The following is a 56,829-nucleotide window of genomic DNA, read 5'->3' as shown; positions in this document are numbered from 1 at the left end:
TATCGAGCGGGCGATGGCGAGGCCGAGCCCCGCCCCGCCGCCGTGGTTCGTCCGGTCTCGGGCCAGCCGCCGGAACGGCTCGAAGAGGCCGGCGACCGCCTCGGCCGGCACCACCTGGCCGGTGTTGACCACGGTCAACGCCGGTGTCGCGCCCACCGCGACGGTGAGCGTGCCGCCGTGTCGGTTGTACTTGATCGCGTTCTCCACCAGGTTGGTCACCAGGCGGTCCAGCAGCACCCGTTCGCCCAGCACCACCCGCGGGGCCAGGTGGGTCTCCACCGTCAAGCCGGCCGCCGTCACCCGGTCCTGGTGCGCGGCGAGCACGGTGGTGACGATCTCGTCGAGGCGCTGGGGCGTGCGGGAGTGCAGCCCCTGGTCGCTCTCGCTGAGCGTGAGCAGCCCCTCGATGAGCCGCTCGTTGCGCTCGTTGGTCGCCAGCAGCTGGGCGGTCAGCAGCTGGAGCTGCTCGCCGGTGAGCGCCTGGGCCATGCTGACCTCGATCAGCGTCCGCTGCACCGCGAGCGGCGTCCGCAGCTCGTGCGAGGCGTTCGCGGCGAACCGCCGCTGCCCCTCGTACCCGGCCGAGATGCGCTCCATCATCTCGTCGATGGCCCGGGAGAGCCGGGCCAGCTCGTCGCGGCCCTGCGGGCGGAGCCGGTGACCGAGGTTCTGCGGGCCCACCTGCCCGACCGGGCCGGCGAGATCCCGCACCGGGCGCAGGCACCACACCGCGGCGCCCCAGATGGCGGCCACCGCGCCCAGAAGCAGCACGAGCGCCGCCAGCGGAACCAGCAGGGCGTCGAGTTGGCGCGCCGGCTGGCACACCACCCCCGACCCGGGCAGCGACAGGTCGCAGAACTGCACGCCGCGGTACCAGATCAGGCCCAGCACCACCTTCGTCAGGCCGGTCAGGGCGAACCCGACGAGCAGGGCCAGCACACCGACCAGCACGACGCGACGCCGCGGGTTCACTCCGGCCCGCCGAGCCGGTAGCCGGCCTTCGGCACGGTGTGGATCACGGCCGGCTGGCCGAGCTTCTTGCGCAGGGTCATCACGGTGACCCGCACCGCGTTGGTGAACGGGTCGGCGAACTCGTCCCACGCCTGCTCCAGCAGGTCCTCCGCGCTGACCACCTGGCCGCCCGCGCGCATCAGCACGTGCAGCACGGCGAACTCCTTCGGGCTCAGGTTGATCGGTTGACCGCCCCGGGTGACCGCGTGCCGGGCCACGTCCAGCACCACGCCGTGCTGGTCGAGCACCGGCGGCACCGCCGGGGCGGAGCGCCGGCCGAGCGCCTGCACCCGGGCGACCAGTTCGGCGAAGGCGAAGGGCTTGGTCAGGTAGTCGTCGGCGCCCAGCCCGAGGCCCTCCACCCGGTCCCGGATGCCGGCCGCCGCGGTGAGCAGGAGCACCCGGGTGCCGGCGTCCGAGCCGGCGAGGCTGCGGCACACCTCGTCACCGGTGTGACCGGGCATGTCGCGGTCCAGCACGGCCACGTCGTACCGGTTGACCCCGATCCGCTCCAGCGCGCCGTCGCCGTCGTAGCAGACGTCGACCGCCATCGAGAGGCGACGCAGCCCCTCGGCGACGGTGTCCGCCAACAACCGCTCGTCGTCCGCCACCAGCACCCGCACGCTTCCGCTCCCGTGGTTCCCTCGTCGTCCGGCACACCGTCTCAGGCAGGAGTTAAGGGTTCTGTAAGCACCTGCCGCAGCCATCCTCCACGCCGCCGCCACGGGGACAAATGCCCGCAAGCCGCTCCGGGGCGGCGACGGCCCTGCCGCGTCGTCTGACCGCCTGCGTCCCCGCGACCACGGGCGTTTGGCGTTCGGGGGTGAGCTGCGTCACGATGGGCCGGAGGAGGTCGCCCATGGCCGACCCGTGGCTCGCCCTGGAATTCGGCGTCGATCCGGTGGAGCGGATCGCGCAGGTCGGCGCCGCGCACGAGGCCTTCCTCGCCGGCGGCCCGGACGCGGCCCGACGCACCGACCGGCGGCTGCGCGACGTGGTCGCCAACTCGTGGCGCCGCTCGGCGGGGGCCCTGCTCGACCCGGAGACCACCCCGCCGGTCGACCTGACCGACGACGTGCTGGAGAGCTACCGGTCCGCCCACCCACTGGCCCGGGTGCTGCCGCTCTTCCGCGACCTGCTCGGCGGCATCGCGCAGGACGGCGCCCACCTGATGGCGGTCTGCGACGCGTACGGGCGGCTGCTCTGGGTGGAGGGGCACCCCGGGGTGCTCCGGCACGCCGAGCGGATGAACTTCGTGCCCGGCGCCCGGTGGGACGAGGCGCACGCCGGCACCAACGCCCCCGGCACCGCCCTGGCGGTCGACCACAGCGTGCAGATCTTCGCCACCGAACACTTCAGCCGGCCGGTGCAGCGGTGGACCTGCGCCGCCGCGCCGATCCACGACCCGGGCACCGGCCGGCTGCTCGGCGCGGTCGACATCACCGGCGGCGATCACCTGGCCAACCCGCAGAGCCTGGCGCTGGTGCGGGCCACCGCCCGGGCCGCCGAGGCGCAGCTCGTGGCCGACGGTCCGGTCGAGCCGGGCGTGCTCACCGTCGCCGCGCTCGGCCGGGACGAGGCGGAGCTGCGCGTCGACGGGCGGCGGCTCCGGCTCGGCCGCCGGCACAGCGAGCTGCTGGCGCTGCTGATCGAGCACCCCGAAGGGCGTACCGGCGAACAGCTCGGCCTCGACCTGTACGGCGACGACCGGCTGCACCCGGTGACCCTGCGCGCCGAGCTGTCCCGGCTGCGCCGGGTGCTCGGCCCGGAGCTGCTCGACTCCCGCCCGTACCGGCTGCGGGCAAGGGTGCGCGCCGACTTCCGTACCGTCGTCGAACTGCTCGACCGTGGCGACCCAGCGGGCGCGCTCGAGGCGTACCCCGGCGCTCTGCTGCCCGGGTCGGATGCACCGGGCGTTACGTGCCTGCGCCGGTTGATCGACGGCCAGCTCCGCGCGGCCGTGCTGGCCGCCGCGGACCCGGCGCTGCTCGCGGCCTGGACCGCGACGCCCGCCGGCGCCGACGACCTGGCCGCCTGGCAGGCGTTGGTCCGGGCGCTGCCGCCGGGCGCGCCGCGCCGGCCCCTGGCGGTGGCCCGCATCCAACAGCTCGCCGGGGAGTACGACCTGTCGCGCGCAACGTTGCTGCAACGTCGGCGAAACTAGCGTCGCCGCCGTCACCGCACCTTGACGGCGGAGGTAACCATGACGCGCTATGACGCGCCCACCCACTGGCAGTCCCGCTACGACCACTTCATCGGCGGCGAGTACGTCAAGCCGCACGGCGGACGGTACTTCGAGAACCCCACCCCGGTCACCGGGCAGACCTTCTGCGAGGTGGCCCGGGGCACCGCCGACGACGTCGAGAAGGCGCTCGACGCCGCGCACGGCGCCGCCGACGCGTGGGGCCGCACCTCGGTCGCCGAACGGTCGCTGATCCTCAACCGGATCGCCGACCGGATGCAGGAGAACCTGGAGTCCCTGGCAATCGCCGAGACCTGGGAGAACGGCAAGCCGGTACGCGAGACGCTGGCCGCCGACATCCCGCTCGCCATCGACCACTTCCGCTACTTTGCCGGGGCGATCCGGGCCCAGGAGGGCTCCCTCGGCGAGTTGGACGACGACACCGTCGCCTACCATTTCCACGAGCCGCTCGGCGTGGTCGGGCAGATCATCCCGTGGAACTTCCCGCTGCTCATGGCGACCTGGAAGCTGGCCCCGGCCCTCGCCGCCGGCAACGCCGTGGTGCTCAAGCCGGCCGAGCAGACCCCCGCGTCCATCCACTACTGGCTGTCGCTCGTGGCCGACCTGCTGCCGCCCGGCGTGGTCAACGTGGTCAACGGCTTCGGCGTCGAGGCGGGCAAGCCGCTGGCCTCCTCGCCGCGGGTGGCCAAGGTGGCGTTCACCGGCGAGACCACCACCGGGCGGCTGATCATGCAGTACGCCAGCGAGAACATCAAGCCGGTCACCCTGGAGCTGGGCGGCAAGAGCCCCAACCTCTTCTTCGACGACGTCAGCGCCGCTTCCGACGACTTCCTGGACAAGGCGCTCGAAGGATTCACGATGTTCGCGCTCAACCAGGGTGAGGTGTGCACCTGCCCGTCCCGGGCGTTGATCCAGCAGGGCCACTACTCGGACTTCCTGGCCGCGGCCGTCGCCCGCACTGGGGCGATCAAGCAGGGGCACCCGCTGGACACCGACACGATGATCGGCGCGCAGGCGTCGAACGACCAGTTGGAGAAGATCCTGTCCTACCTGGACATCGGCCGACAGGAGGGCGCGAAGATACTGACCGGCGGATCACGTGCGGACCTGGGTGGCGACTTGTCGGGCGGCTACTACGTCGAACCAACCATCTTCGAGGGCGACAACTCGATGCGGGTCTTCCAGGAGGAGATCTTCGGTCCGGTGGTCTCGGTGACCTCCTTCGCCGACCTCGACGACGCCGTGAAGATCGCCAACGACACGCTCTACGGGCTCGGCGCGGGTGTCTGGACCCGGGACATGAACACGGCCTACCGCGCGGGTCGGGCGATCCAGGCCGGCCGGGTCTGGACGAACTGCTACCACGCCTACCCGGCGCACGCCGCGTTCGGTGGGTACAAGCAGTCCGGCATCGGCCGGGAGAACCACAAGATGATGCTGGAGCACTACCAGCAGACGAAGAACCTGCTGGTCAGCTACTCCCCCAAGAAGCTCGGCTTCTTCTGATGGCTGACCCGGTGGGCGTGACGCCGGCCGCGGCCGTGCTGCTCCGGTCACTGCGGGAGCAGCACGGACCGCTGATGTTCCACCAGTCCGGCGGCTGCTGCGACGGCAGCGCCCCCATGTGCTACCCGGCCGGCGAGTTCCGCACCGGCGGTTCCGACGTACTGCTGGCGTCGCTGCAGATCGACGGCGTGCCGGAGCCGGTGGAGTTCTGGATGTCGACGAGCCAGTGGGAGCTGTGGAAACACACCTGCCTCACCGTCGACGTCGTACCCGGCCGAGGCAGCGGCTTCTCCCTCGAAGCCCCCGAAGGCGTGCGATTCCTGATCCGCTCCCACCTGGCCACCTAGCCGCCCGCCCCACCTACCCCGCCCCCGCCCCCGCCCCCGGCGATCTTGCAGTTGTGGTGCCTGTTTGCTAGCGGTTCGCTCTTTTTGTGAGGCACCACAACTGCAAGATCGACCGGGCAGGGGCGGGGTCAGGGGTGGAGGAGCGGGGTGATGGTGGCGAGGATCTGTTGCGGTTGTTGGTAGAGGTCCACGTCGGTGAAGTAGCGCAACCGCCATCCGTTGGCCGCGAGCCAGTTCATGCGTGATCGGTCACGCCGGAGGCGGTCGCGATCGAGGTGGGTCCGGCCGTCGTACTCGACGCCGACGCGGCGCGTCCGGTAGCCGAGATCAAGCCGGTAGAGCGGGATGCCGTTCCTGTCCCGTACCCACAACTGGGGCTCGGGTGCGGGCAGGCCGCCATCGATCAGCAGAAGCCGCAACTGGCTCTCCTGCCGACACTCCGAACGCGGGTCGGCGAGCCGGACCAGTTGCCTTGCCTGGCATACGCCGCGCAGCCGGGCATGCCGCATGACCTCGGTCAGAAGCTCCTCCGGCCGGCACGCGCCCACCCGCAGACACAGGTCCAGCAACGGCATCGCATCCATCCGGCGCACCGTCCGGGCAAGGTCGACGGCACATCGAGCAGCCGGTGCGCAGTGCACTCCGGCCAGCCGTACCGCGCCCCGAACCGGCAGCACGGCCTCGTGGACGACGATGCCTCTGATCCTCGGTACGACCACACCGGCGGGCACGATCACGTGGACGTCTCCGCGGACCTCCCCGAAGCCGTGCAGTTGAGCGCCGGTGGAGAACCCGACGACAGCTCCTTCGGGGAGCCGCCGGAAGAGCGCCGGCAGGCGGCGGATGGGATCGTCAGCCGGCCCGTAGACCCCTCTCGACAGCCGACCCAGCTGCCCAGCCTCGAGACGTTGTCGCACCTGCTCCCGGGTGACGCCCGATCTCAACAGGTCCGAGTAGCGGTACAGCTCTGACATACCCCGGCACGCTGCCGCACCCCAGCACTCCACTCGACCCCGAGCAGGCGCCCCTGTGGACAACCCACCCTCCTGTGGAAACCCCCCCGCCCCGACCCCCGCTGTGCTACTCCCACACCCACCCCTGCCTCGATCATGCAGTTGTGGTGCCTCGCAAAGCCCCGGATCACCAACAAACTGGCACCACAACTGCATGATCGACGGCGCGAGGGGCGGGGCAGGGCGGGGGGTTAGTCGCAGCCGTAGCCGTCGTTGTCTCGGTCCAGGTCGTAGATGTCGTTGCCGATGACCTTGACGGGGCCGGTCACGTATTTGGGGCCGTTGCCACCGCCCCCGACACAGTCGACGTCGCTGGCGATCGGGACGCAGCCGCTGTAGTTGGGGTCGCAGTTCGACGCGGGCTTGGTGCCGACCGCGACGACCTGGGTGACCGGCTTCCTGGTGACCACGGACTTGACCAGCTTCTTGGCGGTCTGCACGCCGTCGGTCAGGGTCACCTGGTAGGTCAGCGTGCGCACCCCGTTCACACCGTCGGTCCGGGTGACCCGCCTGCCCTCGGCCAGATTGGGGTCCTTCACCGTGCGCTGGCCGTACCTGATGGTCGCCGTCTCGGTGACGGTGCGCGTCTCCACCTTCGGGCTGGGCTGGGCGGCGGGCGGCGGCGTGGAGGACGTCGCGGACGGCGACGGGCTGGCGGTCTCGGTTGGCAGCGCCGGGGCCTCGCTCGTCGGCTCGCCGTTCGGCGCGGCGACGATCGGCTCTCCCTGCTGAGCTGCGGCGTTACTCGACGGGCTCGGTTTCGGATCCCCGAACACGGCGGCGATGACGGTCGTCCCGCCGCAGCAGAGCAACACGAGCGACAGCGCTGCGGCGCCGACGATCGTCAGGGCCCGCTGCGCGGGACTCAGCCGGCGGAACCAGTTCGGGCGGGGCGGTACGACGAACCCGCCCGGCGTCGGGGGAAATGGTGGCGGTTGATGTGTCACGCCGCGAGTCTCGTCGTCACAGGCGCTGCGGAGGTCCCCCTACCTGCCGCTTCACCTGCAACGACCGTCGAAGATGGAGGAAGCGCGGGTAGCGGTCGCCACCGAAAGTGGTTGCTGGCTCAGCAACTCGCCCTCGGTCACGATCCGATTGGCCACCGGAGACCGAGCCGATCGCGGCGGAGTCGGGACTACCGCAGGATGAGGGCGGCCAGGCCGCCGGCGAGCAGCAGCACGGGTACGGCGGAGAGCGTGCCGGCCGCGAGGGCGGAGCGCAGACGGGTGGCCGTCAGCCGGAGCAGGACGAGGCTGACCAGCATCGCCACGAACAGCGCCGGCGTCACGGTGTAGAGGCCGAAGAGCAGCCAGCCGTCCCGCTCCGAGGTGCACTCCTCGCCGCAGCCGGCCGGTACGGCCCCGGAGAGCAGGGCGGCCCCGCCGAAGCCGGCCGCGATGACCACGGCGTACCAGCCGAGCGTGACCAGGATGGCAGCGCGCGCATCAGGGCGGCGGGTTGGTGACGACTGCCCGGCGGTGGTCTGGCCCATCGACCGATTATCGCCTCGCCGCCCGCCGCCCCGCCGCCCCGCCGCCCGCCGCCCGCCACCCCGCCGCCCGCCCGCGTGGTCAGCGGCCGTCGAGCAGGGGCTGGCGGGGATCCCAGGGTGGGCCGCCGGCGGCGTCGCGGCGGCGGCGGGCGATCGCCGACAGCGCCTCCAGCACCACCCGGTTGCCCAGGTACGCGGTGATGTCGGCGTGGTCGTACGGCGGGGCGACCTCGACCACGTCCACTCCGACCACGGGCAGTTCGTAGCAGCAGCGGCGGACCGCGTCGAGCAGTTGGCGGGAGGTGAGCCCGCCCGGCTCGGGCGTGCCAGTGCCCGGCGCCATGCCCGGGTCGACCACGTCCACGTCGACGGATAGGAACACCCCCTCGCACTCGTCCGTGGCGATCGCGAAGGCCTCCGACAGGCAGTCGTCGAGCCCCCGGGCCACCAGTTCGGTCATCTCGTACGAGCGCATCCGCTGCTCCGCCATCCAGGACAGCGTCTCGGGGCCGGGCCAATAGCCGCGCAGTCCGATCTGGAGGAACCGGTCGCCACGCACCGCCCCGGACTCGATGAGCCGGCGCATCGGCTGGCCGTGCCCGTGCAGGCTGCCGAACTCGATGTCGCCGGTGTCGGCGTGCGCGTCGAAGTGCACCAGCGACACCCGGCCCAGCCCGTGCTTCCGGGCCACCCCCGTGGCGTCGGGCAGGGCGATGGAGTGGTCGCCGCCGAGCACGATCGGGATCGCGCCCGACGAGGCGACCGCGTACACCGCGGCTTCGAGGGCGCCCAGCGACCGCTCGATGTCGCCGGCGAACATCTCCACGTCGCCGGCGTCATACACCCGAAGGTCCTGCAGGCCGTCGACGCGCAGCGCCAGCGAGGGGCGGGAGCCGTCGTGCGGCAGGTAGCAGGCCTGCCGGATGGCCGACGGCCCGAACCGGGTGCCCGGCCGGTGCGAGGTGCCGCCGTCGAACGGCGCCCCGACGATCACCACGTCCGCGTCGGCGAACGACGCCGGCTCGGACAGGTCACACCCGGACACCCCGAGGAAGGTCAGGTCGGGCCCGTACATGGCTCCGTAGCGACTCATCGCTCCTGCATCCCCCAGGGTGAGCCGTATCCGGTCAGGAGATCCAGGAAGGGTCTCGGCGGCAGCGCCTCCGGGCCGAGCACGCCGGTCCCGGCCCAGTCCCCGTTGGCGAGCAGCTCCAGCGCCACCACCGGGTTGACCGCGGTCTGCCAGACCACCGCCTGGTGGCCGTACTCCTTCATCGACCACTCGTTGTCGACCACGTGGTAGAGGTAGACCCGCCGGGGGCGGCCGTCGACGCCGGTGCCGGTGACGTAGGTGCCGGCGCAGGTCTTGCCACGCATCCGATCGCCCAGGGTGGCCGGGTCGGGCAGGCAGGCGGCCACCACGTCCCGGGGCGACACCGCGGCGCCGCCGACCCGGACCGGCGCGGTCGAGTCCAGTCCCAGCTTGTGCAGCGTCTTGAGCACCTCGATGAACTCGTCGCCGAGGCCGTACTTGAAGGTGACCCGCTTCGCGTCGACCCAGCGCGGAATGAGCAGCACCTCCTCGTGCTCCACGTTGACGCACTCGACCGGGCCGATCCCCTCGGGAAACTCGAAGACCTCCGGCTCGGAGAAGGGCGCTGTGGTGTACCAGCCGCGGTCGGCCTCCCAGACCACCGGCGGGTTAAGGCACTCCTCGATGGTCGTCCAGATGGAGAAGGACGGGGCGAAGTCGTAGCCGTCGACGGTGAGGTTCGCGCCGTCGCGTACCCCGATCTCGTCGATCTCGGCGAAGAGCGCCTCGGCGGCGTAGCGGGCGAAGACGTCGGAGAGCCCGGGCTCGACGCCGATGCCGCAGACGGCCAGCCGGCCGGCGGTGGCCCACTCATCGGCGTGCGCGAACTGCTCGTCGCCGAGCTTCACCCCGGTCTCCGCGTGCGGGTGCGTGGGGTGCGGGCGGGACAGCGACATCGCCATGTCCAGGTAGTCGGCCCCGGCCGCGAAGGCGCCCTCGAAGATAGGCAGGACGAAGCGCGGATCGACGGCGTTGAGCACATGGGTGATCCGGTGCTCCCGGCAGAGCGCGGCGACGGCCTCCGCCGACGAGGCGTCCACCGGCGCGGCGACGAACCGACCGTCGTGTTCGGCGATGGCCCGGCTCGCCCGGCCCAGGTCGTAGTCGGCGACCACCATCGTTTCGAAGAAGGAGCGGCGGGCGGCGATGGATACGGCGGCGGAGCCGACGCCACCGGCGCCGACGAGCAGGATGCGCATCAGGAATCGAACCCCAAACCAAGACGATCGAGCGTACGGAGCCAAAGGTTGCGCCGCCCCTCGCGCGCGTCGGCGCGGGCGAGCGACCAGCGGGTGAGGTTGATGCCGGCCGCGCGGAACGGCTCCGGCGGGAACGGCAGTGGCGCGCTGCGCACCAGGTCGAGCCGGGTCAGCGGGGTGTCCCCGCCGGCGAGCAGGTCGAGCATCACCCGGGCGCCGAACCGGGTGGCCCCGACGCCGAGGCCGGTGTAGCCGGCCGCGTACGCCAGCCGCCCGTCGTAGGCGGTGCCGAAGAACGGGCAGAACCGGGTGCAGGTGTCGATCACCCCGCCCCACCGGTGGCTGAACTGCAGACCGTCCAGCTGCGGGAACGTGGTGAAGAAGTGGTCGGCGAGGGCGTTGAAGGTGTCCCAGCGCTGCTCCAGGGCCGGGGTGGTCCGGTTGCCGTAGTGGTAGACGGCGTCGTACCCGCCGAAGAGGATCCGTCCGTCGGTGGTGATGCGGTAGTAGTGGAACTGGTTGCCGGTGTCCGCGAGACCCTGACGGTTCGCCCAGCCGATCGACTTCCGCTCGTCCTCGCCGAGCGGCTCGGTCATCAGCGCGTAGTCGTAGACCGGCACCAGCCAGGAGCGCAGCCGGCGCAGCAGCGGCGGGAACGCGTTCGTGGCGAGCACGACCTGCCGGGCGCGGACGTGCCCGGGTGCGGCGTCCCGGCCACCGGCGGTGCTGGCCCGTAGCGCGGCCCCGTCGCGGCGCAGCCCGGTCACCCGGGTGTGCTCGGCGATCCGCACCCCGAGGCTGAGGCAGGCCCGGCGCAGCCCCCAGGCGAGCTTCGCCGGGTCGAGCATGGCCACCCGGTCGCGGTCCCACATTCCGCCGAGGTACGTCGGCGAGTCGACCTCGGCGCGTACCTCGTCGGCGTCGAGCAGCCGCACTTCGTGGCCGTAGCGGCGGGCCAGCTCAGCCTCCTCGGCGAGCCCGTCGAGCTGGTACGGCTCGACGGCGACCGCGAGTTCGCCGGTGCGCTCGAAGTCGCAGTCGATGCCGAACTCGGCGACGGTCGCGGCGATGGCGTCGAGGTTCTCCCGGCCGAGCCGTTCCAACTCGTCGATCTCGCCGGGGAACCGCTCGACCCCGTTGGCCAGACCGTGGGTGAGCGAGGCGGCGCAGAACCCGCCGTTGCGTCCGGACGCCGCCCAGCCGCAGGTGCCCGCGTCGACCAGGAGCACGTCCCGGCCCGGGTCGTCCCGCTTGGCCAGCAGCGCGGTCCAGAGCCCGCTGTAACCGCCGCCGACGACGAGCAGGTCGGCGGTGTGCGTGCCGTGCAGCGGCGGGAGCGGGTCGGGCCGTTCCGGGCGGTCCAGCCAGTACGGCACGGGCGCCGCGTCGGCCAGGGCCCGGCCGATGCCGGGGCGGGTCATGACGGGCGCCGGCCGGTTCCGCCGCCCACCGGGCTGACCGGCAGGGCGGCCCGGCGGGTCCGCCGGCCGCGCAGCGTGCTGGCCAGCACCAGCAGCAGCGCGATCACGAACATCGCCGTGCCGATGACGTTGACCTGCGGCGGGATGCCCCGCTGGGCGGCGCCCCAGACGTACATCGGGAAGGTGACGGTGGTGCCGGCGTTGAAGTTCGTGATGATGAAGTCGTCGAAGCTCAACGAGAAGGCGAGCAGCGCGGCGGCCACGATGCCGGGCAGCACCAGCGGCAGGGTGATCCGCCGGAAGGTCTGCCACTCGTTGGCGTAGAGGTCCATCGCGGCCTCCTCCAGCCGGGAGTCCATCCCGGCCAGCCGCGCCTTGACGGTGACCACCACGAACGAGACGCAGAACATCACGTGCGCGATGACGATGGTCCAGAAGCCCTGCGGCACCCCGGCGGAGACGAAGAGGGCGAGCAGCGAGGTGCCCATCACCAGCTCCGGGGTGGCCATCGGCAGGAAGATCAGCACGTTGATCCCGGCCCGGCCACGGAAGCGGTGCCGGACCAGCGCGAACGCCATCAGCGTGCCGAGCAGCGTGGCGACCACGGTGGCGATGAAGCCAATCTGCACGCTGCGCAGCACCGCGTCGCACATGTCGGAGGTGGCACACGGGTTGCGCCAGTTGTCGAGGGTGAACTCGTTGAAGTCGTAGGAGAGCCGGCTGGACGGGCGGTTGAACGACAGCCCGGCCACCACCACGATCGGCAGCGACAGGTAGCCGAGCACCAGCAGCGCCAGGCCCATCACCCAACGGTCAGCCAGCCAACGGGAGAACCTCACAGGACCTCCTCCGTGCCGGCTCGGCGCAGGTAGACGAAGACCACCGCGAGGATCGCCGCCATCAGCAGGAACGACAGCGCCGCGCCCTGCGGGTAGTCGAGCCGGACCAGGAACGCCGAGTCGATGACGTTGCCGATCATGTATTCGTTCGGCGTGCCGAGCAGTTCGGCGTTGATGTAGTCACCGCTGGCCGGGATGAAGAAGAGCAGCGTGCCGGCGACCAGGCCGGGCATGGAGAGCGGCAGGGTGACCTTGCGGAACGCCCGGACGGGGCTCGCGTACAGGTCGCTCGCCGCCTCGAGCAGCCGGTAGTCCAGCCGTTCCAGGCTGGCGTAGAGCGGCAGCACCAGGAACGGCAGGAAGTTGTACGTCAGGCCGAGCACCACCGCGAACGGCGTGGCCAGCAGCCGGCCGTCCGGCCCGAGCAGGTGGATGTCGCGCAGCAACCCGACGAGCCAGCCGTTGTCCGACAGGATCGTCTTCCAGGCCAGCGTGCGGACCAGGAAGCTGGTGAACATCGGCGCGACCACGCAGACCAGCAGCAGGTTCTTCCACCGGCCGGCCTTCTGCGCGATCGCGTACGCCAGCGGGTAGCCCATCAGCAGGGCGAGCACCAATCCCAGCCCGGCGTAGAGGAACGACCGGGCGAACTGCGGCCAGTACGCCGTCAGCGCGTCCGGGTAGTTGCCGAACGCCCACGTCAGTGCGTACCCGGTGGAGAGCGAGCCGGTGGGGTCGTAGAGGCTCGCCGCCGCGAGCTGGAACAGTGGCACGGCGAAGAAGACGAAGAGCCAGGCCCCGCCGGGAAGCAGCAGCAGGTACGGCAGCAACCGGTGCCGCCCGCGCCGGGCGGCCGGCGGCGGGACCGCCGCCGGCTGCCCGGTGGTCATGTGCGCGAGGCTCATGGCGTCACACCGACCGGCTCGTCCAGTACTGGCGCGGTCCGGTCGGTCTCGCCCGGCTCCCGCGGCAGCAGGAAGGCGTGCCGCGGATCCCAGTGCGCAACCGCCTCGACGCCGACGGCCAGCCGTGAGGTCGCGCCGCTGTTGGCGGCGAAGACCGACAGCTCACTGCCCCATCCGGTGCGCAGCAGGTACTGGGTGCTGACCCCGACGTAGGAGGCGTCGGTGACCACCCCGGTGACGTGCTGGTGGCCGGCGGGGACCTGGTCGACGGAGTCGACCAGGTGCAGCTTCTCCGGGCGTACGCCCAGGTGGACCGGCCCGCGGTCGGCGCGGGCCCGGTCGGCGGGCACCGAGTAGCGGGCGCCGTGGGCGGTCACCGGCACCTCACTGCCGGTGGTGCCGGCGGCCTCGCCGGCCAGCAGGTTCGACTGGCCGAGGAAGTTCGCCACGAACGCGGTGGCCGGGTACTCGTAGATGTCGGCCGGCGCGCCGAGCTGTTCGATCCGGCCGGCGTTCATCACCGCGACCGTGTCGGCCATCGTCATGGCCTCCTCCTGGTCGTGGGTGACGTGCACGAAGGTGATGCCGACCTCGGTCTGGATCCGCTTCAGCTCGATCTGCATCTGCCGGCGCAGCTTCAGGTCGAGCGCACCGAGGGGCTCGTCCAGCAACAGCACCTGCGGTTGGTTGATCAGGGCGCGGGCCAACGCGACCCGCTGCTGCTGCCCGCCGGAGAGTTGGGCCGGCCGGCGGCTGCCGTAGTCGTCGAGCTGCACCAGCGACAGCATCCGCATGACCTCGTCGTCGACCGAGCGGATGCCGCGCCGGCGCAGCCCGAAGGCCACGTTCTCGAAGATGTTCAGGTGCGGAAAGAGCGCGTAGCTCTGGAAGACCGTGTTCACCGGCCGCTTGTACGGGCGCAGCCGGGCGATGTCCCGGTCGCCGAGCAGCACCTGCCCGCTGGTCGGCTCCTCCAGGCCGGCGATCATCCGGAGCGTGGTGGTCTTGCCGCACCCGGACGCCCCGAGCAGGGCGAAGAACGACCCCTGCGGGATGGTGAGGCTCAGGTCGTCCACCGCGGTGAAGATGCCGAACCGTTTGGTGAGGTTGGCCAGCCGCAGGTCGCCGGCCGGAGTCTCGCGTCCCACTGTCATCCCGCCCATCCCGTCGTCAGGCCCCGATGACCTGCTGGAACTTGCTTTCGTACTCGCGCTCCTGCTTTTCGTCCAGGGCCATGAAGACCTTGGACTTCGACAGCATCGCGTCGTCCGGGAAGATCAGCGGGTTGGCGGCCAGCTCCGGGTCGATCTTCTCCATCTCGGCCTGCGCGCCCTGCACGGGGCAGATGTAGTTCACGTACGCGGCCAGTTGGGCGGCGACCGCCGGCTCGTAGTAGTAGTTCATGAGCTGCTCGGCGTTGCCCTTGTGCGTGGCCTTGTTCGGCACCAGCATGTTGTCCGACCAGAGCATCACGCCGGACTCGGGCACCACGAACTTGACCTTCTCGTCCTCGAAGCCGAGCTGGATGACGTCGCCGGACCAGCCGACGCACGCGGCGATGTCGCCCTTGGCCAGGTCGGGCGCGTAGTCGTTGCCGGTGAACTTGCGGATCTGGCCGGAGTCGACCGCCTTCTTCAGCTTGTTGAGCGCGTCGTCGAACTGCGCCGCGGTGAAGTTCGACGGGTCGTGGCCGTTCGACTGGAGCAGCAGGCCCATCGTGTCGCGCATCTCCGACAGCGCGGTCACCTTGCCCTTGAGGTCGGGGCGGGTGAGCAGCTCGTCGACGGTCCGGATCTCCTTGGCGACCTTGCCGTTGTAGGCGAGGCCGGCCAGGCCCGACTGCCACGGGATGGCGAGCTGGTTGTCCTTGTCGAAGGTGCGGCCCTTCAGCGACGGCAGCAGGTTGGCCTCGACGTTGGGCATCTTGGACTTGTCGAGCTTCTGGATCCAGCCGAGCCGGATCATCCGGGCGGCCATCCAGTCGGTGAGGGTCATGATGTCGCGCTCGGTGGGCTGACAGCCGGCGAGCTGGTTCTGCACCTTGCCGAAGAACTCGTTGTTGTCGTTGACGTCCTCGGTGTACGTGACCTGGATGCCGCTCTTGGCGATGAACGCGTCGAGGGTGGGTCGCTTCGACTCGTCCTTCTCGTCCACGTCCATGTACTGCGGCCAGTTCGAGAAGGCGAGCTTCTTCTCCGTGCCGGAGAGGTCTTCGCTGACGCAACCGGCTTCGGTCTGCTGGGCGCCCTTGGTGCCGCAGCCGGTGAGGGCGCCGCCGACGGCGAGCATCGTGGCCGAGCCGAGGGTGCCGGTGAGCAGGCCGCGCCGGGAAAGGGGCCGGAGGGGACTACGCATGTGACGACTCCTTAAAGGGGGTCATCGTCGGCGGCGGGGACGGGGGTGACGGCGCCGGCGGGAGGGTCAGGTGCGATTGACGACTGATCCTGACATGAGGTGACCTTCCTTACAAGGGATTCCGTTGCGGGATTAGCTCTAGACGACGAAATACGCCAGACTGCGCGAGGCACTAGGCTAACCGCGCGGGAACGGACATGGGGAGCGGTCGATGACGAACCGGCAGCAGGAGAACGGCAACGGCGGGCGGCGGGTCACCGTCCGTGACGGCGCCAGCCACGCTCTGCTCGATGATGTTGCCAAGCAGATCATCGAGCAGCTCCAGGAGGACGGGCGCCGGCCGTACGCCACCATCGGCAAGGCCGTCGGGCTCTCCGAGGCCGCCGTACGCCAGCGGGTCCAGCGGCTGCTCGACGCCGGGGTGATGCAGATCGTCGCGGTCACCGATCCGCTCCAGCTCGGCTTCCCCCGGCAGGCGATGATCGGCCTGCGCACCGACGGCGACCTGGAGGCGGTGGCCGACCGCCTGGCCGAACTGGTGGAGGTCGACTACGTGGTCATCACCGCCGGCTCGTTCGACCTGCTCACCGAGGTGGTCTGCCGCAACGACGACCACCTGCTGGAGATCCTGCAACGGCTGCGGGCCGTCGAGGGCGTGCTCTCCACCGAGGCGTTCGTCTATCTCAAGCTCCGCAAGCAGACCTACACCTGGGGTACGGCCTGACGCTCGGCCGCTCGATCCACTCGACGTCCGGGAAGTCGCGGTAAACGCGCCGCCCCAACGCCCCGACTTCCGTAAGCCCGAGTGGATCAGCTACACCCTCGCACCCGCAAAGAGGCCGAACCAGGGTCGGTCGCCGCCCGCGCCGAGCGGATCACGGCAGATCCGGGGGGTGAAATAGCGATACGGATTCCGTTGCCATCAACGTACGGGCTCGCTAAATCCGTTGTCGTACCGCCAGAACGCCACCGATACCACTTGCCTTTCCGGGTCGGGCTGTGCGATAACCGTGGGCAGAGCGGCCGGCGTCACCCCTTGAACCGGCCCGACGACCGATGGGGCTGACATGGCCAACGCCACCGACCACCTCTGGATGCACTTCACCCGGATGGCGAGCTACTCCGCCGGCGAGGTACCGACCATCGTGCGCGGCGAGGGCGCGTACATCTGGGACTCCCAAGGGCGCCGCTACCTGGACGGGCTCGCCGGCCTCTTCGTCGTCAACGCCGGCCACGGCCGCACCGAGCTGGCCGAGGCGGCCGCCAAGCAGGCGGGCGAGCTGGCCTACTTCCCGCTCTGGTCCTACGCCCACCCGAAGGCGGTCGAGCTGGCCGAGAAGATCGCCACGCTGACCCCGGGCGACCTGAACCGGGTCTTCTTCACCACCGGCGGCTCCGAGGCGGTGGAGGCGGCGTGGAAGCTCGCCCGCGCCTACTTCAAGCGCACCGGCCAGCCCAACAAGCACAAGGTGGTCAGCCGCTACATCGCCTACCACGGCACCTCCATGGGCGCCCTGTCGATCACCGGCCTGCCGGGCATCAAGAGCGACTTCGAGCCGCTGGTCCCGGGCGGCATCAAGGTGCCGAACACCAACTTCTACCGCGCCCCTGAGCACGGTGACTCGCCCGAGGCGTTCGGTCGCTGGGCCGCCGACGAGATCGGTCGGGCGATCGAGCGGGAAGGCCCGGACACCGTGGCCGCGGTCTTCCTGGAGCCGGTGCAGAACTCCGGCGGCTGCTTCCCGCCGCCGCCCGGCTACTTCGAGCGGGTCCGCGAGATCTGCGATGCGTACGACGTGCTGCTCGTCTCCGACGAGGTGATCTGCTCGTGGGGCCGGCTCGGCGAGTACTTCGGGGCCCTCCGCTACGGCTACCAGCCGGACATCATCACCACCGCGAAGGGCATCACCTCCGGCTACGCGCCGCTCGGCGCGATGATCGCCAGTGACCGGCTGATGGAGCCGTTCCTCAGCGAGACCGGCATGTTCGCCCACGGGGTGACCTTCGGCGGTCACCCGGTCTCCTGCGCGGTGGCGCTGGCCAACCTGGAGGTCTTCGCCCGCGAGGACCTGGTCGGGCACGTCCGCGCCAACGAGGGGGCGTTCCGCGCCACCCTGGAGAAGCTCAACGACCTGCCGATCGTCGGCGACGTGCGGGGCGACGGCTACTTCTACGGCATCGAGCTGGTCAAGGACAAGGCGACCCGGGAGACCTTCGACGAGGCCGAGTCGGAGCGGCTGCTGCGCGGCTTCCTCTCCACCGCGCTCTTCCAGGCCGGCCTCTACTGCCGCGCCGACGACCGGGGCGACCCGGTGGTGCAGCTCGCCCCGCCGCTGATCGCCGAGCAGCAGCAGTTCGACGAGATCGAGCAGATCCTGCGTGCCGTGCTCACCGAGGCATGGCAGCGCCTATGACCGGCGCGTCGACGCCCTCGGCCGACGCACCGGAGTGCTGATGCGCTATCAGGACCTGTCGTTCTGGCTCTCCACGGTGGACGATCCGCTCACGCCGCGTCCGTCGTTGCCCGGCGACGCCGACGCCGACGTGGTGATCGTCGGCGCCGGCTACACCGGGCTCTGGACGGCCTACTACCTGGCCCGCGCCGACCCGACGCTGCGGATCACGGTGCTGGAGCAGGAGATCGCCGGCTTCGGGGCGTCCGGGCGCAACGGCGGCTGGTGCTCGGCGCTCTTCCCCACCTCGCTCACCGGGCTGGCCCGCCGGCACGGCCCGGACGCGGCGATCGCAATGCAGCGGGCCATGCAGGAGACGGTGCGCGAGGTGGGGCGCGTGGTGTCGGCCGAGGGCATCGACTGCGACTGGGCGCCCGGCGGGACGGTGGTGCTCGCCCGCAGCGACGCCCAGCTCGGCCGGGCCCGGGCCGCGGTCGACGAGGCGCGGGCCTTCGGTTTCGGCCCGGCGGACCTGGCGCTGCTTGATGCCGGCGAGGCCGCCGCCCGCTGCGCCGCCGAGGGGGTACGCGGCGGGACGTACACGCCGCACTGCGCGGCGGTGCACCCGGCGAAGCTGGCCCGGGGCCTGGCCCGGGCGGTGGAGCGGCTCGGGGTGACCATCCACGAACGGACGCCGGTCCGCGAGCTGAGTCCGGGTCGGGTGCTCACCCCCACCGGGGTGGTCCGCGCGCCCGTGGTGGTCCGCGCCACCGAGGGGTACACGCCGGCGCTGCCCGGCCAGCGGCGCGCCGTGGTGCCGGTCTACTCGCTGATGGTCGCCACCGAGCCGCTGCCAGAGCCGACCTGGGCGCGGATCGGGCTGGCCGAGCGGGAGACGTTCTCCGACCATCGGCACGTGATCATCTACGGGCAGCGCACCGCGGACGGCCGGCTGGCCTTCGGCGGGCGCGGCGCCCCGTACCACTTCGGCTCCCGGGTCCGGCCCGGCTACGACCGCGAGCCGGCGGTCTTCGCGGCGCTGCGGCGTACCCTCGGCGACCTCTTCCCGGTGCTCGGCCCGGACGTGCCGCTGACCCACCGCTGGGGTGGCCCGCTCGGCGTCGCCCGCGACTGGTCGGCGTCCGTCGGGCTGGACCGGGCGACCGGGCTCGCCTGGGCCGGCGGGTACGTCGGCGACGGGGTCTCGACGACCAACCTCGCCGGGCGCACCCTCGCCGACCTGATCCGGGGCGTGCCGAGTGAGCTGACCGCGCTGCCCTGGGTGGGCCACCGGTCGCCGCGCTGGGAGCCGGAGCCGATGCGCTGGCTCGCGGTCAACGCCGGCCTGCGGGTGATGTTCTCGGCCGACGCGTCCGAGGCCCGCACCGGCCGCCCGTCCCGACGCGCGGCGCTCTTCGGCCGCTTCCTCAGGCACTGACCCGGGCGCCCCGCCCCGGGCGGGTGTTCGGCGAACCGGCACCGGGCCGCGGTCCGGCTCCCTAGCCTGACAATCAGGAGCAGCTCAGGGAGCTTGACGGAGGTTGGCGTGAGCACTGAGGCGGTCATGGACGCGTTCGACGGCGAGCAGGAAATCGAAATCACCGTGACCGGGCGGAAGAGCGGACGGCAGATCAGCCACCCGGTGTGGTTCGTGCAGGAGGAACAGAGCATGTTCCTGGTGCCGGTGACCGGCTCGGACAGCGACTGGTACAAGAACGTGAGCCGGACGCCGATGATCCGGGTGGCCGCGAACGGTACGGCCGTGAACGCGCCCGCCACCCCGATCACCGAACCGGACCAGGTCGACCATGTGGTGGCGATGTTCCGCGACAAGTACGGCGCCGACCGGGTGGAGAGCTACTACCCGAAGCACGACGTCGCGGTCCAGGTGCCGCTCGGCTGACCGCCCCGCTCAGAGGTTCGGCGGGATGACCCGGAGGTGGCCGCGCCGGCCGGTCGAGTGGGCCCGCTGTTCGCGGTCGTCCTCAGGCGGGCGGGGAGCCGGGCGGGCCGCCTCCCGGACCGCCTCGGCGAGGGCGACCAGGTCGTCGGTGGTGGGCGGCGGCGGCTCGAACTCACCCTCGTGGCGTACCACGTCCCAGCCCCGGGGTGCGGTCAGGCTGCGGGCGTGCGGCTCACAGAGGTCGTAGGTGTGCGGCTCTGCGAAGGCGGCCAGCGGGCCGACCACCGCGGTCGACTCGTTGTAGACATAGGTCAATGTGGCGACCGCTTGCCGGGGGCAGCCGTTACGGGAGCAGCGCCGTGGTGACCTCACGGCGGCAGGGTATCCCCATTACCGGGTCCGGCGCACCGCTTCGCGTTGCGACACGCCCGTCACGGTGATCACAATTCGCGGCGCCGGCCCGTCGCTCTTGACTCCGGCGCGCCAGCGCGCGGCGCTGCCGCAGGCCAGGCCCGCGTGGGGGCTACCCTTTGCCTCATGACGAGCCCGGAACACCGCCGCCCCGGTTCCGGCCGGCGCGCGCACCGCGACCGGCACGGGCGCGGCCTGCGCGGGCGGCTGGTGCCGGCCACCGTGCCGCTGGCCCGGACGAAGGCCGAGGTCTTCGACGACCTGGTCTTGGACACGGTGGAGACGCTGGAACGCCGGTTCGCCAAGGAGCTGGCCGGGGTCGAGTTCGCGGTGGAGGACGTCCCGCCCGACCTGAACGTCTACGACTCCGACGTGCTGGAGGACGGCGAGGTGCCGCTGGCACGCCTGCTGCCCGGCCGACCGGGCCGGCAGGAGGTGCCGCCACGGATCGTGCTCTACCGCCGTCCGCTGGAGTTCCGGGCGATGGACCGGGAAGATCTCGCCGACCTGGTGCACGACGTGATCATCGAGCAGGTGGCGAACCTGCTCGGGGTCGACCCGGACGAACTGGCCTAGCGGCCCGCCCCCGACCGGGCCACCGTGTGCCGCCGCACCCGGCACGCCAAACAAGGCCTGAACCGGGCGGCCCCCACCGCCCGGAACCGGCACCGGTCAGGCCGCCCGCCGCTTCAGCTTGCGCCGCTCCCGCTCGGAGAGCCCACCCCAGATCCCGAACCGCTCGTCGTGGCCGAGAGCGTATTCGAGGCACTCCGTCTTGACCTCACAACGCGAGCAGATCCGCTTCGCCTCACGGGTCGAGCCGCCCTTCTCGGGAAAGAACGCCTCCGGATCGGTCTGCGAGCAGAGCGCTCGCTCCTGCCACTCCGGCGCGTTTCCGAGCAGGTCGGCCACCTCAAGCTGGCCGTCCATCAAATGCCTCCTTGTCGCGCACCGGCGTCATCGCCGCTGCAACCCCCCACGCGAAAGGCGTGCTAGTCCGTACGGTCCGGTTTGTTGCGTTCCGTGCGAACAACCCCATTCAAATTACACGCGTGTAATGCGTGCGCCGTCAAGCCAAACTTGATAATGGAGTCGCCCTCCCGACAGACCCCCGGGCGGCCATCCGGCCACCCGGCCCTCGCAACCTGCCCTATCGATTCAGACCCCGGCCGAGTAACGCCCTCACCGGCGAGTTGCCGGAGATTTCTCCCGTGGCGACCTCCTCAGCGGCCCGGTCGGGGCGGACGTGGACACGCCGCCGGAAGACCCCGACAGCAATGCTGATCTTGGTGGGGCACAGGTTAACCCGAGTAACGCCGGACCGCCCGTCGAGCGGGACACGACAACCGCGCCCCGTCCACATGGTGGACGGGGCGCGGCGCACGGCGGCCGGCCCGACGTCAGTCGAAACCCGACGGAACGCTGCTCGGCCAGACGAACTCGGCGACCACCCCGCCGGTGACGCAGATCGCTCCGGCCGTCCTGCGCTCGTCCCACCAGACGGTATAGACCCCGGCGGGCAGGTCCGGGTAGACGGCACTGTGGAAGACCCCGTCCTGGACCCGCCGCTCGCGGACCGCGGCGTGGGTGCGCGGCCCGTCCGGCCGGTCGGCCGGGCTGATCTCGATTTCCCGCCCGTGCAGCTCCCGTCCGGTGTAGATGATCAGTGCGCCGGTCGCACCGCCCAGATCCAGGACGACGCTGCCGGTCTCCGACGGCCCGTACGCGCTCGGCTCCATGCCCGCTCCCCCGTCACGCCGCCGCCGACGGGTTGCCGAACCCGTCGTACGGCGTGCCGAGGAACGGGAAGCCAGCCAGGAACGGCGCGGTCACGTCGGCGGCGCTCAACCCGGGGGTGACCGCGGCGGCCGCCGCGTCCGGCCGGAACGCCTTGTCCACCAGCGGCACGGTCAGACCGGCGATCGCCCGCAGCGCGATGGTGACCACGTCGTCGCCGACCCGACGGCCGTTGGGGAAGCCGGCGAGATCGCCGCCGAGCACCCCGAACCGGTCCGGCCGGCGGCTCGGCGGGATCGCGGTGTTCAACCGCAGCATGTCGGCCTGGATGTCGCCGGTGGCGTTGGTGAAGCCGTCGATCAGCCCGGCCGGCACCCCGGTCAGCAGGAGCGCCACCAGGTCCGCTCGGGCCTTCTTGGACTTGTTGAGCCGGTCCAGGTTGGCGAAGACGCCCGGGTAGAGCGCCGGCAGCAGGGTGGCCAGCTCCGGCTGCTCGACGAACCGGGCGAACCGCTTGTCCTCCGACGGCGGCAGCGAGTTCCACAGGTCCTTCTTGGACATCGGCACGATGACCTCGTTGAACAGCGGATTGCCCAACCGGGAGACCTGCGTGAACGGACCGGTGGAGACCTCCGCGCCCGGGTCGCTGCCGAGCACCCGGACCTGCCGGCGGGACGCCGCGGTCCAGACGCCGATCACCGACGCCTGGTCGCCGGCCGCGTACCGGTTGGCCCGGCGGCGCACCATGTTCAGCGGCACCTGGACGGCGATGCTGTGCACGTTCATCCGGTCCGTGGCGTTGACCGGCTCCCCCTCGGCCTTGAACAGCTTCTTCCCGGCCACGTGCAGCTGCTGGAACGGCCGCAGGGTGCCCAGGTCGAAGACCGCGCCCAGGTCCACGAAGAAGCCGTCCGCCCGCTGCCCGGCGAAGACCCGCTCGCCGGTCGAGAGGGTGAACGTCGCCTGGCGGACCAGCTCGGCGTAGTTCGGCGTGGAGAGCGGGCCGACGTTGCACGGCGGGCAGGGCAGCTTGTGCGCGAGACGGTGCTCCCGGCCGTCGGCCACCCGGGTCAGGCTGTAGAACTGCCGCCGGTTCCAGTTCCGGCTGTCCAGCGACTCGATCGGCCCGGTGTTGTAGAGAAAGCTGTTCGGATTCGTGATCTCGGTGGTGAATTCGAACCGGTAGGTGACATCGGGACGGCCATCACCGTCGTTGTCGATATGGATCTCGTAGCGCACGTCGTCGCCGAACTCGAAGAAGTTCGGGCCGCCGGAAGGAAGTTGCAGCGGCACATAATTGGCGATCAAGGTCACCGAGTCGGGGCGGTCGGGGCTGACGAACGCGTACAGGTCAGCGGAATCGGCGACCGGATCCTTGGCGATTTCCGGAGCCTCGCGGTGCGAAGACATGACGGACCAACCTCACTAGGCGGGGGACGGGTCGAGGACCGGCCGGGCGCCGGAGGAGTCCGCGCCGGGGCCGGGTGGAGTGCGGTGGGATCGGTCAGCGGCGAGCGGCGCGCCGCAGCCGCTCCGCCAGGCTGCGGTCGCGTACCTCGATCCGGGAGGTGCCGACGAAGACGTCCATGGTGCCGGTGGCGGCGTCGCGCAGGTGCACCACGATCGGCTCGTCGGCCGCGGCCGCGCCGGGGGCGTTCTGGGCGGCCGACAGGCCGGGCACGGTGAGCGCGGCGGCACCGAGCGTCGCGCTCGCCGCCGCGGTCAACGTCTGCCGGCGGGTCAGTCGCGGCCAGGGCCGCTTCCGCACTTCACTGGTCATGGGCAACCTTTCCGGCGGCGCGGGCACGCCCGCGAGGTCGGACGGGAGCCGGCCGCGCGCCGCGTGGCGGCCGCCGCCGGAGCCCGCCGGGGGGCGCCGGCGGCGGCCCTCGCCGCTACCGCCGCCGGCGTCCGTTGGTACGGCCGGCGGCGCGAAAAGGTTCGACCTCAGGGCAGCAGATGACCGTACGCGGTGCTGCGCTTACGCGCCGGACGCCCGGCAGCCGTCGCGATCGCCCGCAACTGCTCCTCCGTGCGGGCCGAACCGTTGGCCGAGCCGGCCATCCGGGAGATGGTCTCCTCCATCAGCGTGCCGCCCAGGTCGTTGCAGCCACCCTGGAGCATCGCCACCGTGCCCGCGTCGCCGAGCTTCACCCACGAGCACTGGATGTTGTCGATTCGCCCGTGCAGCAACAGCCGGGCCATCGCGTGCACCACCCGGTTCTCCCGCCAGGTCGGCCCGGGCCGGGCGATGCCGGCCAGGTAGATGGGCGCGTTGGTGTGCACGAACGGCAGCGCCACGAACTCGGTGAAACCACCGGTGCGGTCCTGCACCCCGGCCAGCACCCGGAAGTGCGCCAGCCACTGCCCGGGGTGGTCGACGTGCCCGTACATCATCGTGGAGCTGGAGCGGATGCCCAGCTCGTGGGCGGTGCTGACCACCTCGACCCAGGCGGCGGCGGGCAGCTTGCCCTTGGTCAGCACCCAGCGGACCTCGTCGTCGAGGATCTCCGCGGCGGTGCCCGGGATGGTGTCCAGCCCGGCCTCCCGCAGCAGGGTCAGCCACTCCCGCACCGGCACGCCCGCCTTCGCGGCGGCGGTGACGATCTCCATCGGCGAGAAGGCGTGCACGTGCATCTGCGGCACCCGCGCCTTGATCGCCCGCACGATGTCGGCGTACCCGGTCACCGGCATCTTCGGGTCGATGCCGCCCTGCAGGCACACCTCGGTCGCGCCGGCCGCCCACGCCTCCTCGGCCCGGTCGGCCACCTGGTCGACCGAGAGCCGGTACGCGTCCGCGTCCCGCTCCCGCTGGGCGAAGGCGCAGAACCGGCAGCCGACGTAGCAGACGTTGCTGAAGTTGATGTTCCGGTTGACCACGTACGTGACGTCGTCGCCGACGGTCGCCCGGCGGACGTCGTCGGCGAGCCGGCACAGCTCGTCCAGCGCCGGCCCGTCGGCGCCGAAGAGCGCCAGCGCGGCGTCGGTGTGCCGGGGCTCCAGCAGCGCCGCCGGGTCGTCGGCGGCGAGCCGCAGGCCGGCCCGCAGGTCGGCGTCGGCGGAGCCGGCGGCGGCCGGTGCCGCGGTCACCTTCGTGGCGACCTCGGCCCAGTCGCCGTAGACGCTGTCGAAGTCGCCCCGGCGGTCGTCGGTGCGGCCGGTGCTGTCGATGGTGACGTGCAGGTCGGTCCGCCCGCCGAACACCTCCTCCGGCTCCTGCCACGGGCGGCCGACCGGGCGCGCGTCCGCGACGGCCAGCCCGGTCTGCGGGTCGGCCAGCGCGGTGACGTGTGCGAGCAGCCGTGGGTCGAGCCACGGGTCGCCGGCGCGGACGTACTCCGGGTAGATGGTGAGCCGCTCCCGCAGGGTGAAACCGGCCTCGGCGGTGCGCCGGGCCAGATCGTCCAGGTGCGGCCAGGGCCGCTCCGGGTTCACGTGGTCCGGGGTCAGCGGCGAGACCCCGCCCCAGTCGTCGATGCCGGCGCGCAACAGCAGGTCGAACTCGCCCGCGATGAGGTTCGGCGGCGCCTGGATGCGGGCCCGCGGCCCGAGCAGCACCCGGGCCACCGCCACCGTCGCGGCCAGGTCGTGCAGCTCGGCGTCCGGCATGCCGCGCATCGCGGTGTCCGGCTTCGCGCGGAAGTTCTGCACGATCACCTCCTGGAGGTGGCCGTACTCGCGGTGCGCCCGACGAATCGCGAAGATCGCGTCGACCCGCTCGGCATGCGTCTCCCCGATGCCGATGAGGATGCCGGTGGTGAAGGGCACCCCGACCCGGCCCGCGTCGTCGAGCACCCGCAGCCGCACCGCCGGCTCCTTGTCAGGCGAGCCGAAGTGCGGGCCACCCGGCTCCGACCAGAGCCGGGTCGCGGTGGTCTCCAGCATCATCCCCATGCTCGGCGCGACCGGCTTGAGCCGTTGCAGCTCCGACCAGGAGAGCACCCCGGGGTTCAGGTGCGGCAGCAGGCCGGTCTCCTCCAGCACCGCCACCGCGCAGGCCCGCACGTAGTCCAACGTGGAGTCATAGCCCCGCTCGTCCAACCACTGCCGGGCCGCCGGCCAGCGCTCCTCCGGCCGGTCACCGAGGGTGAACAGCGCCTCCTTGCAGCCCTGCTCGGCACCGGCCCGGGCGATCGCGAGCACCTCGTCCCGGTCGAGGAAGGGCGCCGGCAGCCGGTGCGGCACGGTGGCGAAGGTGCAGTAGTGGCAACGGTCCCGGCAGAGCCGGGTCAGCGGAATGAAGACCTTCTTGGAGTACGTGACCACGCCGGGTCGGCCGGCCTCACGCAACCCCGCGTCGCGAATCCCGGCGGCGACGCCGAGCAGTTCGTCGAGGGACTCACCGCGAGCGCCGAGCAGCGCCGTCGCCTCGTCGACGTCCAGCGCCCGCCCGGTCGCGGCCCGGCGCAACGCCCGGCGCACGCTCGCCTCGGTCGGGCCGGACTCGGTGCGATCAACCATCCGCTCAGCCTAAGCCGTGATCGGGACGGCGCCGCCACCTCCGCCCGCACCGTGGGCAAGCCCACCCCGCGCGGGATCAGGCGGCAACAACACGGAAAGAGTGGCCTCCCTGGCGCGGGAGGCCACTCTTTCACCGAAGGTGCGCGCGGCTCGACGGCGCGCGGCGCGGCCGGGTCAGCGGGGGGCGTTCGGGTCGTCGCCCGGGTTGATCCGCTGAGTACGGTCGCTCTCGCCGTCGATCGGGCGCGGAATCGCCTGGGTGGGCTCGGCGGGCTGGCGCGGGATCGCCTGGGTCGGTTCGGCCGACGGCGGCTGCCCGAACGGCGGCGCCGAGTGCGGAGCCGGACCGGCCGGCGGGGCCGACTGCGGAACCGGGTTGGCCGGCGGCGCCGAGTGCGGCGCGGGGTTGAACGGCGGCGCCGACTGGGGCGCCGGGGCGAACGGCGGGGTCGGCTGGCCGTACTGGCCGGGCTGGCCGGCGTACGGGCCGGGGTAGCCAGGCTGACCCGGAGCCGGGTAACCGCCGGGCTGGCCGGGAGCGGGGTAGCCACCGGGCTGACCGGGAGCCGGATAGCCGCCCCCCGGCTGGCCGGCGCCGGGCCAGCCACCGGGCTGCTGCGGCCAGCCGGCCTGCGGCGAGCCGTAGACGCCCGGCTGGGGCTTGGGCTTCGGCACGTAGTAGAGCGCCCGCCAGACGGTGAAGACGACGTACGCGGCGACCGCGAAGATCGCCAGCCAGGCGACCCGGGTGAGCAGGCCGAGCAGGGCGTCGAGCACCTCGCCCTCGGCCAGCCGGCCGACCAGCCACATCAGGAAGGTCAGCGCACCGAAGAGCGCGCTGGCGGCGTACTCGGCCAACGCCACCTGGGTGATCAGTTTGGCCTTCGCCAGCACCGGCTGGACGTGGGTGGCGAGCAGCACGGCCAGCACCGGCAGCACCACCGCCTCGACGCCGATGAACGCGAAGAAGGTGCTGCCCGCCCGGTCGGTGAAGGTCCCGAAATCGGCGGGCGTCAGCAGTCTGATCAGGCCGACGAAGAGCAGAACGGCATTCGCGCCGAGCAGCACGAGCGCCGCCAGTTCGCGTAGCGGCTTGGTCAGCTGGCGGGCCTGCGTCGCGTCGGCGGACGCGGGCTCGGCGGGGCTGGTCACGAGCTCCCCCTCGGGGCGAAAGCGGACAGTTGCCGACGTGAGCCTAGTCTCCCCGACCACCGGCGGACCGCAGGCGTCTCGTGCGCGAGGATGGACGGCATGCGCATCGTGGTTCTCGCGGGCGGCATCGGCGGCGCCCGGTTCCTGGTCGGCGTGCGGGAGTACGCCCGCCAGGTGGGCGCCGAGGTGACCGCCGTGGTCAACGTCGGCGACGACCTGTGGCTGCACGGCCTGAAGATCTGCCCCGACCTGGACAGCGTGATGTACACCCTGGGTGGCGGCGCCGACCCGGAGCGGGGCTGGGGGCGGGTCGGCGAGAGCTGGACGGTCAAGTCCGAGCTGGCCGCCTACGGGGCGGAGCCGACCTGGTTCGGCCTGGGCGACAAGGACATCGCCACCCACCTGGTGCGCTCCACGATGCTCAACGCCGGCTATCCGCTCTCCGCGGTGACCGAGGCGCTGGCCACCCGCTGGCAGCCCGGCGTACGGCTGCTGCCGGCGACCGACGACCGGCTGGAGACCCACGCGATCGTGAGCGGGGCGAGCCCCGCGGCCGCGAGCACCGCCGGCACGGCCGACGTCGACGGCGGCCAGCGGGCGATCCACTTCCAGGAGTGGTGGGTGCGATACCGGGCTGACATCCCCACCCACCGGTTCGTCTTCGTCGGGGCCGAGACCGCCAAGCCGGCGCCCGGGGTGCTCGACGCCATCGCCTCGGCCGACATCGTCCTGATCGCGCCCAGCAACCCGGTGGTGAGCATCGCTCCGGTTCTGGCCGTGCCCGGGCTGCGCGAAGCGATCATCGACGGTCCGGCCCCCGTGGTGGGCGTCTCGCCGATCATCGGCGGCGCGCCGGTACGCGGCATGGCCGACCGCTGTCTGGCGGTGCTCGGCGTGGAGTGCAGCGCGGCCGGGTTGGGCGGCCTCTACGGCGGCCGGTCGGCCGGCGGCCTGCTCGACGGCTGGCTGGTCGCCGAGGAGGATGCCGGCACGCTGGTGCCGGAGGTGACCGTCCGCGCGGTACCGCTGCGGATGACCGACGAGGCGGCGACGGCGGCGATGGTCCGCGCCGCGGTGGAGCTGCGGTGAAGCTGGAGATCCTGCCGGTGCTGGGCATCGGCGAAGTGTCCGAGGGCGACGACGTGGCGGCGCTGATCGCCGCCGCGGCACCCTGGCTGCGCGACGGCGACGTGCTGGTGGTGACCAGCAAGATCGTCTCCAAGGCGGAGGGGCGGCTGGTCGACGTCCCGGCGGACGGGCCGGAGCGGGACACCGCCCGCGACGAGGTGCTGGCCGCCGAGACGGCTCGGCTGGTCGCCGCCCGGGGCGCGACCAGGATCGTGCAGACCCACCACGGCTTCGTGATGGCCTCGGCGGGGATCGACGCCTCGAACGTCGACAGGACCCGGCTGGTGCTGCTGCCGAAGGACCCGGACGCCTCGGCGCGATCGCTGCGCGCCACCCTGCGCGAGCGCTACGACCTGGACGTCGCCGTGATCATCAGCGACACCATGGGGCGGCCGTGGCGCAACGGGCTGACCGATGTGGCCCTCGGGGTGGCCGGGATGGACGCCATCCGGGACCACCGCGGCGAGGTCGACGCCTACGGCAACGAGCTCCAGCTGACCCAGATGGCGGTGGTCGACGAGTTGGCCGGCGCCGGCGAGCTGATCAAGGGCAAGATCGACCAGGTGCCCGTCGCGGTGGTCCGTGGCTACCTGGCCGCCACCCGCTCCGACCCGGACGAGGTCGGCGCGACCGCGCTGGTCCGGGACGCCGCGCAGGATCTCTTCTCGCTCGGCACCGCCGAGGCGAAGGCGGCCGGACTGGCCGCCGCCGTCACCCTGCCGGACGGTCCTGGCCCGGCGCCGGCCGACCCGGCCGCGGTCGGCCGCGCCCTCGCCGCGGTGACCGACGTGGTCGCGCCCGGCACGGTCTTCACCCTGGTCGCCGAGGACGACGAGCTGCGGGCCGGCCTGATTGACGCGGTGCCCGGCTGGCCGGAGCAGGCCACCACCCTGATCCTCGGCTCACCGCCGACCCCGGTGGACCCGACCGACCTGGTCCGGTTCGGCGCCGACCTGCACCGGCTGCGGATCGCCCTGGCCGCCGAGGGAGTCCCGTCCCTGCTGCTGCCGCCGCCCGCGCACAGCACCGCCAGCGCCGCCCTGGCCCTCTGACCCTGGCCCTCTGAGCCCCGGATCAGCTCTCCAGGACGGCGCGGCCCAGCGGGGTCAACGTGTGCAGCACGGTGTTTCGGTCCCGCTGACTGACCAGCAGCCCGGCGTTGCGCAGCACGGTGGCGTGCTGGCTGGCCGCTGCGGCCGAGATGTTCAACCGGCGGGCCATCTCGCCCGTGGTGCAGCCGTCGTCGCTGACCTCCAGCACCGCAGCCCGGGTCCGACCGAGCAGCGCGGCCAGCGCCTCCCGGCCCGGGTTCGGCCCGGACCCCCCGCCGCCCTCCCCCGACGCGGGAGCCAGCCCGCCGAGGCGGTCCACCGGATAGACCAGGACCGGCGGAAGCGCCGGGTTGAGCAGCGCGACGGGGGTACGCGCGCAGAAGAACGACGGCACGAGCAGCAGCCCTCGCCCGTCCAGGTGCAGCTCACGGCTGTCCGGGTAGTCGCGGACCTCCAGCACGCCGGAGTCCCACCGCATCGCCGGCCGCAAGCTGGTCAGCAACCCCTCCACCCCGCCGTCGAGCAGGGCCCGGGCCCGGCGGCTGCGGTCCGCCTCCACGGCTGCCTGGATCCGCGCCCAGTAGGGGCTGATCGCCAGCGACCGGTACTGCTCCATCGAGTCGGTCAGCTGCCGCAGCACCTCCGGCTCGCCCCGGGCCAGCGCCGACGCCGACGAGGGCAGCAGGTTCTCGGCGGCCAGCACGGTCAGGTCGTGGTGCAGCAGCGGCACGGGCGTGCTGCGGACCGCGTCCAGCCCCGCCTCGAAGCCGCTGACGCTGGCGTACGGGGTGAGGAAGTCGGGGAAGTAGCCGCGCGGCGGGTTGAGCGCGAAGAGCAGCCGGAGATGGTCGGAGGCGATGTCCTGGCGCAGGCCACGGGCCACCGCCCGGCGCCAGGTGGCCATCAACGGATCCCGGCTCCGGCCTTGCAGCAGGTGCAGGCTGAGGACCATCTCCCAGACCGGGTCGGCTCCGGGCGCGACCCGGGTCCGGAGGATGTCCTCACCGGAAAAGTAGATCTTCAGCATGACCCGCTCCCGTTCGCCCGGTGGGGGTTACCGGACGACCGTTTGCACTCTACCGGCCGGCACTTATCTCCATCTTTAAGCCACGGCTGAAAAACCTCGACGCCCTCGGGGCCGGTTGGGCATGCTTCCACTGCCCACCAGCGGTGTCGGCGCGTCAAACGCGCTCGGCACCCGGGCACCGGGACCGGGGAGGACCGGCGACCGGGCGGCACCACGAGGGTCTGCGGCCCATGCACCGCAGGGGTGCCGCCCGGCTGTCCCGCCCGGCGCACGCGACGCGGCCCGACCGCCGCACCGCCAGCCCGCCCGGCGACCGCCATCGAGCGCGCCGCCGGCCGACGACCCGCTGCGGCCCCGCGTACCGACGCATCAACCCACCCAGAGCGCCACCCGGTGATCCTCGTCGGTGACGTAGAAGCATCGGCCGTCCAGCTCCGCCAGCCCTTCGACGTGGTGGAACGGCGCCAGGTCGGCGACCAGCTCCCCGGCGAGCAGGTGGGTGTCCCCGGCCGGCACGTCGGCCGGATCGCCGACGAGGGCCGGCGACGGACCGGCGGGCAGCCGGAACCGGATGTGCCGGGCGGTCACCTCACCGCCGCCGGGATGGTCGTCGAGCAGCACCGAGCCCTTGCCGAGCGCGTCGATGGACCCGATCACGGCCGCGTACCCGCCGTCCGGGCCGGCGGTGATCGCCCGGAAGCCGGTCAACGCGCCGGGTGGGGTCACCCCGCTGAGCGCGTACGCCCGCACCGCCAGCGGCCAGGCCGGCTCGGCGTCGAACATGGCCGGTACGCCGGCCAGCTCGACCAGGATCGGCTCGCCGTCCACGGTGACCGGAAAGCGCAGCCCGAGCAGCACCGTCCCGGTCGCGGTGAAGGCCGCCGCCTCCACGTTCAACGGGAGATCGTCCGGGGCGAGCCGGCTGACCCAGCTCTTCGCCCTCGCCGTGCCCCGGGCCAGGGTCTCCACGATGAACCGGGCCCGCACCCGCTCCCCCGGCGGCAGCGGGGTCAACGCCGCGCCGGCGAGCGCGTCGTTGATCGCCCGGTGCACCCGGAACCGGTTCCGCACCACCTGCACCGGCAGCGGACCGGTCGCCGCGTCGTCCTCACGGAACCGCGCGACGAAGGCCCGCCGGGGCCGCAGCGGACCGGCCTTGGAACCGAAGTGCGAACCGAAGACGTAGACCCAGCCGTCGTGGTGGGCGAGCGCCTCGCCGTCCTCGGTACGGCCGTTCTCCATCCCGGCGTCGGCGGCCACGTGGTGGGCGACCCACGCCCCGTCGTCCCGCTCCAACAACAGGGCCAGGCAGCGCTCCACCGGCCCCTCGTCCAGCACCGTCCAGAAGCCGCGCCGGGCACCGTGTGCGCGCAGCAGCGCCGCGGACCGGACCGGTAGCAGATCGCTGGCCTCGTTGCCGCCGACGACGAACTCGAGGAGTCGCAGGGTCACCCGGCAAGGGTAGGCGGCACCGGCTCGTACAGTGTCGGCATGCCCGAAGCCCCGCCCACCACCGCTCCGGCCACCACATACGCCGCGCTGCACGCGGACGCGACCACGCTGCTGGCCGGCTGGACACCGACCAGCCCGGCCGCCGCCGTGGCCCGGGACCGGACGCTCGCGCTGCTCACCGCCGGGCCGGTGGCGATGAGCCGGGAGCACCGCCCGGGGCACGTCACCGCCAGCGTGCTCGTGCTCGACGCCACCGGCACCCAAGTGCTGCTCTGCCTGCACGGCAAGCTGCACCGCTGGGTGCAGCTCGGCGGGCACTGCGAGCCGGGCGACCGGACGCTGGCCGGCGCCGCGCTGCGCGAGGCGACCGAGGAGTCCGGGATCGCCGGCCTGCGGATCGACCCGGTACCGATCGACGTGGACATCCACCCGGTCGGCTGCCAGGGCGGTTCGCTGCACCACGACGTCCGGTTCGCCGTCGTCGCCCCGGCCGGCGCGGTGGAGCGGGTCAGCGACGAGTCCGCTGCGCTCGGCTGGTTCCCGCCGGACCGGCTGCCCGAGCCGCTGGCCGACGGGACCGTCCAGCTCGTCGCGCCGGCCCGCGCGGCGCTCAGACGTAGCCCTCTTCGCCCCGCTCCTTGAGCTCATCGACGACGGCCTTGACGTCCTGGGCCCGGTCGCGCGGGCAGACCAGCACCGCGTCCGGAGTGTCCACCACGATCAGGTCGTGCACCCCGATGGCGGCGACCAGCCGCCCCGAGTGCGGCACCACCACCAGGCCGGTGCTGTCGCGCAGCAGCACGCCCGGTTTCGCGCCGCCGAGCACCACGTTGCCCGCCGGGTCGGCCGGCAGCACGTCGCCGAGGGTGTGGAAGTCACCGACGTCGTTCCAGCCGAAGTCGCCGGGCACCGTCGCCACCCGCCCGGCGGTCGCCGCGCCCTCCATGACCGCGTAGTCGACGGAGATCTTCGGCAACGTCGGCCAGACGGCGCCCAGCACGTCGTCCTGCTCCGGGGTGCCCCAGGCCGCCGCGATCGCGGTGACGCCGGAGTGCAGGGCCGGTTGCTGCCGGGCCAGCTCGGCGAGGAAGACGTCCACCCGCCAGACGAACATGCTGGCGTTCCAGAGGTGCCGGCCGGAGCGCACGTACGCCTCGGCCACATCGGCGGCAGGCTTCTCCTTGAACTCGGCGACCATGCGCAACCCGCCGTCGCCGAGCAGCTTGCCGCACTCCAGGTAGCCGTAGCCGGTCTCCGGACGGGTCGGGGTGATCCCGACCGTCATCAGCAACCCCTTCTCGGCGCCGCGCATCGCCTCCCGGACCACCTCCGCCCACCGCTGCGGGTCGCCGATCAGGTGGTCGGCCGCGAACGAGCCCATCACCGCGTCCGGGTCACGCAGCGCGATCACCGCGGCGGCCAGCGCGATCGCCGCGCAGGAATCCCGGGGCGACGGCTCGACCAGGATGTTCTCCTCCGGCAGGCCGGTCAGCTGCCGCGCCACCGCCGTCACGTGCGCGGCGCCGGTGACCACCAGCGTCCGCTCCGCTGTGGTCAGCGACGCCAACCGCTCGACGGTCGCCTGAAGCAGCGAGGCGGACGACCCGGTGAGCGGGTGCAGGAATTTGGGGTGCCCGGCTCGGGACAGCGGCCACAACCTTGTGCCGCTGCCACCCGCCGGGATGACGGCGTAGAGCATCAGCACATCATGCCCGACGGTCGCTCGCACGGGCGGCTGGTTGCCCGGGCCGCGCGCGGCATCAGGACCGGGCCCGACTCCACGCCGCGATGTGCACCTCGGCGCTGGACTCCCAGGTGAACTCCTTGGCCCGGTCGAAGCCGGCCTTGGCGAGCGTCAACCGGCGCTGCTCGTCGTCGAGCAGGGCGGTCAGGTCGGTGGCGATCTGATCCGGGCTCTCGCTGGTGTAGGCGACCGCGTCACCGCCCACTTCGGGCAGCGAGAGCCGGGGCGTGGTGAGCACCGGCGCGGCGCACGCCATCGCCTCCAGGATCGGCAGGCCGAAACCCTCCCCGTAGGACGGGTAGGCGGCGACCAGCGCCCCACCGAGGAAACCGGGCAGGTCCGCGTAGCGCAGGTAGCCCGGGCGCAGCAGCCGCAGGTGCGACGGCACCTCGGCGACCGCGCGGTCGATGTCGTCGTCGTGCCCCTGACCGCCGGCCACCACCAGCGCCGGCGGGTCCGGCCGGTCGCCGACGGCGCGGGCCCAGCCGCGGATCAGGTTGGGTACGTTCTTGCGCGGCTCCTTGGCGCCGAGGAATGCGATGTAGCTGCTGCTGCCGAGGCCGAGCCGAGCCCGCACCCGGGCCTTCTCCTCCTCGCTCGGGGCGTGGAAGGCGGCGTGGTCGACCCCGTGGTAGGCGACGTCGATCCGGGTCGGATCGGCGTCCAGCAGCCGGATCAGCTCGTCGCGGGTGGCCTTGCTGGGCACGATCACCCGGTCGGCGCGGCGCAGCGACGTCTTGATCGCGCTGCGGAAGAAGGTGCGCCGGGACTTGTCGTAGTGCTCCGGCTCGGTGAAGAAGGTCGCGTCGTGCACCGTCACCGTGACCGGACATCCCGCCCGCAGCGGGCAGGTGTAGAACGGCGAGTGCAGCACCTGCGCGCCGACCTGCTGGGCGAGCATCGGCAGCCCGGTCTGCTCCCAGGCGAGCCGGGCCGGACGGTGCGCCACGGCCGCGGGGGCGGGGATGATCTCCGCGCCGGGCAGCATCCGGGTGTAGCGCTCCAGGTCGGTGCGGAGGCTGACCACGGCCAGGTCCACCCCCGACCCGCACACCTTGCCGAGGGCGCCGAGCAGGCCGTCAACGTATCTACCGACGCCGCCGCGGTCGGCGGGGACGCTCGTGGCGTCGATGAGCACGCGGGGCGGGCGACCGGCGGTCACGGGGCGACTCCTTGATGCTGGTGGATCTGTGGGGAACAACACTCCGGGGGATAAGCCTACGCCGGAGCCCGCCCCGGACGCTGACTGCGACCCGACGGTACGCCGACTTGTCATCGTCATCGAGTACGGCCCGCGAGCGCGTATCGTTCGCGCCGATGGCCGAGAACATTGCCCGGGCGCTCGCCGACGCGGTGGCGCCCGACCCCACGCGACCGTTGCTCACCTGGTACGACGACGCCACCGGCGAACGCACCGAACTTTCCGGCGCCACGCTGGCGAACTGGGTGGCCAAGACGGCCAACCTGCTCGTCGACGAGGTCGCCCTCGGGCCCGACGACACCGCCGGGGTGCTCCTGCCGCCGCACTGGCAGACCGCCGCGGTGCTGCTGGGCTGCTGGTCCGCCGGGCTCACGGTGGCCGAGGCGCCGGGCCCCGTCGACGTGCTCTTCGCCGCCGCCGACCGGGTGACCGAGGCGCAGGCCTGGCCGGCGGGCGAGCGGTACGCGTTCGCGCTGGCCCCGTTCGCCCTGCCGCTGCGCGAGGTGCCGTCCGGCTTCGCCGACTTCGTGGTGCAGGTACGCGGCCACGGCGACCACTTCACCCCGTACGCGGCCGGTTCGGGCGACGCCGACCTGCTGGCCCGGGCGGCCGCCCGGGCGACGGAGTTCCGCCTCACCGCCGGGGACCGGGTCCTGGTCGACGCGGCCCGCCACCCCGACCCGGTGGACTGGCTGCTCGCCCCGCTCAGCGTCGGCGCCAGCCTCGTCCTCTGCGGCAACCTCGACCCGTCCCGCCTCCCCACCCGCGAGACCACGGAAAAAGTCACCCGCACCCTGACCTAACCCACCCCCACCCCCACCCACCCCGCCCCGGACCCCACCCCCCGCCCCCGCCCCGCCCCCTTGCCCCGTCGATCATGGAGTTGTGGTGGGCGGTTCGCGCCGCTTCGTACCTTGTGTGAGGCACCACAACTGCATGATCGACGGCGGCAGCGCGGGCCGGCGCGGCGCGGGCGCGGCGCTGCGTGGGTCGGTCAGGAGGTGGGGGTGACGTGGTCGTGGGGGGCGCGGCGCTGGGCCAGTTGGGCGAAGGCGGTCAGCGACTCGGGGTTGGCCAGGGCGCCCTTGGCGGCGGCGCGGTCGACCGGGGTGCCGGTGAGGATCTTCTTGACCGGTACCTCGAGCTTCTTCGCCGACAGGGTGCGCGGCACCGCGCGGACCTGGTGGATCTCGTCGGGCACGTGCCGGGGCGAGAGCGCGGTCCGCAGCTCACGGCAGATCCTGCCGCGGAGCGCGTCGTCCAGCTCCAGCCCCTCGGCGAGCACCACGAAGAGCAGCAGCTCGCCGGCGCCGCCCTCGTCGTCCTCCAGGTGCACGACGACCGAGTCGACGACCTCGTCCATCCCCTCCACCACGGAGTAGAACTCGGCGGTGCCCAGCCGTACGCCGCCCCGGTTGAGGGTCGCGTCGGAGCGTCCGGTGATCACGCAGCCGCCGCGCTCGTTGATCGTGATCCAGTCGCCGTGCCGCCAGACTCCCGGATAGACGTCGAAGTACGCCTCCCGGTAGCGCGCGCCGTCCGGGTCGTTCCAGAAGCCCACCGGCATGCTCGGCATCGGCTCGGTGATCACCAGCTCGCCCAGCTCACCGATGACCGGGGTGCCGTCGGCGGAGCGGGCCTCGACCTTGGCGCCGAGCGCCCGACAGGTGATCTGACCGGCGTGCACCGGCAGCAGCGGAACCCCACCGACGAAGCCGGTGCAGACGTCCGTGCCGCCGGAGAGGGACTGGAGCTGGAGCTGGTCATCGACCGTCTCGTACACCCAGGTGAAGCCCTCGACGGGCAGCGGCGCGCCGGTCGAGCCGAGGCCGCGCAGCGCGCCGAGGTCGGCGATCTCCGCGGGCACCAGCCCGGCCTTACGGCAGGCCAGCAGGTACGGCGCGGACGTGCCGAAGTAGGTGGTGCCGCTCTCCTCGGCCAGTCGCCAGAGCGCGCCCAGGTCCGGGTGGCCCGGGTTGCCGTCGAAGAGCACGATCGCCGCGCCCACCGCCGGCCCGGAGACCAGGAAGTTCCACATCATCCAGCCGGTGGTGGTGAACCAGAAGAACCGGTCGGTCGGGCCCAGGTCGTGGTGCAGCGCGAGCATCTTCAGGTGCTCCAGCAGGATGCCCCCGTGCCCGTGCACGATCGGTTTGGGCAGCCCGGTGGTGCCCGAGGAGTAGAGCACGTAGAGCGGATGGTCGAAGGCGACCGGGGTGAAGGTGAGCGGCTCGTCGGTCGCCGCGGCCAACTCGGCCCAGGAGATCGCTCCCGTCGGCTCGGCGGCGGGGTCGAGGTAGCCGATGCCGACGGTGTGCTGCAGCGACGGCAGGGCGGCCTGGATGGCGGCCACCTCGGCCCGCCGGTCGACCGCCTTCTCGCCGTACCGGTAGCCGTCGACGGCGACCAGCACCTTCGGCTCGATCTGCTGCCAGCGGTCGGTGACGCTGCGGGTGCCGAACTCGGGCGCGCAGGAGGAGAAGATCGCGCCGAGGCTGCTGGTGGCGAGCAGCAGCACGTAGGTCTCCGGGATGTTCGGCGCGTACGCCGCCACCCGGTCGCCGGCGGTGACGCCCAGCCGGCGCAGGCCGGCGGCCACCCGGCGGACCTGCTCGCGCAGCTCGGCCGCGGTGAGGGTGACCGGCGGGCGGGTCTGCCCGTACGCGATCACCACCGGCTCGTCGTCGTCCCGGCCCGGCATCCGCAACACGTTCTCGGCGTAGTTGAGCGTGGCGCCGGGGAACCAGCGCGCCCCCGGCATGCCCCGGTCGACCAGCGTCGCGGTCGGCGGGGTGTGCGCGACCACCTCGAAGTGCTCCCAGATCGAGCTCCAGAACGCCTCGAGGTCGGTGACCGACCAGCGCCACAGCGCGTCGTAGTCGGCGAAGTCCAGGCCGCGGTGTTCCCGCAGCCAGCGCAGGTAGTTCCCGATCCGGGACCGCTCGCGTACGTCCGCCGGCGGCGTCCACAGCACGTCACCCACTGCTCCACCCTCCCCTGGCCCTGACACGACACTGTGAATGGGCCGTGGCGCCATCTTGCCCTACCTCAGAGCGCCATTCTGCGCACCGGGTGCCGCCGCCGACGCGTGCCCGGCCCACACCCCCACCAGCCACCCTGTGTGGGCGCCGGTTCCTCAGCCGGCCCGGTGGGCCTGGATCGCCCGGCGGCGGGCAAGCCGGTGCGCCCGGCGGATCTCCGCCTCCCGAAAGCGGCGCTCGTCCTCCGGGGTCTCCGGCAGCACCGGCCGGACCGCCCGTGGCGCGCCGCTCACGTCCACCCCGACGAAGACCAGGTACGCGGTGGCCACCCGCACCGGTTCGTCCTCGGCCGAGTCCCACCGCTCGGCGACCACTCGGACGCCGACCTCCATCGAGGTCTGGCCGCTCCAGTTCACCTGGGCGTGCGCGTGCACCAGATCGCCGACCCGGACCGGCTCGGAGAAGACGATCTCGTCGATCGCGGCGGTCACCGCGGTGCCGCCGCTGTGCCGGGCGGCGGCGGCTCCGGCCACGTCGTCGACGAACTTCATCAGCACGCCGCCGTGCACGGTTCCGTAGAGGTTGACGTCCACGGCCGTCATGATCCGGCTCAACGTGACCCGGGAGTAGGACGTCGGCTTGCCCGACGGTGCGGTGGAGGGGTGCTCGGTCATGTCGGAAACGGTACGGTGCGCGAATGCGTCATCTCTGGAGCTTCCTCGCCGGGTTGGTGGTGGCACCCGTCACGTGGGTGCTGGTCACGCTCGGACAGGACGGGTCGAGCCGAACCGTCGACCGTTGGGTGGAGATCGGAACGTTCAACACCGCCAACCTGATCGAGCCGGCCGTCTACCTCGGTGTCGGCGGTGTCCTGCTGGGCCTGCTCGGCACGCTGCGAATCTCGCCGGCCGGCACGCTGGCGGCCGGGTTGCTGCTGGTCACCCCGTACATCGGGATGTTCGTCGCGCCGTTTCAGGTGCGCGATCAGATCCCGGACGGCTGGAAGGTGTTCGGCGATCCGCTCCCGCTGCAGCTGCCGGTGGAGAACGGCACGCTCTTCCTGATCGGCCTACTGCTGCTCATGGCCACATTCAGCGTGCAGCGCTGGCGTCGCTGGCCGCACCCGGCGGTCGAGGCGGCCCCCGTTCCGGCGGCCTCCGACACGCCGACGCGGGACTTCACGCTCACCGACTGGCCGCCGGCCGACTCGACGGACCGGGACACCGCCCCGCTCACCCTGGGATACCCGGATTCGTCGACGCCGACCGAGCCGCTGCCCCGGCGCACCGGCGGCGAGTCGCCCTGGTCTGCGCCGCCCCGCTCCACCAACCGGCCCGAGGACAGCACCGGCATCCGCTGAGACCGTGGGCGGGCCGGCGCATCGCCGGCCCGCCCCCGACCAGCCGCTCAGCCGAGCAGCTGGCGGGCCATCACGATTCGCTGCACCTGGTTGGTGCCCTCGTAGATCTGAGTGATCTTGGCGTCGCGCATCATCCGCTCGACCGGGTAGTCCCGGGTGTAGCCGTAGCCGCCGAGCAGCTGCACCGCGTCGGTGGTGATCTCCATGGCCGCGTCGGAGGCGAAGCACTTGGCCGCCGCGCCGAAGTAGGTCAGGTCGGCGTCGCCGCGCTCGGACTTCCCGGCCGCCGCGTACGTCAACTGCCGGGCCGCCTCCAGCTTCATGCCCATGTCGGCGAGCATGAACTGCACGCCCTGGAACTCGGCGACCGCCTTGCCGAACTGCTTGCGCTCGCGCACGTAGCCCTTGGCGTAGTCGAGCGCGCCCTGGGCGATGCCGACCGCCTGGGCGGCGATGGTGACCCGGGTGTGGTCGAGGGTGCGCATGGCGGTGCCGAAGCCGGTCCCCTCGGCGCCGATCATCCGGTCCGCCGGGATCCGGACGTTGTCCAGGTAGACCTCGCGGGTCGGTGAGCCCTTGATGCCGAGCTTCTTCTCCGGCGCGCCGAAGCTCACCCCCGGGTCCGACTTCTCGACCACGAACGCGGAGATCCCCCGGGACCGGGCGGACGGGTCGGTGACAGCGAAGACGGTGTAGAACTCGGACACCCCGGCGTTGGTGATCCACCGCTTCACACCGTTGAGGATCCAGTGATCCCCGTCACGCACCGCGCGGGTGGTCATCGACGCGGCGTCGCTGCCGGCCTCCGGCTCGGAGAGGCAGTACGAGAACATCGCGTCGCCCGCGGCGACCGGCGTGAGGTAGCGGCGCTTGAGGTCCTCGGAGCCGGCCAGCAGCAGCGGCATGGTGCCGAGCTTGTTGACCGCCGGGATCAGCGAGGACGAGGCGCAGGCCCGCGCGACCTCCTCGATCACGATGGCGGTGGCGAGGGCGTCCGCGCCGGCGCCGCCGTATTCGACCGGAATGTGCGGGGCGTGGAAGTCCGCCGCACGCAGCGCCTCGTAGGACGCCTTCGGGAACTCGCCGGTCTCGTCGGCCTCGGCGGCGTTCGGGGCCACCTTCGCCGTACACACCTCGCGGACCGCTTCCCGGATCGCCTCGTGCTCCTCGGGCAACCGGTAGACGTCGAACGACTCCTCTGCGGCCATGCCGGCCCCTCCCCTTCACCGCTATCATGCGCAGTCTGTGCAGTCCGCTGACCGCTGACCGCGCAGACTGAAGGATAGCGACCAAGGTTCAGGTACAAGTTACCGCGGCGTACGCTCGTGCTTGATGAGCGCCGACGTCGCCCGGCGAGCATAGGAAAGACCAGCATCACCCCTCCGGTGCCCGGTTCGGCGCCACAGCAGAGCGCGACGCGACGGTGCGCCGCCCAGTGCGAGCGGAGAAGACAGGCGTGACGATCCCGTACCCCAACAGCCAGCCGGTGCCCGCCATCGCGGCGGTCACGCCCCCCTCGGGCGCCGCTCGGCCGCGGGTGACCTTCCTGGGCACCGGCTACCTCGGTGCGACGTACGCCATCTGCTATGCGGAACTGGGCTACGACGTGCTCGGCTTCGACGTCGACGCCGACAAGATCGCGATGCTCAACGCCGGTCAGGTGCCGATTCACGAGCCCGGGCTGGACGAGCTGCTCAAGCGCAACATCGCCGCCGGGCGGCTGCGGTTCAGCACCGACATCGCCGAGACCGCCGAGTTCGGTGACGTGCACTTCATCTGCGTCGGTACCCCGCAGCGCGCCGACGGCATGGGCGCCGACCTGTCGTACGTCGAGGCGTCGGTGACCAGCCTGGCGCAGCACCTGACTCGCAAGGCGCTGATCGTCGGCAAGTCCACCGTGCCGGTCGGCACCGCCGAGTGGGTGGAGCAGCTGGTCGGCAAGCACACGCCGGCCGACCTCGGCGTCGAGGTGGCCTGGAGCCCCGAGTTCCTCCAGGAGGGCTTCGCGGTCGACGACGTGCTGCGGCCCAACCGGATCGTGGTCGGCGTGAAGAGCGAGTGGGCCAACGGCATGCTCTACGCCGCGCACAAGGGCGTCTTCGACCTGGCCGCCACCGAGGACCGCGAGGTGCCCCTGGTGGTCACCGACTTCGCCACCGCCGAGCTGGTCAAGGTCGCCGCGAACGCGTTCCTGGCCACCAAGATCTCCTTCATCAACGCGATGGCCGAGGTCTGCGAGGTCGCCGGCGGCGACGTCACCCAGCTCGCCCGGGCGATCGGCTACGACCCGCGGATCGGCAACCGGTTCCTCCAGGCCGGCCTCGGCTTCGGCGGCGCCTGCCTGCCCAAGGACATCCGCGCCTTCCAGGCCCGGGCCCAGGAGCTGGGCGCCGGCGAGGCGCTGCGGTTCCTGCACGAGGTCGACCTGATCAACCAGCGCCGTCGCACCCGGGTTCTCCAGCTCGCCGCCGAGCTGCTCGGGCGCCGCTCCGGCCCGGCCGGGCCGGACCTCTCCGGCACCCGGGTCGCCGTGCTCGGCGCCACCTTCAAGCCCAACACCGACGACGTACGCGACGCACCGGCGCTCTCGGTCGCCGCGCTGCTGCACAAGGCCGGCGCGGACGTGCACGTCTTCGACCCGCAGGGCACCGACAACGCCCGCCGCGCGATGCCCGAGCTGACCTACGAGACCAGCATGGCCGACGCGGCCACCGGGGCCGACCTGGTCTGCGTGCTCACCGAGTGGGCCGACTTCCGCAACGCCGACCCGGTCGCCCTCGGCGAGCTGGTGGCCGGCCGCAAGGTGGTCGACGGGCGCAACTGCCTCGACCCGGCACTGTGGACGCAGGCCGGCTGGGAGTACCGGGGCATGGGCCGCCCCTGACCCGTCCGTCACGACGGCCGGTCGCGGAACTTCTCCGCGGCCGGCCGTTTCCTGTGTGCCCCCGGACTCGTTTGTCCCGGACCCGCCGACAACTGTCGAAAATCGCGCCAGCTTTGGGCATGCTGCGACAGTGGGAGTCCACAGTGCGGGCGGAGGGGTGTCGTGGCGACCTTTCAGTGCTCCTCGTGCGGTCGGGAGATCAAGCCGGCCGTCCGCTGCCCGCACTGCGGCGCCGAACAGCCACAGTGGGTGGAACATCTGGCGGACATCGAGCGGTCCATCGCGGAGATGAAGGCGCGTGACGCCGCCATCGCCCGTGAACAGCGGCAGATCGCCGCCAAGATGCAGGCCGCGCTCTTCCAGCGCGACATCCTCTCGCACGCCGGCGAGGAGCGGGTGAAGCAGGCCACCCGACCGCGCCGGGTGCTGCGTAAACGGCCCGGTCGCCGCCCACCCACCGCCGCCACCGGCGCCCCGCCCCGGGTGCCCCGGCAGGGCACCCCGCCCGGCCCTGGCGAGCCGCCCCCGCCGCCGCCCACCTGGCTGGACGCCGACGACCCCGAGCACCCGCCGGAGGCGTCCTCCCGGGAGGTGCAGAACATCCCGCTCGGGCTGGGCGCGCTGCTGCTCGGCGTGGCCGCGGTGGTCTTCGCCGCGGTGGCCACCAGCTCGATGGACGCGCTGGCCCGGCTCGCCATCCTGGTCGTCGCGACGGTGCTGCTGCTGCTCGCCCCGCCGGTGCTGGCCCGGCGCGGGCTGACCTCCACCGCCGAGACGATCGCCGCGGTCGGCCTGTTGCTGGTGCCGCTCGCCGGGTACGCGCTCTGGGCGGTCGACCGGATCGGCAACGGCGGCGCTTCGGGCGCGGTCTTCACCGGCGTGATCTTCGCGGCCACCGCCGCGGTGTCGGTCGGCTACGCCGGCTGGACGGGGCTGCGCACTCCCCGGTTCGCCACCGTGCTCGCCGCGCAGCCGGTGGTGCCGCTGCTGGCGTACGACCGGATCACCGGGCCCGGCGGCTGGGCCCTGGCGCTGACCGTGGTCGCCCTGCTCGACCTCTGGCTGGTGCGCTCCGGGGTGGTGATCGAGCGGCCGGTCCGCCGAGACCTTTCCGAGCCGCCGGCCGCCCCCGGCGCCGCGCCCCGGCAACGGAGCGCTGACAGCCGGCCCGAGGGCGCGCCGGAGGAGGACGGCGAGGTGGTCGCGCCGGTGGAGCCGACCCCGGCCGACCAGCCCGCGCGTCCGGTTCCCGGGCTGCGCGAGCTGACCTGGCTGCTGCACGGGATCGCGGTCGCGGTCGCCCTGGCGTACGCGGTGACCGCCCTGCTCCGGGCGAGCACGGTGCCGACCGCCACCGGCGCGGGGCTGGTGCTGCTGCTCGCGGCCGCCGTCGCGCTGGCCGGCACGCTGGCGCTGCGCCGCCCGCCGCTGCCCGACGTCGGCGCCGGCATCCTGACCCTGGCCGTCATCGGCGCGCTGAGCCGCATCGCCTCGGTGGCGCTGCCCGGACGGGCGCTGCTGCTCATCGCCGCGGTCATCGCGGTCACCGGGCTCGCCGTCCGGGCCGTCCCGGAGGCCGCCCGGCGCGGGCCGCAGCTCGCGTCGGCGGTGGCGCTGACGGTGAGCGGGCTCGTGGTCGCCGGGGGCGCGCTGCGCGCGGGCGTCGCCCCGGTGCGGGCCGCGTTGCCCGCCTGGGCGGGTGACCTCGACCGCTACCCCGCCGAGCTGGCTGCCGCGGTGGGTCCGGCCGCCTGGCAGCTCGCCGCGAGCGCCTTCCTGCTCACCGTCGCGGCGGTGCTGGCCCTGCCGCCGGACATCCGCCGCGAGTTCGCGGTGGCCGGGGCGGCGTTGACCGCGCTGGCCGTACCGGCCTCGTTCAATCTCGGCTGGACGGTGGCGCCCTGGCCGATGGTGCTGGCCGCGGTCGGCATCGGGGTGGCCGGTCTCTCGGCCCGAACCACCCGGGCCGCCCTGGCGCACGCGATCGGCGCGGCCGGGGTGGGCCTGTTCGGCGCGGGCGCGGGGCTGGCCCGGCCGGCGCTCACCGCGGCCGTCCTGCTGGTGCTCTTCGCGGCGGGGGTCCTGGTGGCGGTGGCCCCCCGGGTCCGGATCGCCCCGGCGTCGGCCGACCTCGTCTCCGCCTGGGCCGCCGGTGGCGCCGCGTTCGCGCTGCCCGGGGCGGTGGCCGCGTTCGTCGCCGCGACGGTGCCCACCGACTCGACGCCCACCCCGGCGAGCCTGCGCGAGGTGACCATTCCGGTGCTGGCCGCCGCCTTCCTGGCGGTCTGCGTGACGCTCGGCTATGCCGCGATCGTGCAGGTCTCCCAGCGGCACATCCCGGCGCCGCTGGCGGTCGGCACCGGGCTCGGCGCGCTGGTGGTGACCGCCGCCGCCTTCGGCGCCCCCGGGGCGACCGTGGCCGACGCCTGGGTCGCCGCGCTGCTGCTGGTCGCCGCGGTGCTGCTCTTCCTGGCCCCGTCGATCGACGCCGGCCGCCGTTCCGACCTCACCCTGGACGGCTCGGATCTCGCCGCCGCCGCGGTGACCGCCGCGCTGATCGCCACGCTGCTGCGGATCGCCACCGTGCTCGCCCCGGGCGGGCAGCTGGCGGTCGCCGCCGGGCTGGTGCTGGTCGTGGCCGTGGCGGCCCGCGCCATGCCCGAGGAGTGGCGACGCGGGCCGATCCTCGGCCTCACCGTGGGTGGCCTGCTGATCGGCGTGCTCGCGGGCTGGACCGCGCTGCGTGGCGGGGTCGGTGTGCTGGCCACCCCCGGCCCGATCTGGGCCGGTGACCTCACCGGCTGGCCGGCCGCGCCCACCGGCGGCTCGACCTGGCAGGCGCCGGTCGCCCTGGCGCTGCTCGCGGTCGCCGCAGGGATCCTGCTGCCGCCTCCGTGGCGCTACGACGTCTCCGGCGCGGCCGTGGTGCTCGCCACCATCGGGGCACCGGCCGCGTTCGAGCTGCCCTGGTGGTCGCCGGTCCTGGTCGGCGGCATGGTCGCCACCGTCTTCGGGATGGCCGCGGTGGCCGCGATCGACCCGCGAGCCGCATTGTCCCGGGCCACGGTCGCCGGGGTGGTCGCCCTGCACGCGGCCGGCGCCGGCCTGGTCCGGCCGTGGACGACCGCGCTGGCGCTGGGCAGCATCGCGCTGATCGGCGTGGTGGTGGCCGCGCTCGCCCGCAACCTCGCCGAGCCGCTGGTGGAGGAGATCGAGACCGAGGGCATGCCGCCGCACCTGGTGCAGATCGGCGGGGCCGCGGCCGGGGCCGCGCTGCTCGCCCTCCCCGGTGCGGTCGCCGCGCTCGCCGCCGAGTTCGGCCACTCGGCGCAGGTGGTCCTGACCGGCGCGCTCGCCGCGTCCAGCCTCGGGTTGGCCGCGGTGGCCGCGGTCCGCCGGCAGGTGCCGCAGTATCTGCCGTGGGCCAGCGTGGCGGTTGCCGGCGGCGCCACGGTCAGTGCGCTGGCCGCCTTCCCCACCGGCCTCGACGTCGGCGTCTACGCGGCCGCCGCAGCCCTGCTCGGCGTGCTGGCCGAGCTGGTCCGCGGGGCGACCGTCCCGCCGGCCGGGTCGGCCCAGCCGGTGCGGCGCTGGTCGGTGCTGCTGAACGGGGCTCTGCGCCGGCTGCCGGACGACTCGGAGCGGCGCCGCTGGCGGGTCAGCCCGGCCGCCGGGGCGCTGGCCGCGGCGGCGCTGCCGACCGCCCTGGCGCTCGCCTCGATCGCGCAGGCCCTGGAGGTCGCGCTGGTCGAGCCGCATCGGACGCTGGCCCGGATCTGGCAGGGGCCACCTCCGGAGCTGCTCACCCCGCCGCCCGGCGCGGTCGACCCGACCCATGTGCTGACCGCGCTACTGCTGACCGTGACCGCGGCGCTGGCCGCCACCGGCTTCAGTGGCGGGCGGCGCTCCCGCGCGGTGCCCGTGGTGCTGCCCGGCGCGGCGGTCACCCTGCTGATCACCCCGATCGCGTTGGGCAGTGGCTGGCCGGCCAGCGTGCTCGCCGCGCTCTCGGTCTTCACCATCTCGATGCTGGGACTGGCGCTGACCCCGCCGCCCCCGCTGGTCGAACCGGCCCGGTCACTTCGGCTGGCCCGGGTGCTGGTCTTCGCCATCGGTCTGGCCGCCGGGGGCGCCGGACTTGCCGGCAGCCTGGCCACCCGGGAGTTGACCCTCTTCACCCTCGGCGGCGCGGTCGGCGTGGGCGCGGTGGCGGCGTTCTTCGGCACCACCCAGCGGGCCCGCATCCTGGGCTGGCTCTTCGCCTCGCTGATGGCGCAGCTCTTCGTGCTCACCGCCGGCCTGGTCGCCGGGCTGGCGGCGGTCTGGTCCGCCTTCGGGGTGCTCGCGGTCGGCGCGGCCTTGCAGGTCTTCGCCGCGACGCTGCCCCGACTCCGCCGTCCGGAGGCCCAGCGCGAGGCCGCGACCGTGGAGTGGAGCGGATACGCCGCCGCGCTGATCGCGCTGGCGCTCGCCTTCGACTCACCCCGGCACATCGCCGCCCTGCTGGCCGCCTGGGGCGCCGTGCTGGGCATCGCCGCGGCCCGGCCGGGCCGCCGCCCGGTGGAGCGGCGGATCCTCTTCTGGTCCGTGGTGATCTGCGAGATCACCGCCTGGTGGATCCTGATGCGGGTCGCCGACGTGGCGCTGCCCGAGGCGTACACCCTGCCGTTCGCCGCGCTGGCCCTGCTGGTCGGCGTGCTGGAGCTGCGTCACCGGCCGGACATGAGCAGCTGGGTGGCGTACGGGCCGGCGCTGGTGGCCGCCTTCCTGCCGACCCTGGCGATCGTGCTGGCCAGCGAGTCCAGCACGCTGCGGCAGGTGCTGCTGCTGCTCGGCGGGGTCGCCGTGCTCGTCTTCGGCTCGTCGAGCCGGCAGCAGGCGCCGGTAATCGTCGGGGCCACCGTCACCGCGATCACCGCCATCCACGCCCTGTTCGCCTTCGGGCCGTGGCTGGCGCTGATCCCGGTCGGCATCCTGCTGCTGATCCTCGGCGCGAGCAACGAGCGCCGCCGCCGCGCCCAGGAGCGCCTGCAGACCGCACTGCGCGGCATGCGATGAATCGGAGGGTCACGGCGGGCAGCGTCGGGCGGGGGCAGAGCATGCCGGGTTCCTGCATGGGGCGGCCGGGCAGAGCGTGCCGGTTCGTGCGTCGGCCACGACGCGTCGGCCCTGGGCCGGCAGCCAGGCGGTGACCTGCGGGCGGCTGCCTCAGGCGAGGGTGGCGCGCAGCTTGGCGTCCTTCTCGGCGACCATCTGCTCCAGACCCTCCTGGTAGGCGGCCATCCGGGCGCGCAGCTCGGTGTCGGCCGCCCCGAGGATCCGGACGGCGAGCAGGCCGGCGTTGCGGGCGTTGCCGATCGACACGGTGGCGACCGGGATCCCGGCCGGCATCTGCACGATGGAGAGCAGCGAGTCCATCCCGTCCAGGTGCTTGAGCGGCACCGGCACGCCGATCACCGGCAGCGGGGTGACCGAGGCGACCATGCCGGGCAGGTGGGCGGCGCCGCCGGCCCCCGCGATGATCACCTTGAGGCCGCGTTCGGCGGCGGCGCGGCCGTACTCGATCATCTTGACCGGAGTGCGGTGCGCGGAGACCACGCCGACCTCGTAGGGCACCCCGAACTCGTCGAGGACCTCGGCCGCGGCCTTCATGGTCGGCCAGTCCGAGTCGCTGCCCATGATCAACCCGACGACCGTCACGCTCGACTGCCTTTCGTTTTCGACTGCGGGGCTCACTCGTGCCCCTCGCGAAGCCAGCGGGCCGCCCGCGCGGCCCGCGCCCGTACGTCGTCCAGGTCGTCGCCGAGCACCGTGACGTGCCCGATCTTGCGGCCCGGGCGGACCTGCTTGCCGTAGAGGTGCACCTTCGCACCCGGCTCCGCGGCGAAGAGGTGGTGCAACCGCTCGTCGACGGAGATCCCGCCGGGCTCGCCACCCAGCACGTTCGCCATCACCACGACCGGCGCGGCGAGCGACGTGTCGCCCATTGGGTAGTCGAGCACCGCCCGCAGGTGCTGCTCGAACTGCGAGGTGCGCGCGCCCTCGATGGTCCAGTGCCCCGAGTTGTGCGGCCGCATCGCCAGCTCGTTGACCACGATCCGGCTGCCGTCCGGCCCCGCCACCTCGAACAGCTCGACCGCCAGCAGGCCCACCACGCCGAGCGAGGTCGCCAGGTCGATGGCGAGCTGCTGGGCGGCGAGCGCCAGCTCCTCCGGCAGATCCGGGGCCGGGGCGAGCACCTCGACGCAGATGCCGTCGGCCTGCACGGTCTCCACCACCGGGTAGGCGGCGACCTGCCCGAACGGTGAGCGGGCGACCTGCACGGCCAATTCCCGGCGCAGTGGCACCCGCTCCTCGACGATCAGCTCGGTGCCGCCAGCGAGCAGCGTGCCGGCCAGCTCGGCAGCGTGCGCCGCGTCGGTCACCATCCAGACGCCACGCCCGTCGTAGCCGCCACGGGCCGCCTTGAGCACCACCGGCCAGCCCACCTCGGTACCGAAAGTGACCAGGTCGTCCGGCGCGCCGACCGGCCGCCAGGCCGGCACCGGGGCGCCCAGCTCGGTCAGCCGCTCCCGCATGGCCCGCTTGTCCTGCGCGTACCGCAGCGCGTCGGCCGGCGGATAGAGCGTGACCCCCTCGGCGGCGAGCGTGCGGACGTGCTCGTTCGGCACGTGCTCGTGGTCGAAGGTGACCACGTCGCAGCCCTTGGCGAAGGTACGCAGCGCGGCGAGATCGGTGTGATCGCCGTACTGGACGTCGGCCGCGACCAGCGCGGCCCCGTCGTCGGGGGCCAGCGCGAGGACGCGCAGCGACTGGCCGAGGGCGATCGAGGCCTGGTGGGTCATCCGGGCCAGCTGGCCACCACCCACCATGCCGACAACTGGCAGACCGGTACGGGAATCCATAGCGGCGCCAGCCTATCGGGGCCCGGCGTCGCCGCCGCTACCGGCCGGCGAGCTGCCCGACCAGGTCAGCCACCTCGGTGACCGGCCGCTCGCAGACGAACCCCCGGCAGGCGTACGCGGTGGACCGCCCGTCGACCATCGGCCGGTCGGCGAGCAGCGGCACCCCGGGCTGGTCGGGCCGGCCCGCCACGATCACCGCCCCCGGCGGGGCGTGCCGGTGCGCGGCCGCGATCAGCGGGTCGCCCGCCGGCTGGTCGGTGACCACCGCGATCTCGTAGGGCCCGGAGAGCAGCGCCTCCCCGACGGCCGCCGAGTACCCGGTGAACCGGGCGTGCCGGCCGACGATCGGCGCCACGGTGGCCAGCGCGGCCTCCGCCGCCTCCCGGTAGCGGGTCTCGCCGGTCAACGCCGTGTACGCCACCAGCGCCGCGACGATCGCCGACCGGCCGGCGGGGGTGGCGTTGTCGGTCGGGTCGGCCGGCCGGGTGACCAGCCGCTCGGCGTCGTCGGCGGTGTCGTAGAACCCGCCGTCCGGGGCGGCGAACCTCTCCAGCGCGACATCGAGCAACCGGCCGGCCAGCTCCAGCCAGCGCCCCTCGCCGGTGAGCTGGTGCATCGCGCAGAACGCCTCGGCCACGCAGCCGTAGTCCTCCAGCACGCCGGCGGGCGCGCCGACCACGCCGGCCCGGGAGACCCGACGCAGCCGCCCGTCCACCAGGTGCACCTTGGCCAGGTGCTCGGCGGTGTCGCGCATCGCGCCGTCGGTGACGATGAGCACGCCGTCCATCAGGTTCGCGTCCTCGTCGTCCGGGCTCGCGTAGGCGGCGGCGACCTGCTGAAAGTCGGCGATCGCGGTGATCGCCAGCCCGTTCCAGGCGGCTACCACCTTGTCGTCGCGGGCCGGCTGGGGCCGGGTGTCCCGGGCGACCAGCAGCCGTCCCACCACCTGCTGCCAGCGCTGCCGCACCGCCGGGTCGGCGTCGTCGACGTCCCGGGCCAGCCGCAGCACGCTGCTGCCGTGCTCGAAGGTCCCCTCGGCGGTGACTGCGAACAGGTCGGCGGCCCATCGACCGTCCTCCTCGCCCAGCACCTCGACGAGCTGCTGCGGAGTCCAGACGTAGGTGAGGCCTTCGACGCCGGCGGTGTCCGCGTCCAGCGCGGAGGCGAAGCCCTCGCCGGCCTGATGCAGCTCGTCGGCGAGGAACCGGGCGGTGTCCCGGGCCACCCGTCGGGCGAGCGGGTCGCCGGTGAGCCGCCAGAGCTGGGTGTACGTCCGCAGCAGCAGCGCGTTGTCGTAGAGCATCTTCTCGAAGTGCGGCACGGTCCAGTGCCCGTCGACGGAGTAGCGGGCGAAGCCGCCAGCGAGCTGGTCGTAGATGCCGCCGCGGGCCATCGCCTCGCAGGTGTGCCGGACGATCTCCAGGCTCCGGGCCGATCCGGTGCGCTGGTGGTGCCGGAGCAGGAAGAGCAGGTTCATGTGCGGCGGGAACTTCGGCGCGCCGCCGAAGCCGCCGTTCGTCTCGTCGTACTCCTCGGCGAGCTGCGCGGCGGCGGCGTCGAGCAGCGTGGCCTCCAGCGGCGTGGACGGTCCGCCGACGGCCTGGGCCCCGCCGATCGCCTCGACCACGGCGGCGCCCTGCCGGAGCACGGCTTCGCGTTGGTCGCGCCAGGCGGTGGCCACCGACTGGAGCAGCTGGCGGAAGTTGTCGCGGGGGAAGTAGGTGCCGCAGAAGAACGGGGTGCCGTCCGGGGTGGCGAAGACCGTCATCGGCCAGCCGCCCTGGCCGGTCATCGCCTGGGTGGCGGTCATGTAGACCGCGTCGACGTCCGGCCGCTCCTCCCGGTCCACTTTGATCGACACGAAGTCACCGTTCATCAGCCCGGCCACCGACTCGTTCTCGAACGACTCGTGCGCCATCACGTGGCACCAGTGGCACGCGGCGTAGCCGACCGAGATGATCACGGGTACGTCCCGGCGCCGCGCCTCCGCGAAGGCCTCCTCGCACCACGGCCACCAGTCGACCGGGTTCTCCGCGTGCTGGAGCAGATAGGGGCTCGTGGCGTCGGCGAGTCGATTCACCCAACGACCCTATCCACCCGCCGCCGCCCCCGCCCGACTCCGGCCCAACACGCGTTGATCATGAAGTTGTTGCCCGGACTCGCCGACCCGGACGGCAATAACTTCATGATCAACCCCGGTCAGCGGGGGGTTAGGAGGCGCCGTCGGCGCGGAGGGGGAAGACGTTGGGGCGGGCCTCGTCCAGGAGGGTGCCGAGCACCGCGCTGATCTTGTCGGCCGGCATCGGCTTGAAGAAGTGGTAGCCCTGGGCCGCGGTGCAGCCCAGCTCGGCCAGTGCGGAGCGCTGCTCGGCGGTCTCCACCCCCTCGGCCACCACCCGCAGCCCCAACTCGTGCGCCAGCCCGACGGTGGTCCGCACGATCGCCGCCGCCTCCGGCGAGTCGACCATGCGGATCACGAACGAACGGTCCACCTTCAACTCGTCCACCGCGATCCGGGTCAGGAACGTCAACGACGAGAAGCCGGTGCCGAAGTCGTCCACCGCGAGCTGCACGCCCATCGAACGCAGCGTGGCCAGCACCTCGTCGATGACCTCCAACTCGCTCATCACCACCGTCTCGGTGATCTCCAGGACCAGCCGCTGCGGGGGCACCTGGTGCCGGCGCAGCGCCTCGGCGATCTCGGTGGGCAGCTTCGGGTCGAGCAGACTGCGCGCGGAGAGGTTGACCGAGATCGGCACCTCCAGCCCCTCACGCGCCCAGCCGGCGGCGACCGCCAGCGCCTTGTCCAGCACGTAGCGGGTGAAGGTGCCGAGCTGCTCGCTGTTCTCCACCGGCCGGATGAAGTCGACCGGGCTGAGCCAACCCCGGCGCGGGTGCCGCCAGCGGATCAGCGCCTCCACCCCGGTCGGCGCCCCGGTCGACAGGTCGACCGCCGGCTGCAGCGCCAGCACCAGCTGGTCCTCCACCTTCAGCGCCTCACGCAGCTCGGCCAGGAGCGCGAGCTGGTCGGTGCTGGCCGCGTCCCGGGTGCTGTCGTACGCGGCGACGTTGCCGCCGCCCTCCTTGGCCTGGTACATCGCGATGTCGGCCCGGCGCAGCAGCTCGGTCAGGTCGGCGGTGCCGGCGTCGGCGACCACCACGCCGACGGAGACCTCGACGGACATCCGCACCCCGGCGACCTCGGTCGGCGTGGCGAGCCGCTCGGCGATCTCACGGGCCTGACGCAGCGCGTACGCCATCGGGGCCGTCCGGTCGGCGACCACCGGGACCGAGGTCAGCAGCAGCGCGAACTCGTCGCCGCCGAGGCGGCCGAGCAGGTCACCGGTGCGGGCCAGCGCGCCCAGCCGGTTGGCGGTCAGCCGCAGCAGCTGGTCACCGGCGGCGTGCCCGAGGGTGTCGTTGACCTCCTTGAACTGGTCGATGTCGAGCAGCAGCAGGGCCACCGGATGGTCGTGCGCGAGCTGCCGCAGCGCCTGGTCGCCCTTGCCGAGCATCGCCGCCCGGTTGACCAGCCCGGTGAGCGGATCGTGCACCGCCTCGTAGGACGAGCGGGCGGTGACCAGCCGCAGCTCGCGATGGGTCGCGGCGTCGTGCAGCGCGGCGGCGAGCGCGTCACCGTACGCGGCCACCGCGTCCCGTTCCCGGCCGCTGGGTGGCGCGGTGCGGGGGAAGCGGACCCGCAGCCGGCCGACCGGCACGGCGCCGACGGCGAGCGGACGCACCAGCTCGTGTTCGTCCGGCTCCTCGGACCCGGGCTGGCCGATCTCCCGGTCGACCAGGCCACCGGCGGCGTCGCCACGGTAACGCCGCCAACGGCCGTCACCGCGGGCCACGTCCACGTCGACCAGCTCGGCGTCGAAGAGGGCCAGCGCACCGGTGACCGCCGCGCTGGCCACACCCCGCTCGTCGAGCTGGTTGAGCGCGGCGGTGGCGTCGGCGAACGCCCGCCAGGTGCGGCGCTCCTGATCGGCGCGGAGGCGGTGCCGGTAGGTCTGCTGGAGCAGCCAGAGCGGTGGAGGGAGCAGCAGCAGCCAACGCGGGTCGACCTCGAGCAGCGCCACCACGACCAGGCCGACCGCGACGTTGCCGACGAACATCAGCAGCTTGCCGCGCACGGCGGCGAGCAACGCCGGCCCGATCGGCACGCCGTGCCGCAGGCCGAGGGTGACCCCGCCCAGCCAGGCCGTGACGAGCAGGTAGGTCACCGACCCGGCGACCATGGCGGCGGCCAGCGTCGGGGTGGGCGCGGCGAGCAGCGGACGCCCCAGCGCGGTGGTGACCGACACGGCGACCGCGGACGCGGCGGCCAGTGACGCCGCGATCCGGACGATCTCCAGCGCCGGCCGCCGCTCCCCGAGCGCCGAGAGCGCCGACCAGGCGAGCCCGGCGCCGAGCAGCGTGGCGGACGGGAGCCAACCGGGCGGCACCAGATAGAGGCAGATGATCAGGGCGGCCTCGCCCCAGGTGATGCTCACCATGCCGCCTGCGGCGCGGAACCGCAGCCGGAACAGCTGGGCCACGGCGAGCACGGCCACGGCCATGCCGTAGCGCGCCAGGGCGGGGATCGGGTCGTCGGCGGGTAGGCGGTGCGGCAGGCTCAGCCCGACCGCGGCGGCCACGAGGGCGGTCAGGGTGACCGCGGCCGTGAGCACCAGCACCCGTGGTGGAGTCTCACGCAATCCGAGCCGGTCGACCTGCTCGCCGGCCCTGCCGGAGGTCACCGACCCGCCCCGTGGACCGGCCGATCGAGCGTACGGCGGGCGGCCGTTGCTGTGACAGTCATCGGCACCCCCTTCCGCGCACGGCTCGGGGACTTTTGGTCCCCCCGGCGGAAGGCTAAGCCAAACCCGGTGGTCGCAACAGGGGTGGACGACCGGGTTGGGCGTGATTCATGCGCCGACTACCCGTTCCGGCGCTGCTGACGGCCCATGGGAGCGTCCGAGGATGAATCCGGTCCCCCGGTCCCGTCTGTCGGATCGGCGACTTCCGCGTCGGTCCGCCCCGACTCGACCGGTCGACCCTGCTGGGGGAAGCGGTCGGGCAGCCGGCGCAGCCGTGCGTTCATGTTGCGGATCAGCAGGACGGTGGCAGCGCCCAGCACCAGGATGAGGAAGAGACCCATCGGCCCGGCCAGGCCGCCCGTGCGGGTGTCCCCGAAGTTGTTCTCCGCGAGCACCTGGGCAGCGGTCAACATGGCGTTCCTCCGATGTGCGACTGGTGACCAGCGTAGCGCCGCGTTGACTCAGCGGGCATGCGCCGTCTCCCGCACCCCGGCGAAGAGGTCCGACTCGGGCATCGGGCTGTCGACCATCGAGCGCACCAGCTCGAAGTCTTCGGTCGGCCAGGCCCGCTTCTGCAGCTCCATCGGCACGTGGAACCAGAAGCCGTCCGGGTCGACCTGGGTGGCGTGGGCGCGCAGCGCGTCGTCGCGGACCGGGAAGTATTCCGCGCACTCGACCCGGGTGGTGATCCGCGGGCCCTTGTCGGGCCGCTCCTCCCAGCGCTTGAGCCACTCCTCGTAGGGCGACTCGAGACCGGCGGCGAGCATCGCCTCGTGCAGCGCCATGATCTTGGCCTTGGAGAAGCCGATGTCGTAGTAGAGCTTGAGCGGCTGCCAGGGCTCACCCAGCTCGGGGTAGCGCTCCGGGTCGCCGGCGGCCTCGAAGGCGGCCATCGTCACCTTGTGGCACATGATGTGGTCGGGGTGGGGGTAGCCACCCTCCTCGTCGTACGTGGTGACCACGTGTGGACGGAACTGGCGCATCAGCCGCACCAGCGGCCGGGCGGCCACCTCGACGTCCTGGAGGGCGAAGCACCCCTCGGGCAGCGGCGGCAGCGGGTCGCCCTCGGGCAGCCCGGAGTCGACGAAACCGAGCCAGGCCTGCTCGACGCCGAGGATCGCCCGGGCGGCGTCCATCTCGGCGCGGCGGATCTCGCCGATGTTGGCCCAGACGTCCGGCCGGTCGAGCTTCGGGTTGAGGACGCTGCCCCGCTCACCCCCGGTGCACGTGGCGACCAGGACGTCCACCCCCTCGGCGACGTATTTCGCCATGGTCGCGGCACCCTTGCTGGACTCGTCGTCCGGGTGCGCGTGGACGGCCATGAGACGCAACTGCTCTGCCAACGTCGGCACTCCTCGTCTGGGTCGACCGGTGGGCCCGGGGCCGAGCCGGCGGACCTGCCGTGATCCTTCCCTGCCGGCGGCCCGCGGGGATGCCGGCCGGTCGACACCCGTGGTCGACCTGCCATGCTTTACCGAGAGCCGGGCTGGAAGAATGGACACTGCCATTCTTGCCGATGCCACCGACAACAACGCCAGGAGATACCCGCCGGTGAGCGAGACGCACGCCACAATCGCACCGGGAGCGCCGGTCTTTCCGCCGGGGCGCTACGGCCGTCGCCGGGAGCCCAGTGGCCGCCGCCGCGTCCTGTTGGCCACGGTGGCCCTGCTCGTGCTGGTGTCCGTGCTGAGCCTGATCTCGGTCCGGCTCTACCGGCAGTACGGCGACCCGAACTACGACGCACAGGTCATCACGTACACGGACATCACCGACAACCAGCTACGACTCGACTTCCGGGTGACCGTGCCGGCCGGCGGGTCGACGGTCTGTCTGTTGCGCGCCCGGGACCGCGACGGCGCCGAGGTGGCCCGGGAGCAGATCACCGTCACCGCGCCCCCGGGGCAGCGGCACGTGACCACCAGCCACCTGCTGGCGACCACGGGGCGGGCGTTCATCGGCGAGGTGCTGCGCTGCCGCCCGCCCGGCTGAGCGACCCGGGGCTCAGCGATCGGGCCAGCCCCGGCGGCGGGACGACGGGCTGACGGAAGTGGGTCGACACCCTGACAAAGCGTGCCGGACGATGGCACCAGGGGTGATCGACGCCACCTCTTGTCGTACCGCACTGGTAATTTGGTAGTTCACCTGTCAGCCAGCCACGCACAACTGAGGAGACCGCCTGTGTCCACTGGCAACGAGGCGCCCGCCACCTGGCTGTCCCAGGACGCTTACGACCGACTCCAGGGCGAGCTGGACGAGCTGATCGCCAACCGGCCGGTCATCGCCGCCGAGATCAACGCTCGGCGCGAGGAGGGCGACCTGCGGGAGAACGGTGGCTACCACGCCGCCCGCGAGGAGCAGGGCAAGGCCGAGGGGCGGATCCGTTACCTCCAGGAGCTGCTGCGCACCGCCAAGGTCGGCGGGGCTCCGTCGGCCGACGCGGTCTCGCCCGGCATGGTCGTGACGATCTACTTCGACGACGACAAGGACGACACCGAGACGTTCCTGCTCGGTTCCCGCGAGATCGCGTCGACCACCGACCTGACCGTCTACAGCCCCGAGTCGGCGCTGGGCAAGGCCATCCTGGGTGGCCGGGCCGGGCAGACCTGCACCTACACGGCGCCGAGCGGCGCTGACATCAAGGTGACCGTGGTCAGCTTCGAGCCGTTCTCCGGCTGAGCCGGCGGCCGGGGCCCGCGCCCCGGCCCACCGCAGCATCCGCAGGCGAGGCGTGACACCGACGGTGTCACGCCTCCCACCCCCACAACACCACGTAGGCCCCCCCCCCCCCGGCGCGGCTCACCCGGTGCGCGTGGGGGACCCCCCCCGGGGCCCCCCCCAACCCCCCCGACCCC

At 72.9% G+C, this 56,829-nt stretch carries 49 protein-coding genes (1 of these 49 cut by a window edge); 17 read left to right on the top strand and 32 right to left on the bottom strand.

Features of this window, described 5'->3' with window-relative positions; genetic code table 11:
• Positions 1–972: the 5' portion of a sensor histidine kinase gene (locus ACIBBA_RS06795; RefSeq protein WP_396694491.1), read on the bottom strand. Its footprint begins 87 nt before the window's first position; 972 of the gene's 1,059 nt are visible here — the first part of the coding sequence; its start codon is at positions 970–972; its stop codon lies beyond the left edge, outside the window.
• On the bottom strand, positions 969–1,634 hold the full coding sequence (locus ACIBBA_RS06790) for a response regulator transcription factor (RefSeq protein WP_396694489.1): 666 nt from the start codon (positions 1,632–1,634) through the stop codon (positions 969–971). The genes ACIBBA_RS06795 and ACIBBA_RS06790 overlap by 4 nt, the downstream gene beginning before the upstream one ends.
• A gap of 236 nt (positions 1,635–1,870) precedes the next feature.
• Here ACIBBA_RS06790 and ACIBBA_RS06785 point away from each other — a divergent pair, with 236 nt between their 5' ends.
• Genes ACIBBA_RS06785 through ACIBBA_RS06775 form a run of 3 tightly spaced genes read left to right on the top strand, consistent with a single transcriptional unit; the run spans position 1,871 to position 5,067 of the window.
• Positions 1,871–3,175 carry a GAF domain-containing protein gene (locus ACIBBA_RS06785; protein WP_396694487.1) on the top strand — a complete coding sequence of 435 codons (1,305 nt, stop codon included), beginning with the start codon at positions 1,871–1,873 and terminating at the stop codon, positions 3,173–3,175.
• Positions 3,176–3,214: 39 nt separating this feature from the next.
• A complete protein-coding gene (adh, locus tag ACIBBA_RS06780) occupies positions 3,215–4,720 on the top strand; it encodes an aldehyde dehydrogenase (RefSeq protein ID WP_396694485.1) in 1,506 nt (501 codons plus the stop codon).
• Entirely contained in the window at positions 4,720–5,067 is a 348-nt protein-coding gene (locus ACIBBA_RS06775) for a DUF779 domain-containing protein (RefSeq protein WP_396694483.1), read from the top strand. Before adh ends, ACIBBA_RS06775 begins: the two co-directional genes overlap by 1 nt.
• 128 nt (positions 5,068–5,195) lie before the next feature.
• Here ACIBBA_RS06775 and ACIBBA_RS06770 read toward each other — a convergent pair whose 3' ends face one another.
• The 10 genes from ACIBBA_RS06770 to ACIBBA_RS06725 all read right to left on the bottom strand — a co-directional run bounded on the left by ACIBBA_RS06770 (position 5,196) and on the right by ACIBBA_RS06725 (position 15,384).
• The gene (locus ACIBBA_RS06770; RefSeq protein WP_396694481.1) at positions 5,196–5,804 is read right to left on the bottom strand and encodes a DUF559 domain-containing protein; all 609 of its coding nucleotides are present in this window, start codon (positions 5,802–5,804) and stop codon (positions 5,196–5,198) included.
• A gap of 467 nt (positions 5,805–6,271) precedes the next feature.
• Positions 6,272–7,027, bottom strand: a complete 756-nt coding sequence (locus tag ACIBBA_RS06765) for a G5 domain-containing protein (RefSeq protein ID WP_396694479.1) — start codon at positions 7,025–7,027, stop codon at positions 6,272–6,274.
• Between the two features lie 188 nt (positions 7,028–7,215).
• Positions 7,216–7,572, bottom strand: coding sequence for a hypothetical protein (locus ACIBBA_RS06760; RefSeq protein WP_396694477.1), 357 nt, complete (start codon positions 7,570–7,572; stop codon positions 7,216–7,218).
• 79 nt (positions 7,573–7,651) lie between these two features.
• The gene (gene speB, locus ACIBBA_RS06755) at positions 7,652–8,665 is read right to left on the bottom strand and encodes an agmatinase (protein ID WP_396694475.1); all 1,014 of its coding nucleotides are present in this window, start codon (positions 8,663–8,665) and stop codon (positions 7,652–7,654) included.
• On the bottom strand, positions 8,662–9,864 hold the full coding sequence (locus tag ACIBBA_RS06750) for a saccharopine dehydrogenase family protein (RefSeq protein ID WP_396694473.1): 1,203 nt from the start codon (positions 9,862–9,864) through the stop codon (positions 8,662–8,664). Before ACIBBA_RS06750 ends, speB begins: the two co-directional genes overlap by 4 nt.
• Positions 9,864–11,285: an NAD(P)/FAD-dependent oxidoreductase gene (locus ACIBBA_RS06745; RefSeq protein ID WP_396694471.1), complete on the bottom strand. Its 1,422-nt coding sequence runs from the start codon at positions 11,283–11,285 to the stop codon at positions 9,864–9,866. The genes ACIBBA_RS06750 and ACIBBA_RS06745 overlap by 1 nt, the downstream gene beginning before the upstream one ends.
• Positions 11,282–12,124, bottom strand: a complete 843-nt coding sequence (locus ACIBBA_RS06740; RefSeq protein WP_396694469.1) for an ABC transporter permease — start codon at positions 12,122–12,124, stop codon at positions 11,282–11,284. The genes ACIBBA_RS06745 and ACIBBA_RS06740 overlap by 4 nt, the downstream gene beginning before the upstream one ends.
• Positions 12,121–13,029: an ABC transporter permease gene (locus ACIBBA_RS06735; RefSeq protein WP_396694467.1), complete on the bottom strand. Its 909-nt coding sequence runs from the start codon at positions 13,027–13,029 to the stop codon at positions 12,121–12,123. The genes ACIBBA_RS06740 and ACIBBA_RS06735 overlap by 4 nt, the downstream gene beginning before the upstream one ends.
• A complete protein-coding gene (locus ACIBBA_RS06730; protein ID WP_396694465.1) occupies positions 13,026–14,183 on the bottom strand; it encodes an ABC transporter ATP-binding protein in 1,158 nt (385 codons plus the stop codon). Before ACIBBA_RS06730 ends, ACIBBA_RS06735 begins: the two co-directional genes overlap by 4 nt.
• 16 nt (positions 14,184–14,199) lie before the next feature.
• Positions 14,200–15,384 (bottom strand): PotD/PotF family extracellular solute-binding protein, encoded by a 1,185-nt coding sequence (locus tag ACIBBA_RS06725; protein ID WP_396694463.1) that lies wholly within the window; start codon positions 15,382–15,384, stop codon positions 14,200–14,202.
• Positions 15,385–15,595: 211 nt separating this feature from the next.
• Between ACIBBA_RS06725 and ACIBBA_RS06720 the strand changes: the two genes are divergently transcribed.
• The 4 genes from ACIBBA_RS06720 (at position 15,596) to ACIBBA_RS06705 (ending at position 19,680) form a co-directional block, all read left to right on the top strand.
• Positions 15,596–16,108 carry an Lrp/AsnC family transcriptional regulator gene (locus ACIBBA_RS06720; RefSeq protein ID WP_350868842.1) on the top strand — a complete coding sequence of 171 codons (513 nt, stop codon included), beginning with the start codon at positions 15,596–15,598 and terminating at the stop codon, positions 16,106–16,108.
• Positions 16,109–16,451: 343 nt separating this feature from the next.
• Positions 16,452–17,798: an aspartate aminotransferase family protein gene (locus tag ACIBBA_RS06715; protein WP_396694460.1), complete on the top strand. Its 1,347-nt coding sequence runs from the start codon at positions 16,452–16,454 to the stop codon at positions 17,796–17,798.
• A gap of 40 nt (positions 17,799–17,838) precedes the next feature.
• Positions 17,839–19,215, top strand: coding sequence for an NAD(P)/FAD-dependent oxidoreductase (locus ACIBBA_RS06710; protein WP_396694458.1), 1,377 nt, complete (start codon positions 17,839–17,841; stop codon positions 19,213–19,215).
• Positions 19,216–19,323: 108 nt separating this feature from the next.
• Complete coding sequence (locus ACIBBA_RS06705) at positions 19,324–19,680, top strand: nitroreductase/quinone reductase family protein (RefSeq protein WP_350867142.1); 357 nt, start codon at positions 19,324–19,326, stop codon at positions 19,678–19,680.
• Positions 19,681–19,689: 9 nt separating this feature from the next.
• Here the strand turns inward: ACIBBA_RS06705 and ACIBBA_RS06700 are convergent, their stop codons facing one another.
• Positions 19,690–20,052 carry a DUF3499 domain-containing protein gene (locus ACIBBA_RS06700; protein WP_396694456.1) on the bottom strand — a complete coding sequence of 121 codons (363 nt, stop codon included), beginning with the start codon at positions 20,050–20,052 and terminating at the stop codon, positions 19,690–19,692.
• Positions 20,053–20,217: 165 nt separating this feature from the next.
• On the opposite strand from ACIBBA_RS06700, the gene ACIBBA_RS06695 reads away from it, so the two are divergent.
• Positions 20,218–20,667, top strand: coding sequence for a metallopeptidase family protein (locus tag ACIBBA_RS06695; RefSeq protein ID WP_074316962.1), 450 nt, complete (start codon positions 20,218–20,220; stop codon positions 20,665–20,667).
• A gap of 96 nt (positions 20,668–20,763) precedes the next feature.
• Here ACIBBA_RS06695 and ACIBBA_RS06690 read toward each other — a convergent pair whose 3' ends face one another.
• From ACIBBA_RS06690 to ACIBBA_RS06665, 6 genes are all read right to left on the bottom strand, one after another.
• On the bottom strand, positions 20,764–21,021 hold the full coding sequence (locus tag ACIBBA_RS06690; RefSeq protein WP_007455784.1) for a WhiB family transcriptional regulator: 258 nt from the start codon (positions 21,019–21,021) through the stop codon (positions 20,764–20,766).
• Positions 21,022–21,491: 470 nt separating this feature from the next.
• Entirely contained in the window at positions 21,492–21,830 is a 339-nt protein-coding gene (locus ACIBBA_RS06685) for a phospholipase (protein WP_396694454.1), read from the bottom strand.
• Between the two features lie 13 nt (positions 21,831–21,843).
• Positions 21,844–23,238, bottom strand: coding sequence for a DUF4331 domain-containing protein (locus ACIBBA_RS06680; RefSeq protein ID WP_396694452.1), 1,395 nt, complete (start codon positions 23,236–23,238; stop codon positions 21,844–21,846).
• A 94-nt stretch (positions 23,239–23,332) separates the two neighbouring features.
• Entirely contained in the window at positions 23,333–23,608 is a 276-nt protein-coding gene (locus ACIBBA_RS06675; RefSeq protein WP_350867154.1) for a hypothetical protein, read from the bottom strand.
• Between the two features lie 167 nt (positions 23,609–23,775).
• Entirely contained in the window at positions 23,776–26,289 is a 2,514-nt protein-coding gene (locus tag ACIBBA_RS06670; protein WP_396694450.1) for a bifunctional FO biosynthesis protein CofGH, read from the bottom strand.
• Positions 26,290–26,463: 174 nt separating this feature from the next.
• Positions 26,464–27,441 (bottom strand): hypothetical protein, encoded by a 978-nt coding sequence (locus tag ACIBBA_RS06665; protein ID WP_396694448.1) that lies wholly within the window; start codon positions 27,439–27,441, stop codon positions 26,464–26,466.
• 99 nt (positions 27,442–27,540) lie between these two features.
• Here ACIBBA_RS06665 and cofD point away from each other — a divergent pair, with 99 nt between their 5' ends.
• Both cofD and ACIBBA_RS06655 read left to right on the top strand, forming a co-directional pair.
• A complete protein-coding gene (cofD, locus tag ACIBBA_RS06660; RefSeq protein ID WP_396694446.1) occupies positions 27,541–28,530 on the top strand; it encodes a 2-phospho-L-lactate transferase in 990 nt (329 codons plus the stop codon).
• On the top strand, positions 28,527–29,621 hold the full coding sequence (locus tag ACIBBA_RS06655) for a coenzyme F420-0:L-glutamate ligase (protein WP_396694444.1): 1,095 nt from the start codon (positions 28,527–28,529) through the stop codon (positions 29,619–29,621). Before cofD ends, ACIBBA_RS06655 begins: the two co-directional genes overlap by 4 nt.
• Positions 29,622–29,643: 22 nt before the next feature.
• Here ACIBBA_RS06655 and ACIBBA_RS06650 read toward each other — a convergent pair whose 3' ends face one another.
• Positions 29,644–30,648 carry an ArsR/SmtB family transcription factor gene (locus ACIBBA_RS06650; RefSeq protein ID WP_396694442.1) on the bottom strand — a complete coding sequence of 335 codons (1,005 nt, stop codon included), beginning with the start codon at positions 30,646–30,648 and terminating at the stop codon, positions 29,644–29,646.
• Positions 30,649–31,017: 369 nt separating this feature from the next.
• Positions 31,018–32,100 (bottom strand): hypothetical protein, encoded by a 1,083-nt coding sequence (locus ACIBBA_RS06645; RefSeq protein WP_396694440.1) that lies wholly within the window; start codon positions 32,098–32,100, stop codon positions 31,018–31,020.
• 39 nt (positions 32,101–32,139) lie between these two features.
• On the opposite strand from ACIBBA_RS06645, the gene ACIBBA_RS06640 reads away from it, so the two are divergent.
• Complete coding sequence (locus tag ACIBBA_RS06640) at positions 32,140–32,742, top strand: NUDIX hydrolase (protein ID WP_396694438.1); 603 nt, start codon at positions 32,140–32,142, stop codon at positions 32,740–32,742.
• On the opposite strand, the gene ACIBBA_RS06635 is transcribed toward ACIBBA_RS06640, so the two are convergent.
• Positions 32,711–33,799, bottom strand: a complete 1,089-nt coding sequence (locus tag ACIBBA_RS06635) for a mannose-1-phosphate guanylyltransferase (protein ID WP_396694436.1) — start codon at positions 33,797–33,799, stop codon at positions 32,711–32,713. The two genes, ACIBBA_RS06640 and ACIBBA_RS06635, sit on opposite strands and share 32 nt — an antisense overlap.
• A gap of 61 nt (positions 33,800–33,860) precedes the next feature.
• Positions 33,861–35,006 carry a glycosyltransferase family 4 protein gene (locus ACIBBA_RS06630; protein WP_396694434.1) on the bottom strand — a complete coding sequence of 382 codons (1,146 nt, stop codon included), beginning with the start codon at positions 35,004–35,006 and terminating at the stop codon, positions 33,861–33,863.
• 155 nt (positions 35,007–35,161) lie between these two features.
• Between ACIBBA_RS06630 and ACIBBA_RS06625 the strand changes: the two genes are divergently transcribed.
• Positions 35,162–35,848 carry a TIGR03089 family protein gene (locus ACIBBA_RS06625; protein ID WP_396694432.1) on the top strand — a complete coding sequence of 229 codons (687 nt, stop codon included), beginning with the start codon at positions 35,162–35,164 and terminating at the stop codon, positions 35,846–35,848.
• Positions 35,849–36,039: 191 nt separating this feature from the next.
• Here the strand turns inward: ACIBBA_RS06625 and ACIBBA_RS06620 are convergent, their stop codons facing one another.
• Positions 36,040–38,028 carry an acetoacetate--CoA ligase gene (locus ACIBBA_RS06620; RefSeq protein WP_396694430.1) on the bottom strand — a complete coding sequence of 663 codons (1,989 nt, stop codon included), beginning with the start codon at positions 38,026–38,028 and terminating at the stop codon, positions 36,040–36,042.
• A 153-nt stretch (positions 38,029–38,181) separates the two neighbouring features.
• Entirely contained in the window at positions 38,182–38,700 is a 519-nt protein-coding gene (locus tag ACIBBA_RS06615) for a hotdog domain-containing protein (protein WP_350867188.1), read from the bottom strand.
• A 23-nt stretch (positions 38,701–38,723) separates the two neighbouring features.
• On the opposite strand from ACIBBA_RS06615, the gene ACIBBA_RS06610 reads away from it, so the two are divergent.
• Complete coding sequence (locus ACIBBA_RS06610) at positions 38,724–39,386, top strand: hypothetical protein (RefSeq protein WP_396694428.1); 663 nt, start codon at positions 38,724–38,726, stop codon at positions 39,384–39,386.
• 47 nt (positions 39,387–39,433) lie between these two features.
• Here the strand turns inward: ACIBBA_RS06610 and ACIBBA_RS06605 are convergent, their stop codons facing one another.
• Positions 39,434–40,594: an acyl-CoA dehydrogenase family protein gene (locus tag ACIBBA_RS06605; protein WP_396694425.1), complete on the bottom strand. Its 1,161-nt coding sequence runs from the start codon at positions 40,592–40,594 to the stop codon at positions 39,434–39,436.
• A gap of 248 nt (positions 40,595–40,842) precedes the next feature.
• Here ACIBBA_RS06605 and ACIBBA_RS06600 point away from each other — a divergent pair, with 248 nt between their 5' ends.
• Both ACIBBA_RS06600 and ACIBBA_RS06595 read left to right on the top strand, forming a co-directional pair.
• Positions 40,843–42,270 (top strand): UDP-glucose dehydrogenase family protein, encoded by a 1,428-nt coding sequence (locus ACIBBA_RS06600; RefSeq protein ID WP_396694423.1) that lies wholly within the window; start codon positions 40,843–40,845, stop codon positions 42,268–42,270.
• A 162-nt stretch (positions 42,271–42,432) separates the two neighbouring features.
• Complete coding sequence (locus ACIBBA_RS06595) at positions 42,433–47,328, top strand: SCO7613 C-terminal domain-containing membrane protein (RefSeq protein ID WP_396694421.1); 4,896 nt, start codon at positions 42,433–42,435, stop codon at positions 47,326–47,328.
• Positions 47,329–47,478: 150 nt separating this feature from the next.
• Here ACIBBA_RS06595 and purE read toward each other — a convergent pair whose 3' ends face one another.
• The 6 genes from purE to mca form a co-directional block, all read right to left on the bottom strand.
• Complete coding sequence (gene purE, locus ACIBBA_RS06590) at positions 47,479–47,970, bottom strand: 5-(carboxyamino)imidazole ribonucleotide mutase (RefSeq protein ID WP_396694419.1); 492 nt, start codon at positions 47,968–47,970, stop codon at positions 47,479–47,481.
• A gap of 32 nt (positions 47,971–48,002) precedes the next feature.
• Complete coding sequence (locus ACIBBA_RS06585; RefSeq protein WP_350867203.1) at positions 48,003–49,175, bottom strand: 5-(carboxyamino)imidazole ribonucleotide synthase; 1,173 nt, start codon at positions 49,173–49,175, stop codon at positions 48,003–48,005.
• 37 nt (positions 49,176–49,212) lie between these two features.
• The gene (locus tag ACIBBA_RS06580) at positions 49,213–51,255 is read right to left on the bottom strand and encodes a thioredoxin domain-containing protein (RefSeq protein WP_396694416.1); all 2,043 of its coding nucleotides are present in this window, start codon (positions 51,253–51,255) and stop codon (positions 49,213–49,215) included.
• Positions 51,256–51,385: 130 nt separating this feature from the next.
• Positions 51,386–53,917, bottom strand: coding sequence for a putative bifunctional diguanylate cyclase/phosphodiesterase (locus tag ACIBBA_RS06575; RefSeq protein WP_396694414.1), 2,532 nt, complete (start codon positions 53,915–53,917; stop codon positions 51,386–51,388).
• A gap of 179 nt (positions 53,918–54,096) precedes the next feature.
• Positions 54,097–54,390 (bottom strand): hypothetical protein, encoded by a 294-nt coding sequence (locus ACIBBA_RS06570; RefSeq protein WP_350867207.1) that lies wholly within the window; start codon positions 54,388–54,390, stop codon positions 54,097–54,099.
• 48 nt (positions 54,391–54,438) lie between these two features.
• Positions 54,439–55,320, bottom strand: coding sequence for a mycothiol conjugate amidase Mca (gene mca, locus ACIBBA_RS06565; RefSeq protein ID WP_396694412.1), 882 nt, complete (start codon positions 55,318–55,320; stop codon positions 54,439–54,441).
• 208 nt (positions 55,321–55,528) lie between these two features.
• Here mca and ACIBBA_RS06560 point away from each other — a divergent pair, with 208 nt between their 5' ends.
• Both ACIBBA_RS06560 and greA read left to right on the top strand, forming a co-directional pair.
• Entirely contained in the window at positions 55,529–55,966 is a 438-nt protein-coding gene (locus tag ACIBBA_RS06560; protein WP_396694410.1) for a DUF4307 domain-containing protein, read from the top strand.
• Positions 55,967–56,155: 189 nt separating this feature from the next.
• Positions 56,156–56,653 carry a transcription elongation factor GreA gene (gene greA, locus ACIBBA_RS06555; protein WP_350867213.1) on the top strand — a complete coding sequence of 166 codons (498 nt, stop codon included), beginning with the start codon at positions 56,156–56,158 and terminating at the stop codon, positions 56,651–56,653.
• Positions 56,654–56,829: the final 176 nt, after the last annotated feature.

It is taken from the genome of Micromonospora sp. NPDC051006 (assembly GCF_044456245.1).
Taxonomy (GTDB): domain Bacteria; phylum Actinomycetota; class Actinomycetes; order Mycobacteriales; family Micromonosporaceae; genus Micromonospora.
This window is presented reverse-complemented; position numbering and strand designations above follow the sequence as displayed.

What these genes read in the sequence shown, in the direction of transcription:
- ACIBBA_RS06615 (WP_350867188.1), bottom strand. Translation starts at nt 38,700, where the DNA reads ATGACCGAGCACCCCTCCACCGCACCGTCGGGCAAGCCGACGTCCTAC.
- ACIBBA_RS06735 (WP_396694467.1), bottom strand. Translation starts at nt 13,029, where the DNA reads ATGAGCCTCGCGCACATGACCACCGGGCAGCCGGCGGCGGTCCCGCCG.
- ACIBBA_RS06585 (WP_350867203.1), bottom strand. Translation starts at nt 49,175, where the DNA reads ATGGATTCCCGTACCGGTCTGCCAGTTGTCGGCATGGTGGGTGGTGGC.
- ACIBBA_RS06730 (WP_396694465.1), bottom strand. Translation starts at nt 14,183, where the DNA reads ATGACAGTGGGACGCGAGACTCCGGCCGGCGACCTGCGGCTGGCCAAC.
- adh (WP_396694485.1), top strand. Translation starts at nt 3,215, where the DNA reads ATGACGCGCTATGACGCGCCCACCCACTGGCAGTCCCGCTACGACCAC.
- ACIBBA_RS06775 (WP_396694483.1), top strand. Translation starts at nt 4,720, where the DNA reads ATGGCTGACCCGGTGGGCGTGACGCCGGCCGCGGCCGTGCTGCTCCGG.
- ACIBBA_RS06625 (WP_396694432.1), top strand. Translation starts at nt 35,162, where the DNA reads ATGGCCGAGAACATTGCCCGGGCGCTCGCCGACGCGGTGGCGCCCGAC.
- ACIBBA_RS06695 (WP_074316962.1), top strand. Translation starts at nt 20,218, where the DNA reads ATGACGAGCCCGGAACACCGCCGCCCCGGTTCCGGCCGGCGCGCGCAC.
- cofD (WP_396694446.1), top strand. Translation starts at nt 27,541, where the DNA reads ATGCGCATCGTGGTTCTCGCGGGCGGCATCGGCGGCGCCCGGTTCCTG.
- ACIBBA_RS06745 (WP_396694471.1), bottom strand. Translation starts at nt 11,285, where the DNA reads ATGACCCGCCCCGGCATCGGCCGGGCCCTGGCCGACGCGGCGCCCGTG.
- ACIBBA_RS06670 (WP_396694450.1), bottom strand. Translation starts at nt 26,289, where the DNA reads ATGGTTGATCGCACCGAGTCCGGCCCGACCGAGGCGAGCGTGCGCCGG.
- ACIBBA_RS06725 (WP_396694463.1), bottom strand. Translation starts at nt 15,384, where the DNA reads ATGCGTAGTCCCCTCCGGCCCCTTTCCCGGCGCGGCCTGCTCACCGGC.
- ACIBBA_RS06760 (WP_396694477.1), bottom strand. Translation starts at nt 7,572, where the DNA reads ATGGGCCAGACCACCGCCGGGCAGTCGTCACCAACCCGCCGCCCTGAT.
- ACIBBA_RS06685 (WP_396694454.1), bottom strand. Translation starts at nt 21,830, where the DNA reads ATGGAGCCGAGCGCGTACGGGCCGTCGGAGACCGGCAGCGTCGTCCTG.
- ACIBBA_RS06675 (WP_350867154.1), bottom strand. Translation starts at nt 23,608, where the DNA reads ATGACCAGTGAAGTGCGGAAGCGGCCCTGGCCGCGACTGACCCGCCGG.
- ACIBBA_RS06610 (WP_396694428.1), top strand. Translation starts at nt 38,724, where the DNA reads ATGCGTCATCTCTGGAGCTTCCTCGCCGGGTTGGTGGTGGCACCCGTC.
- ACIBBA_RS06640 (WP_396694438.1), top strand. Translation starts at nt 32,140, where the DNA reads ATGCCCGAAGCCCCGCCCACCACCGCTCCGGCCACCACATACGCCGCG.
- ACIBBA_RS06720 (WP_350868842.1), top strand. Translation starts at nt 15,596, where the DNA reads ATGACGAACCGGCAGCAGGAGAACGGCAACGGCGGGCGGCGGGTCACC.
- ACIBBA_RS06650 (WP_396694442.1), bottom strand. Translation starts at nt 30,648, where the DNA reads ATGCTGAAGATCTACTTTTCCGGTGAGGACATCCTCCGGACCCGGGTC.
- ACIBBA_RS06785 (WP_396694487.1), top strand. Translation starts at nt 1,871, where the DNA reads ATGGCCGACCCGTGGCTCGCCCTGGAATTCGGCGTCGATCCGGTGGAG.
- ACIBBA_RS06680 (WP_396694452.1), bottom strand. Translation starts at nt 23,238, where the DNA reads ATGTCTTCGCACCGCGAGGCTCCGGAAATCGCCAAGGATCCGGTCGCC.
- ACIBBA_RS06605 (WP_396694425.1), bottom strand. Translation starts at nt 40,594, where the DNA reads ATGGCCGCAGAGGAGTCGTTCGACGTCTACCGGTTGCCCGAGGAGCAC.
- ACIBBA_RS06710 (WP_396694458.1), top strand. Translation starts at nt 17,839, where the DNA reads ATGCGCTATCAGGACCTGTCGTTCTGGCTCTCCACGGTGGACGATCCG.
- ACIBBA_RS06715 (WP_396694460.1), top strand. Translation starts at nt 16,452, where the DNA reads ATGGCCAACGCCACCGACCACCTCTGGATGCACTTCACCCGGATGGCG.
- ACIBBA_RS06570 (WP_350867207.1), bottom strand. Translation starts at nt 54,390, where the DNA reads ATGTTGACCGCTGCCCAGGTGCTCGCGGAGAACAACTTCGGGGACACC.
- ACIBBA_RS06635 (WP_396694436.1), bottom strand. Translation starts at nt 33,799, where the DNA reads ATGCTCTACGCCGTCATCCCGGCGGGTGGCAGCGGCACAAGGTTGTGG.
- ACIBBA_RS06690 (WP_007455784.1), bottom strand. Translation starts at nt 21,021, where the DNA reads ATGGACGGCCAGCTTGAGGTGGCCGACCTGCTCGGAAACGCGCCGGAG.
- ACIBBA_RS06750 (WP_396694473.1), bottom strand. Translation starts at nt 9,864, where the DNA reads ATGCGCATCCTGCTCGTCGGCGCCGGTGGCGTCGGCTCCGCCGCCGTA.
- speB (WP_396694475.1), bottom strand. Translation starts at nt 8,665, where the DNA reads ATGAGTCGCTACGGAGCCATGTACGGGCCCGACCTGACCTTCCTCGGG.